54 protein-coding genes and 1 pseudogene (2 of these 55 running past the window's edge) are annotated in these 56514 nt (G+C 61.9%); 16 read left to right on the top strand and 39 right to left on the bottom strand.

The genetic code is table 11. The annotated features are described in order from the left end of the window. The 5 genes from IFU31_RS12010 to IFU31_RS11990 all read right to left on the bottom strand — a co-directional run. On the bottom strand, positions 1–433 hold the 5' portion of the coding sequence (locus tag IFU31_RS12010) for a DUF3299 domain-containing protein (protein ID WP_192103075.1). 101 nt of this gene lie to the left of the window's left edge; the window shows 433 of its 534 coding nt (coding positions 1–433); it begins with the start codon at positions 431–433; the stop codon falls past the left edge of the window. A gap of 140 nt (positions 434–573) precedes the next feature. After that, the gene (locus tag IFU31_RS12005; RefSeq protein ID WP_122479992.1) at positions 574–822 is read right to left on the bottom strand and encodes a GlsB/YeaQ/YmgE family stress response membrane protein; all 249 of its coding nucleotides are present in this window, start codon (positions 820–822) and stop codon (positions 574–576) included. Positions 823–915: 93 nt separating this feature from the next. Further along, the gene (locus IFU31_RS12000; RefSeq protein ID WP_192103072.1) at positions 916–1998 is read right to left on the bottom strand and encodes a 5-(carboxyamino)imidazole ribonucleotide synthase; all 1083 of its coding nucleotides are present in this window, start codon (positions 1996–1998) and stop codon (positions 916–918) included. Between the two features lie 11 nt (positions 1999–2009). Continuing rightward, positions 2010–2501, bottom strand: coding sequence for a 5-(carboxyamino)imidazole ribonucleotide mutase (gene purE / locus IFU31_RS11995; RefSeq protein WP_122479994.1), 492 nt, complete (start codon positions 2499–2501; stop codon positions 2010–2012). Positions 2502–2839: 338 nt separating this feature from the next. Next, complete coding sequence (locus IFU31_RS11990) at positions 2840–3748, bottom strand: LysR substrate-binding domain-containing protein (protein WP_192103070.1); 909 nt, start codon at positions 3746–3748, stop codon at positions 2840–2842. 272 nt (positions 3749–4020) lie between these two features. On the opposite strand from IFU31_RS11990, the gene IFU31_RS11985 reads away from it, so the two are divergent. From IFU31_RS11985 to IFU31_RS11975, 3 genes are all read left to right on the top strand, one after another. Then, positions 4021–5445 (top strand): aspartate ammonia-lyase, encoded by a 1425-nt coding sequence (locus IFU31_RS11985; protein ID WP_122479996.1) that lies wholly within the window; start codon positions 4021–4023, stop codon positions 5443–5445. Positions 5446–5658: 213 nt separating this feature from the next. After that, the gene (locus tag IFU31_RS11980) at positions 5659–7101 is read left to right on the top strand and encodes an alanine/glycine:cation symporter family protein (RefSeq protein WP_122479997.1); all 1443 of its coding nucleotides are present in this window, start codon (positions 5659–5661) and stop codon (positions 7099–7101) included. Between the two features lie 12 nt (positions 7102–7113). Continuing rightward, complete coding sequence (locus IFU31_RS11975; RefSeq protein ID WP_192103068.1) at positions 7114–8112, top strand: asparaginase; 999 nt, start codon at positions 7114–7116, stop codon at positions 8110–8112. 306 nt (positions 8113–8418) lie between these two features. Here IFU31_RS11975 and IFU31_RS11970 read toward each other — a convergent pair whose 3' ends face one another. Then, the gene (locus IFU31_RS11970) at positions 8419–9630 is read right to left on the bottom strand and encodes a YeeE/YedE family protein (RefSeq protein ID WP_192103066.1); all 1212 of its coding nucleotides are present in this window, start codon (positions 9628–9630) and stop codon (positions 8419–8421) included. A gap of 366 nt (positions 9631–9996) precedes the next feature. Here IFU31_RS11970 and IFU31_RS11965 point away from each other — a divergent pair, with 366 nt between their 5' ends. From IFU31_RS11965 to IFU31_RS11955, 3 genes are all read left to right on the top strand, one after another. Further along, a complete protein-coding gene (locus IFU31_RS11965) occupies positions 9997–10443 on the top strand; it encodes a GNAT family N-acetyltransferase (protein WP_185794647.1) in 447 nt (148 codons plus the stop codon). An 8-nt stretch (positions 10444–10451) separates the two neighbouring features. Continuing rightward, entirely contained in the window at positions 10452–11135 is a 684-nt protein-coding gene (locus IFU31_RS11960) for a GNAT family N-acetyltransferase (RefSeq protein WP_122480001.1), read from the top strand. Positions 11136–11196: 61 nt separating this feature from the next. Next, on the top strand, positions 11197–14157 hold the full coding sequence (locus tag IFU31_RS11955) for an autotransporter family protein (protein ID WP_192103064.1): 2961 nt from the start codon (positions 11197–11199) through the stop codon (positions 14155–14157). A 74-nt stretch (positions 14158–14231) separates the two neighbouring features. Here the strand turns inward: IFU31_RS11955 and oadA are convergent, their stop codons facing one another. Together oadA and IFU31_RS11945 are read right to left on the bottom strand one after the other, a co-directional pair. Then, a complete protein-coding gene (gene oadA, locus IFU31_RS11950) occupies positions 14232–16055 on the bottom strand; it encodes a sodium-extruding oxaloacetate decarboxylase subunit alpha (protein ID WP_122480003.1) in 1824 nt (607 codons plus the stop codon). 11 nt (positions 16056–16066) lie between these two features. Beyond that, positions 16067–17482 carry an acetyl-CoA carboxylase biotin carboxylase subunit gene (locus IFU31_RS11945; protein ID WP_122480004.1) on the bottom strand — a complete coding sequence of 472 codons (1416 nt, stop codon included), beginning with the start codon at positions 17480–17482 and terminating at the stop codon, positions 16067–16069. 188 nt (positions 17483–17670) lie between these two features. Here IFU31_RS11945 and IFU31_RS11940 point away from each other — a divergent pair, with 188 nt between their 5' ends. Beyond that, positions 17671–18633: a LysR family transcriptional regulator gene (locus tag IFU31_RS11940; protein WP_192103063.1), complete on the top strand. Its 963-nt coding sequence runs from the start codon at positions 17671–17673 to the stop codon at positions 18631–18633. Here IFU31_RS11940 and IFU31_RS11935 read toward each other — a convergent pair. The 3 genes and pseudogenes from IFU31_RS11935 to IFU31_RS11925 form a co-directional block, all read right to left on the bottom strand. Further along, positions 18575–18790, bottom strand: coding sequence for a PA3496 family putative envelope integrity protein (locus IFU31_RS11935; RefSeq protein WP_122716067.1), 216 nt, complete (start codon positions 18788–18790; stop codon positions 18575–18577). The two genes, IFU31_RS11940 and IFU31_RS11935, sit on opposite strands and share 59 nt — an antisense overlap. A 100-nt stretch (positions 18791–18890) precedes the next feature. Then, a complete protein-coding gene (gene hexR, locus IFU31_RS11930; protein WP_122480007.1) occupies positions 18891–19766 on the bottom strand; it encodes a transcriptional regulator HexR in 876 nt (291 codons plus the stop codon). A gap of 195 nt (positions 19767–19961) precedes the next feature. After that, positions 19962–21509 (bottom strand): annotated as a pseudogene (locus IFU31_RS11925) (PAS domain-containing protein); the annotation flags it as partial. A gap of 154 nt (positions 21510–21663) precedes the next feature. On the opposite strand from IFU31_RS11925, the gene uvrD reads away from it, so the two are divergent. The 3 genes from uvrD (at position 21664) to IFU31_RS11910 (ending at position 25418) form a co-directional block, all read left to right on the top strand. Then, positions 21664–23847 (top strand): DNA helicase II, encoded by a 2184-nt coding sequence (gene uvrD / locus IFU31_RS11920; RefSeq protein ID WP_192103061.1) that lies wholly within the window; start codon positions 21664–21666, stop codon positions 23845–23847. Between the two features lie 191 nt (positions 23848–24038). Further along, complete coding sequence (locus tag IFU31_RS11915; protein ID WP_122480010.1) at positions 24039–24893, top strand: Tim44 domain-containing protein; 855 nt, start codon at positions 24039–24041, stop codon at positions 24891–24893. Positions 24894–25010: 117 nt separating this feature from the next. Further along, positions 25011–25418, top strand: a complete 408-nt coding sequence (locus IFU31_RS11910; protein ID WP_122480011.1) for an SMI1/KNR4 family protein — start codon at positions 25011–25013, stop codon at positions 25416–25418. A 101-nt stretch (positions 25419–25519) separates the two neighbouring features. Here IFU31_RS11910 and IFU31_RS11905 read toward each other — a convergent pair whose 3' ends face one another. Beyond that, positions 25520–27274, bottom strand: coding sequence for a cation:proton antiporter domain-containing protein (locus IFU31_RS11905; protein ID WP_122480134.1), 1755 nt, complete (start codon positions 27272–27274; stop codon positions 25520–25522). A gap of 251 nt (positions 27275–27525) precedes the next feature. Between IFU31_RS11905 and IFU31_RS11900 the strand changes: the two genes are divergently transcribed. After that, complete coding sequence (locus IFU31_RS11900; RefSeq protein ID WP_122480012.1) at positions 27526–28011, top strand: acyl-CoA thioesterase; 486 nt, start codon at positions 27526–27528, stop codon at positions 28009–28011. Here the strand turns inward: IFU31_RS11900 and pdxY are convergent. Then, the gene (gene pdxY / locus IFU31_RS11895) at positions 28008–28874 is read right to left on the bottom strand and encodes a pyridoxal kinase PdxY (RefSeq protein WP_122480013.1); all 867 of its coding nucleotides are present in this window, start codon (positions 28872–28874) and stop codon (positions 28008–28010) included. The genes IFU31_RS11900 and pdxY overlap by 4 nt on opposite strands. A 117-nt stretch (positions 28875–28991) precedes the next feature. Between pdxY and IFU31_RS11890 the strand changes: the two genes are divergently transcribed. Continuing rightward, positions 28992–29381: a DUF3301 domain-containing protein gene (locus tag IFU31_RS11890; RefSeq protein WP_122716071.1), complete on the top strand. Its 390-nt coding sequence runs from the start codon at positions 28992–28994 to the stop codon at positions 29379–29381. 6 nt (positions 29382–29387) lie between these two features. On the opposite strand, the gene IFU31_RS11885 is transcribed toward IFU31_RS11890, so the two are convergent. Continuing rightward, positions 29388–30353, bottom strand: coding sequence for a CobW family GTP-binding protein (locus IFU31_RS11885; protein WP_192103060.1), 966 nt, complete (start codon positions 30351–30353; stop codon positions 29388–29390). Between the two features lie 26 nt (positions 30354–30379). Between IFU31_RS11885 and IFU31_RS11880 the strand changes: the two genes are divergently transcribed. After that, on the top strand, positions 30380–30730 hold the full coding sequence (locus IFU31_RS11880) for an NADH:ubiquinone oxidoreductase (protein ID WP_192103059.1): 351 nt from the start codon (positions 30380–30382) through the stop codon (positions 30728–30730). A gap of 10 nt (positions 30731–30740) precedes the next feature. Here IFU31_RS11880 and zigA read toward each other — a convergent pair whose 3' ends face one another. Together zigA and IFU31_RS11870 are read right to left on the bottom strand one after the other, a co-directional pair. Next, positions 30741–31952 carry a zinc metallochaperone GTPase ZigA gene (gene zigA, locus IFU31_RS11875; protein ID WP_192103058.1) on the bottom strand — a complete coding sequence of 404 codons (1212 nt, stop codon included), beginning with the start codon at positions 31950–31952 and terminating at the stop codon, positions 30741–30743. Between the two features lie 156 nt (positions 31953–32108). Next, entirely contained in the window at positions 32109–32618 is a 510-nt protein-coding gene (locus IFU31_RS11870; RefSeq protein ID WP_446731032.1) for a DUF3617 domain-containing protein, read from the bottom strand. Positions 32619–32783: 165 nt separating this feature from the next. Here IFU31_RS11870 and cls point away from each other — a divergent pair, with 165 nt between their 5' ends. Together cls and IFU31_RS11860 are read left to right on the top strand one after the other, a co-directional pair. After that, on the top strand, positions 32784–34223 hold the full coding sequence (cls, locus tag IFU31_RS11865; RefSeq protein WP_192103056.1) for a cardiolipin synthase: 1440 nt from the start codon (positions 32784–32786) through the stop codon (positions 34221–34223). A gap of 125 nt (positions 34224–34348) precedes the next feature. Then, positions 34349–35635, top strand: coding sequence for an acyltransferase family protein (locus tag IFU31_RS11860; RefSeq protein WP_192059296.1), 1287 nt, complete (start codon positions 34349–34351; stop codon positions 35633–35635). A 161-nt stretch (positions 35636–35796) separates the two neighbouring features. On the opposite strand, the gene IFU31_RS11855 is transcribed toward IFU31_RS11860, so the two are convergent. The 7 genes from IFU31_RS11855 to IFU31_RS11825 all read right to left on the bottom strand — a co-directional run bounded on the left by IFU31_RS11855 (position 35797) and on the right by IFU31_RS11825 (position 41753). Further along, a complete protein-coding gene (locus tag IFU31_RS11855; protein ID WP_274598217.1) occupies positions 35797–36396 on the bottom strand; it encodes a HutD/Ves family protein in 600 nt (199 codons plus the stop codon). Positions 36397–36420: 24 nt separating this feature from the next. Then, positions 36421–37224 carry an N-formylglutamate deformylase gene (gene hutG, locus IFU31_RS11850; protein ID WP_192059293.1) on the bottom strand — a complete coding sequence of 268 codons (804 nt, stop codon included), beginning with the start codon at positions 37222–37224 and terminating at the stop codon, positions 36421–36423. Then, positions 37221–38633, bottom strand: a complete 1413-nt coding sequence (locus tag IFU31_RS11845) for a formimidoylglutamate deiminase (protein ID WP_192103052.1) — start codon at positions 38631–38633, stop codon at positions 37221–37223. Before IFU31_RS11845 ends, hutG begins: the two co-directional genes overlap by 4 nt. Before the next feature lie 46 nt (positions 38634–38679). After that, the gene (locus IFU31_RS11840; RefSeq protein WP_446730999.1) at positions 38680–39441 is read right to left on the bottom strand and encodes an amino acid ABC transporter ATP-binding protein; all 762 of its coding nucleotides are present in this window, start codon (positions 39439–39441) and stop codon (positions 38680–38682) included. A gap of 11 nt (positions 39442–39452) precedes the next feature. Beyond that, positions 39453–40118 (bottom strand): amino acid ABC transporter permease, encoded by a 666-nt coding sequence (locus tag IFU31_RS11835; RefSeq protein ID WP_122796681.1) that lies wholly within the window; start codon positions 40116–40118, stop codon positions 39453–39455. 81 nt (positions 40119–40199) lie between these two features. Then, complete coding sequence (locus tag IFU31_RS11830; protein ID WP_185794634.1) at positions 40200–40955, bottom strand: transporter substrate-binding domain-containing protein; 756 nt, start codon at positions 40953–40955, stop codon at positions 40200–40202. 60 nt (positions 40956–41015) lie between these two features. Then, positions 41016–41753, bottom strand: coding sequence for an IclR family transcriptional regulator (locus IFU31_RS11825; protein ID WP_122480026.1), 738 nt, complete (start codon positions 41751–41753; stop codon positions 41016–41018). Between the two features lie 206 nt (positions 41754–41959). Between IFU31_RS11825 and IFU31_RS11820 the strand changes: the two genes are divergently transcribed. Continuing rightward, a complete protein-coding gene (locus IFU31_RS11820) occupies positions 41960–42490 on the top strand; it encodes a DUF1003 domain-containing protein (protein ID WP_122480027.1) in 531 nt (176 codons plus the stop codon). Positions 42491–42563: 73 nt separating this feature from the next. On the opposite strand, the gene glmS is transcribed toward IFU31_RS11820, so the two are convergent. From glmS to mnmG, 16 genes are all read right to left on the bottom strand, one after another. Beyond that, on the bottom strand, positions 42564–44399 hold the full coding sequence (gene glmS, locus IFU31_RS11815; protein WP_122480028.1) for a glutamine--fructose-6-phosphate transaminase (isomerizing): 1836 nt from the start codon (positions 44397–44399) through the stop codon (positions 42564–42566). Positions 44400–44410: 11 nt separating this feature from the next. Then, positions 44411–45178: a DeoR/GlpR family DNA-binding transcription regulator gene (locus IFU31_RS11810; RefSeq protein WP_192103050.1), complete on the bottom strand. Its 768-nt coding sequence runs from the start codon at positions 45176–45178 to the stop codon at positions 44411–44413. Between the two features lie 190 nt (positions 45179–45368). Beyond that, positions 45369–46736, bottom strand: a complete 1368-nt coding sequence (gene glmU / locus IFU31_RS11805; RefSeq protein ID WP_122480030.1) for a bifunctional UDP-N-acetylglucosamine diphosphorylase/glucosamine-1-phosphate N-acetyltransferase GlmU — start codon at positions 46734–46736, stop codon at positions 45369–45371. Positions 46737–46848: 112 nt separating this feature from the next. Then, on the bottom strand, positions 46849–47274 hold the full coding sequence (locus IFU31_RS11800; RefSeq protein WP_043192055.1) for a F0F1 ATP synthase subunit epsilon: 426 nt from the start codon (positions 47272–47274) through the stop codon (positions 46849–46851). A gap of 42 nt (positions 47275–47316) precedes the next feature. After that, complete coding sequence (gene atpD / locus IFU31_RS11795; protein WP_122480031.1) at positions 47317–48693, bottom strand: F0F1 ATP synthase subunit beta; 1377 nt, start codon at positions 48691–48693, stop codon at positions 47317–47319. Between the two features lie 27 nt (positions 48694–48720). Continuing rightward, positions 48721–49581 (bottom strand): F0F1 ATP synthase subunit gamma, encoded by an 861-nt coding sequence (atpG, locus tag IFU31_RS11790; RefSeq protein ID WP_192103048.1) that lies wholly within the window; start codon positions 49579–49581, stop codon positions 48721–48723. Between the two features lie 50 nt (positions 49582–49631). After that, on the bottom strand, positions 49632–51176 hold the full coding sequence (gene atpA, locus IFU31_RS11785; RefSeq protein WP_122480032.1) for a F0F1 ATP synthase subunit alpha: 1545 nt from the start codon (positions 51174–51176) through the stop codon (positions 49632–49634). Positions 51177–51197: 21 nt separating this feature from the next. Next, a complete protein-coding gene (locus tag IFU31_RS11780; protein ID WP_043192047.1) occupies positions 51198–51734 on the bottom strand; it encodes a F0F1 ATP synthase subunit delta in 537 nt (178 codons plus the stop codon). A 12-nt stretch (positions 51735–51746) separates the two neighbouring features. Then, positions 51747–52217: a F0F1 ATP synthase subunit B gene (locus IFU31_RS11775; protein WP_122480033.1), complete on the bottom strand. Its 471-nt coding sequence runs from the start codon at positions 52215–52217 to the stop codon at positions 51747–51749. Positions 52218–52274: 57 nt separating this feature from the next. Further along, positions 52275–52532 (bottom strand): F0F1 ATP synthase subunit C, encoded by a 258-nt coding sequence (atpE, locus tag IFU31_RS11770; RefSeq protein WP_002555987.1) that lies wholly within the window; start codon positions 52530–52532, stop codon positions 52275–52277. Positions 52533–52666: 134 nt separating this feature from the next. After that, the gene (atpB, locus tag IFU31_RS11765; protein WP_122480034.1) at positions 52667–53536 is read right to left on the bottom strand and encodes a F0F1 ATP synthase subunit A; all 870 of its coding nucleotides are present in this window, start codon (positions 53534–53536) and stop codon (positions 52667–52669) included. Between the two features lie 16 nt (positions 53537–53552). Continuing rightward, positions 53553–53960 (bottom strand): F0F1 ATP synthase subunit I, encoded by a 408-nt coding sequence (locus tag IFU31_RS11760; RefSeq protein WP_122796674.1) that lies wholly within the window; start codon positions 53958–53960, stop codon positions 53553–53555. Between the two features lie 148 nt (positions 53961–54108). Beyond that, positions 54109–54981 (bottom strand): ParB/RepB/Spo0J family partition protein, encoded by an 873-nt coding sequence (locus IFU31_RS11755; protein ID WP_122716089.1) that lies wholly within the window; start codon positions 54979–54981, stop codon positions 54109–54111. An 8-nt stretch (positions 54982–54989) separates the two neighbouring features. Then, positions 54990–55781, bottom strand: coding sequence for a ParA family protein (locus IFU31_RS11750; protein WP_122480037.1), 792 nt, complete (start codon positions 55779–55781; stop codon positions 54990–54992). Between the two features lie 18 nt (positions 55782–55799). Next, positions 55800–56438, bottom strand: a complete 639-nt coding sequence (gene rsmG, locus IFU31_RS11745) for a 16S rRNA (guanine(527)-N(7))-methyltransferase RsmG (protein ID WP_185794795.1) — start codon at positions 56436–56438, stop codon at positions 55800–55802. A 5-nt stretch (positions 56439–56443) separates the two neighbouring features. Beyond that, a protein-coding gene (gene mnmG, locus IFU31_RS11740) for a tRNA uridine-5-carboxymethylaminomethyl(34) synthesis enzyme MnmG (RefSeq protein WP_185794629.1) crosses the window boundary here: on the bottom strand, positions 56444–56514 show its 3' end. The gene runs 1828 nt beyond the window's last position; 71 of the gene's 1899 nt are visible here — the last part of the coding sequence; its start codon lies beyond the right edge, outside the window — the gene reads right to left on this strand; it ends in the stop codon at positions 56444–56446.

The following is a 56514-nucleotide window of genomic DNA, read 5'->3' as shown; positions in this document are numbered from 1 at the left end:
TGACCCACAACGGCGTGTAGATATCGGCCAGCTTCAGCCCCTTGGGGTAGCGCACCAGGATCAACTGGTTCGGCGGCGGCGGCGGAACGTGAATGCACGCGCCTGGGTATGGCACCAGGAAGAACAGCGTGCTGTTGCCCTTGGCATCGCTTTCCAGCGGAACGGGGTAGCCACCGATGCGAATGTCCTTGCCGTTCATGGCCGCAACGGTCTTGGTGGAATACATCACGGCGGGCAAACCCTTGGCCTGCTTCATGCCGCCCTTTTCGGTGAACGTGCCCTGTGCTTCGGGTGAATCGTGGTCGATCTCGGGCATTTGCTCCAAGGCCTTCTGGTCAGCCTTGGGCATCAGCTGCAGCCAGTCGGTTTCCGGCAGTTCAGCGTGCGCAGTGGCTGCGGCGAACATGAAGCAGAGCAGTAGAAGTCGGCGCATGGCAGGGCCCAGAGTGGAAAGTCGGCCATTCTAACCACAGCCCAGACGTGACGCAGCCCCCATCGAGGCAAGCTCGAGGGGGGCTGCGGTGCAACCAGTCAGGTACCTGCAGGGCTGCCGCAGGTATCAGGCGCGTTGAATCAACGCTTCTTGCTGACCATGCCGTAGATCACCAGCAGGATGATCGCGCCGACCAGCGCGCCGAGGAAGCCGGCACCTTCGCCAGCCCGGTAGATACCCAGCGCCTGACCACCGTAGGTCGCAGCCAGGGAACCGGCGATACCCAGCAGAATGGTCATGATCCAACCCATGCTGTCATCGCCAGGCTTCAGAAAACGCGCCAGCAGACCAACGATCAAGCCGATGAAGATAGTCCCGATGATTCCCATGATATTCCCTCTGATATGAACAGGCTTGATGCCAAGCTGCGATAGCAGCCTTGGCGTACAGCCATCAGAGGGTTGATGGTCGGCAATGGTTCCTCAACCCTGGATAAGGGCCTGCACTTCGGCGATCTGGCGTTGCAACGTGGCGCGATCGGCACAGCGCACGGTGGCATGACCGACCTTGCGGCCGACCTTGAACGCCTTGCCGTAGTGGTGCAGATGGCAGTCGTCGATGGCCGCGACCTGCGCCACTGCTGGCACTTCGCCTATGAAGTTGAGCATGGCGCTTTCGCCGACCTTGGTGGTCGAACCCAATGGCAGCCCGGCCACGGCGCGCAGGTGGTTTTCGAACTGGCTGCACTCGGCGCCTTCGATGGTCCAATGCCCGGAATTGTGCACGCGGGGCGCGATTTCATTGGCCTTCAAGCCACCGTCCACTTCGAAGAACTCGAACGCCAGTACGCCAACGTAGTCGAGCTTCTCCAGCACACGACCAGCGTAGTCTTCGGCCAGCCCCTGCAGTGGATGCGCGGTGCTTGCCACCGACAGGCGCAGGATGCCGGCCTCGTGGGTGTTGTGCACCAGCGGGTAGAAGCGGGTCTCGCCATCGCGTGCGCGCACGGCGATCAGCGACACTTCGCCGGTAAAGGGCACGAAGCCTTCGAGCAGGCACGGCACGCTGCCCAGTTCGGCGAAGGTCCCGGCCACATCAAGGGCGCTGCGCAGGACCTTCTGGCCTTTGCCGTCATATCCCAGGGTACGGGTTTTCAGCACGGCGGGCAGGCCGATGCTGGCCACCGCGGCGTCGAGATCGGCCTGGGACTGGATGTCGGCGAACGTCGGCGTCGGCACGCCCAGGTCCTTGAACATGCTTTTTTCGAACCAGCGGTCACGGGCGATGCGCAGCGCGTCGGCGCTGGGATACACCGGTACGAATTGCGACAGGAACGCCACGGTCTCGGCCGGAACGCTTTCGAACTCGAAGGTGACCAGGTCGACTTCGTCGGCCAACTGGCGCAGGTGATCCTGGTCGCCATAGTCGGCCCGCAGGTGCTCGCCCAGGGGGGCGGCACAGGCATCGGGCGCCGGGTCCAGGAAAGCGAAGTTCATCCCCAGGGGGGTACCGGCCAAGGCCAGCATGCGGCCCAGTTGGCCGCCACCGATTACACCGATCTTCATGTCAAAGAACCTCAGGCCTGGCGCGGGTCGGGATTGTCCAGAACGTTGTCTGTCTGCTCGGCGCGGAACGTTTTCAGCGCAGTGTGGAACTGCGGGTGCTTGGCGCCCAGGATGCTGGCCGACAGCAGCGCGGCGTTGATCGCGCCGGCTTTGCCGATGGCCAGTGTGGCGACCGGAATGCCCGCCGGCATCTGCACGATGGACAGCAGCGAGTCGACGCCCGACAGCATGGACGACTGCACCGGCACGCCCAGCACCGGCAGGTGCGTCTTGGCCGCGCACATGCCTGGCAGATGCGCCGCGCCGCCGGCACCGGCGATGATCACCTCGATGCCGCGGCTTTCGGCCTCGTCGGCATACTGGAACAGCAGGTCCGGGGTGCGGTGGGCGGAAACCACCTTGACCTCGAAGGGAATACCGAGCTTTTCCAGCATATCGGCGGTGTGGCTAAGGGTGGACCAATCGGACTTGGAGCCCATGATCACGCCAACCAATGCACTCATCGTCGAGCCTCTTCTCTTGGGCGCCCGCAGGCGCGTCAAAAAACAACGAGCCACGCAGGAAGACCGGCGTGGCTCGTTATGCGAATAATGGCCGGAACAGACCGGCCGAAGGCCGCGCAGTATACCGTAAGAATGAAGATTTATTGCAGCCATCTCGACCGACCGTCAAATGGCTGCGAAGCACGGGTTTGTTGACTTTCAGGTCAGTGAAACAGGTGCTGGATCCTTCGCGGCCACTGGCCGCTCCTACAGAGATCGCGATGGCCGCGCCTATGGAGATCCCGATGGCTCTGCGTAGGAGCGGCCAGTGGCCGCGAAGGCAGCACCGCCGAATCGAGTCAGGCGCTGTCCGCCGCCGCACCCTCCAACCGCTTCCACAACAGCCGCACATTGGCCTTGCGCACCAACGCACAGCGATACACGCGAATCTCCAACGGCACGTGCCACTGCTGCCCGCCACACACCACCAGCTCGCCGCGAGCCAGCTCGGCGCGTACGCTCAGGCGCGGCACCCAGGCGATCCCCAGGCCTTCGAGCGCCATGCTTTTCAGGCTGTCGGCCATGGCGGTTTCGTACACCGTGGTATAGCGCAGGCTGCGCTGGCGCAGCAGCAGGTTCACCGAGCGCCCGAGAAACGCGCCTGCAGAATAAGCCAGCAGTGGAATGCTGCCCTCGCCTTCCAGGTCGAACAACGGCTGGCCCTGGGCGTCGCTGGCGCAGATGGGCAGCATCTCGGTGGTACCCAGATGCAGGGACGGAAATATCTCCGGGTCCATCTGCATCGCAGAATCGGGGTCGTAGAACGCCAGCATCAGGTCGCAGCCGCCCTCGCGCAACGCATGCACTGCATCGCCGACGTTGGTGGCCACAAGACGCGTGGCGATGGGCAGGCCGTCATTGCGCAGTTTCGCGATCCAGCCCGGAAAGAACCCCAATGCCAGCGAGTGCGCTGCAGCCACCTGCATGACTTCACCCTGCCCGCCTTCCAAGTGATGCAGATGACGCAACACCTCGCCCAGTTGGTCGACCACCGTGCGCGCCGTGACCAGAAACAACTGACCGGCCTCGGTCAACTCGACCGGCGTGCGCGATCGATTCACCAACGTCAGGCCCAGCGCAGCTTCCAGGCTGCGGATACGCCGGCTGAACGCAGGCTGGGTGACGAAGCGGCGTTCAGCCGCTTGTGAAAAGCTGCGGGTGGCCGCCAGTGCGCTGAAATCTTCCAGCCATTTGCTTTCCAGGTTCATGTCGGTTCTCGGTACGTTGATTCGGGCAGCGTGTAAAGCCGGACGCGGCTCGCGCCGCTGCTACAGGGATCCCTTGTAGCAGCGGCGCAAGCCGCGTCGGCGGACAACACCGACGTCATTGGAATACGCCGGATCACCCTTGCGCGTCACATGCGCCATTATGCCGATTATGCATACCCCAGCAAGCATCAGCATTAGCCGCAAATCTGCTACAGGCCTAGCATTGCAAGCATTCCGGCACTTGCCGGGCCTCTACAGAGATTATCTCTATCATGTCCTCCGCTGCATCACTGCGCACTGAAAAAGACCTGCTCGGCGTTCTCGAAGTCCCGGCTGAAGCCTACTACGGCATTCAAACCCTGCGCGCTGTGCACAACTTCCGCCTCTCCGGCGTGCCGTTGTCGCACTACCCCAAGCTGGTCGTGGCCCTGGCCATGGTCAAGCAGGCCGCCGCCGATGCCAACCACCAGTTGGGGCATCTGAACACAGCCAAGCATGCGGCAATCAGTGAAGCGTGTGCCCGCTTGGTGCGCGGCGATTTCCACGATCAGTTCGTGGTCGACATGATTCAGGGTGGCGCCGGTACGTCCACCAACATGAATGCCAACGAGGTGATCGCCAACATCGCCCTGGAAGTCATGGGCCATCAGAAAGGCGAATACCAGTACCTGCACCCCAACAACGACGTGAACATGGCGCAGTCGACCAACGACGCCTACCCGACGGCCATTCGCCTGGGTCTGCTGCTGGGCCATGACGCCCTGCTGGCCAGCCTCGACAGCCTCATCCAGGCATTCGCCGCCAAGGGCGTGGAATTCGCCCACGTGCTGAAGATGGGTCGGACCCAGCTGCAGGACGCCGTGCCGATGACTCTGGGCCAGGAATTCAAGGCCTTCGCCACCACGTTGACCGAAGACCTCAACCGCCTGCGCAGCCTGGCTCCGGAACTGCTGACCGAAGTCAATCTGGGTGGCACCGCCATCGGCACCGGCATCAACGCCGACCCGGGCTATCAGGCCCTGGCCGTGTCGCGCCTGGCCACCATCAGCGGCCAGCCGCTGGTGCCCGCCGCCGACCTGATCGAAGCAACCTCCGACATGGGTGCCTTCGTGCTGTTCTCCGGCATGCTCAAGCGCACTGCGGTCAAGCTGTCGAAGATCTGCAACGACCTGCGCCTGCTGTCCAGCGGCCCGCGTACCGGCATCAACGAGATCAACCTGCCGGCGCGCCAGCCGGGCAGCTCGATCATGCCGGGCAAGGTCAATCCAGTGATTCCCGAAGCGGTCAACATGTGCGCCTTCGAGATCATGGGCAACGACCTGGCCCTGACCATCGCCGCCGAGGGCGGGCAGTTGCAGCTCAACGTCATGGAACCGCTGATCGCCTACAAGATCTTCGACTCCATCCGCCTGCTGCAGCGCGCCATGGACATGCTGCGTGAACACTGCATCGTCGGCATCACCGCCAACGAACAGCGCTGCCGCGAGCTGGTGGAGCACTCCATCGGCCTGGTCACCGCGCTGAACCCCTACATTGGCTATGAAAACGCCACCCGTATCGCTCGCATCGCCCTGCAGACAGGTCGCGGCGTGCTGGAGTTGGTACGTGAGGAAGGCCTGCTCGACGACGCCATGCTGGCCGACATCCTGCGCCCGGAAAACATGATCGCGCCGCGCCTCGTGCCCCTCAAGGCCTGAGCCGGCCGTACGCTCACCAGGTCGAGGGACTAGACACCTCTCACCTTTTGAGGGCTCCGAGAGCAATTTCGGAGCCCTTTTTTTGTGCCGCTGTAACGCCCTGGGTCAAACATCCCACAAGATGAATATGCCCAGTCCTATGCACCAAAAAGCTGCGCGGCCTTACACCTATGGGTATAGTGCCGCCCTTTTGAACTTGACGAGGTAACCCCCATGCTTGAAGTCATCAACGACTTCCTCTCGGGAAAAGTCCTGATCGTGCTTATCGTCGGCCTCGGTGGCTATTTCACCGTGCGCTCGCGCTTCGTCCAACTGCGCCACTTCCTGCACATGTTCAGTGTGTTCCGCGACAGCCTGCGCAACAGTTCAGACCAGCTCAGCTCGTTTCAGGCACTGATGCTCAGCCTGGCCGGGCGAGTCGGCGCCGGTAACATCGCAGGCGTCGGCATTGCCGTGACCCTGGGTGGCCCGGGCGCGGTGTTCTGGATGTGGGTCACCGCCCTGGTGGGCATGGCCAGCAGCTTCTTCGAATGTACCCTGGCGCAGGCCTACAAGCGCTGCGACCCCGACGGCCAATACCGCGGCGGTCCTTCGTTCTACATTCAGCACGGCCTGGGCAAGCGCTGGCTGGGCATGGTCATGGCGGTGCTGTTGCTGCTGACCTTCGGCTTTGCCTTCAACGGCCTGCAATCGCATGCGGTCACCAGTTCGCTGAACGATGCCTTCGGCCTGTCCACCACCTGGACCGGCGTAGGCCTGGCCGCGTTGCTGGGCCTGGTGTTCTTCGGTGGTATCAAGCGAATCGCGGCGGTCGCCGACCTGCTGGTGCCGGTCAAGACTCTGGCCTACATCGCCGTCAGCCTCTATGTGATCGTGCTGCAATTCGACCAGGTTCCGGAAATGCTGGCCACCATCGTGCGCAGTGCGTTCGGCCTGGACCCGGTATTCGGCGGCCTGCTCGGCAGCGCCATCGTCATGGGCGTGAAGCGCGGTGTGTTCGCCAACGAAGCGGGCCTGGGCAGTGCGCCCAACGTGGCCGCCGTGGCGCAGGTCGAACACCCGGTTGCACAGGGCGTGGTGCAGGCGTTCAGCGTCTTCCTCGACACCTTCGTGATCTGTACCTGTACCGCACTGGTGATCCTGCTGTCGGGCTTCTACACGCCGGGCTTCGAGGGCGATGGCATTGCCCTGACGCAGAACTCGCTGGCCAACGTGGTGGGTGAATGGGGCCGGGTGTTCATCAGTGTCGCCTTGTCGCTGTTCGTGTTCACCTCGATCCTCTACAACTATTATCTGGGCGAGAACAGCCTGCGCTTCCTCATCGGCGACAACCGCAAGGCGGTGCTGGTGTACCGCGCGATCGTGCTGTTGCTGATCTTCTGGGGCGCCATCGAAAACCTGGAAACGGTGTTTGCCTTCGCCGACATCACCATGACCCTGCTGGCCTTCGTCAACCTGATCGCTTTGGCCATGCTGTTCAAGACCGGCCTGCGCCTGCTGCGCGACTATGATGCGCAGCGCAGTGCCGGGATCAAGGTACCGGTGTTCGATTCGCGGCAGTTCGCCGACCTCGACCTGGATCTGAAGGCCTGGCCGGTACCAAATCCGTCGGCAGCCGATGAAAAGGCCCAGGCACCCCTGCCCGTCCAGCGTTAAGGAGCCTTCTGCATGAGCATCGCATCCCCTGCCCGTCATGTGCGGGTGCTGTACACCGGCGGCACCATCGGCATGCAGGCCAGTGCCAATGGCCTGGCTCCGGCTTCGGGCTTCGAGGCGCGCATGCGCGAACAACTCGATGCCCAGCCTGAACGGGTGGTGCCGCACTTCAGCTTCGAGGAGCTGCTGCCGCTGATCGACAGCGCCAACATGACGCCGGCCTACTGGCAGCGTCTGCGCGAAGCCGTGGTTCGAGCGGTGGATGAGCAGGGTTGCGATGCCGTACTGATCCTGCATGGCACCGACACGCTGGCGTACAGCGCGGCGGCCATGAGCTTCCAGTTGCTGGGGCTCCAGGCACCGGTGCTGTTCACCGGTTCCATGCTGCCTGCCGAGGTGCCCGGCAGCGATGCCTGGGAAAACGTCAACGGCGCCCTGGCAGATCTCGCCCGGGGCCTGGAGCCGGGTGTGCACCTGCATTTCCACGGTGCGTTGCTGCCGCCGACCCGCTGCGCCAAGGTGCGCAGCTCGGGGCGCAATCCGTTTGCCGCATTGCGGCGCACGGGTGGCGCCGCCCGGGTCGCACCGATGCCGGCGGCGCTGGATTATCGCCAGCCACGTCAGCCTGCCAGCATCGGTGTATTGCCGCTGTACCCCGGCCTCGGTGTGCCGCTGTTGCAGGCGGTCGTGGACAGCGGGGTGCAGGCCTTGCTGCTCGAATGCTACGGCAGCGGCACCGGGCCGTCCGACAACGCGCCGTTCCTCGACGCGCTGCGGGCAGCTCAGGCGCGGGGCATCGTGGTCGTGGCGCTGACGCAATGCCAGGAAGGCGGCGTCGAACTGGATGTGTATGAAGCCGGTAGCCGCCTGCGCGATGCAGGCGTGCTCTCCGGCGGCGGCATGACCCGCGAGACGGCATTGGGCAAGCTGCACGCATTGCTGGGTGCAGGCTTGCCGGTGGAAGAAGTCCGCCGCCTGGTAGAACTCGACCTGTGCGGCGAACTGGCCTGATCGAAACCGCGGCGCGCCCTTCGCGCTGCTCCAAGGGTTGCGCACATCCGTAGGAGCGGTCAGCGGCCGCGAAACAGACGCTGCGGTGCATCAGACAGACTGCGGCGCGCCCTTCGCGGCCACGGACCGCTCCTACGAAGCTTGCATGATCCCGTAGGAGCGGTCATCGGCCGCGAAACAGGCGCTGCGGTGTATCAGGCAGACTACGGCGCGCCTTTCGCGGCCACGGACCGCTCCTACGAAGCTTGCACGATCCCGTAGGAGCGGTCAGCGGCCGCGAAGCAGGCGCCGCGGTGTCACTGTCACTCAGCAGCCGGTCAGGCGTTCCACGCGCGCTTCGTTGGGAAAGAACAACGGACGCAGGCGAACGCCAACGCTGTTGCCGATGAAGGCGGCGACCAGCCACAGCCAGCCATGCAGGCTGCCAGAGGCAATGCCGCTGAAATACGCACCGATGTTGCAGCCATAAGCCAGGCGCGACCCATAGCCCAGTAACAACCCGCCAATCACGGCCGCGATCAGTGACCGGCGCGGGATCTTCAAGCTGGGCGCGAAATGCCCGGCCAACCCCGCCGCCAGCAGTGCACCCAGCACGATACCGATGTCCATGACGCTGGTGATGTCCTCCCACACCGGCGCAGCCAGCGCCTTGGCGTTGGATGCGGTTTGCCAGAACGCCCAACTGCCCACGTCCACGCCCAACCCACTGGCCACTTTCGCCCCCCACAGGGCGAACGCCGACGTGATGCCCCAAGGCCGACCGGCCAGCGCCAGCGTGGCGAAGTTCAGCAGCGCCAGCGCGACTGCTCCCCACACCAGGGGCCACGGCCCGCGCAGGAACCTGTTCGAACCAGGTGTCGCCCGCACGTCGGGTGTTTCCAGCGCACCATGCCGACGCCGTTCCAGGCCCACGGTCACCCACGCGATCAGCGCGAACACGCCCAGGCTCAGCAACAGCGCCGGCACCACGCCCAGGCTCTTGACGATCGAGAGCGCCGGCAACGATGGCAAGGCAAACCACCAGTCCACATGGTGGGTCGCGATCAGTGAGCCACAGATGAAGAACAGCAGGGTCACCAGCATGCGTGCGTTGCCACCACCGACGGTGAACAGCGTCCCCGACGCGCAACCGCCACCCAACTGCATGCCGATGCCGAAAATGAAGGCACCGAACACCACCGACAAACCGGCGGGCGCGACCAGCCCCACCACCGGCTGGCCGAACAGGCTGCCTGCACCCAGAACCGGAAAGAACAGCAGCACCGCCAGCGCCAGCATGACCATCTGCGCCCGCAGCCCTGCGCCTCGGCGATCACGGATGAACACCCGCCAGGCAGACGTGAAGCCGAACGCTGCGTGATAAAGCGTCAGACCCAGGGCCGCACCGACCGCCCACAACAGCACCTGGCGCGAACCCACCGCAGCGGCGAGAAACACCCCGCCGAGCACCAGCAGAGAGATCGCCACCAGCGGCGCACCCAGTGCACGCCGTGGGGCAACAGAAAAAGTCGAACTCATGGCAGCATCCGAATAGAGAGACAAGACAGCGCAGCAGTATAAAACCTAAAGCCAGGTGTTGATGCGTCTCTGCGACCAGAGCGACTTCAGGCCGCAGGTGATCGGTGCCAGGCACCCGCAGGATTTTGTGAACAACCTTCTTGCAACGTTCCCTCGACGCGCCGGTCAGAAACTGTCCAACCGAGGCTGAGCTAGCCATTTCACTGTATGTAATACCAGACGCTAAGCGCGATCTGTGGATAAACCTGTGTATAACCTTGGGTATAACCCTGTGGATACTTGTGTGGATAATCTTCCGAGTGCTGTTGGATGCACTCGCTCGCACAAGATGCCAAGATGACCGTCACGACCCACCGGAGCACCACCATGTCCGACCTCGCCATTCGTCCTGTTACCGCAGCCGACCATCTTGCCTGGCTGAACCTCTGGCGGGCCTACCAGCTTTTCTACCAGACCGAGATCCCCGAAGCCGTGACCCAGGTCACCTGGCAACGCATGCTCGACGACGCCGAACCCATGCACGCGGCGCTTGCCTGGCGCGACGGCGTGGCCATCGGCATGGTTCACTACATCTATCACCGCTCGTGCTGGACCATTGAAAACTCCTGCTACCTGCAGGATCTGCTGGTGGATGCTTCGGTACGCGGTGGGGGCGTGGGTCGCCGGTTGATCGAGTTCGTCTACGCAACCGCCAAGACCGCCGGTTGCGCCAAGGTCCACTGGCTCACCCATGAAACCAATAGCACCGCCATCGGGCTGTACCGCAATATCGCCGAGCAGCCCGGTTTCATCCAATTTCGCAAGCCACTCTAGGAGCTGCCATGCCCACATCCGCCTCCGCATCCGACTGGAAGCCCGTCAAGGCACCCGTGGCGACCACCATGAACGGTCGCTTCATCCGCCTGGAGAAACTCGATCCCAAGCGCCATGGTGAAGACCTCTGGGAAGCCCTGCAGGGGCCGCAGTCCGACGCGCAGCTGTGGGACTACCTGCCCTACGGCCCCTTCAACGACCTGGAGCTGTTCTATATCTGGCTCGACGGCTATGCCATCAGCAACGATCCGCTGGGCTTCTGCGTGGTCGACCAGCACACCGGCAAAGCCGAAGGCATCCTCAGTCTGATGTCCATCGTGCCGGCGCACGGACGCCTGGAAGTGGGCCACGTGGCCTTTGCCGCCTCCATGCAGCGCACGCCCAAGGGCACCGAGGCGATCTACCTGGCGCTCAAGCTGGCATTCGGTCAGGGCTATCGCCGGGTCGAATGGAAGTGCGACAACGCCAACAAACGTTCGCGCCGCGCCGCCGAACGCGTCGGTTTCAGCCTCGAAGGTGTGTTCCGCCAGCACATGGTGGTCAAGGGTCGCAACCGTGACACGGCGTACTTTTCCATCACCCACAGCGAGTGGCCGGCAATCGAGGCAGCGTTCGAGGGCTGGCTGGCGGTAGACAACCAGCCTTCTTCCGGCCAGCGCAAACCCTTGGAACAGTTTCGCGTCGGCGTTTAAATAATTCTGTAAAGACCAGGGGCTATACAGGACGACCTCACTGCAATCAGGTCGTCCGCTCATGCCGTACTCTCCGCACCGCCTCGCCCTTGCCATCGCTCTGCTCGCCCCGGGCACGCCGATGTCGGCGGCCTTCGCCAAAGACCTGCAGATCGATACCGCCATTCAGGCGACGCAAAGCCTGAGCGATACCGATCGCCTGACGGTGAGCAAGGCTGGGAGCATCACGGCCAGTGCCGAGGCGATCAAGCTCAAGGGTTCGGCAGCGGGTACTGGCGTGGTTGTGGATAACTCGGGCCGGCTGATCTCCACTGCCGATCGAGCCATCGACAGCTCCAGTAGCGGCGCAGTGCGCAACTACACCCTGATCAATCGCGCGGGTGCGCTGATTCAAGGCTCGTCCGATGCCTTTCGCATCAAGGACGATTTCAGCCGTGGCGCCATCGTCATCGACAACAGTGGCACGCTGCGCTCGCTGAACAAGCGCGCTATCGATCTGGAAGCCCTGGAAAGCGCTGGCATCGCCACCACCCTCGACAACCGCGCCGGCGGGTTGATCCGCAGCGAAAAGAACGACGCGATGAAAACCGGCATCAATGCCACGATTATCAACCACGGCGAGATATCCACAGGCGACACCTTCAGCCTCGACGACAAGTACGACGGTATCGACGTGGCGGCGGCCACTGGCGTGTCCGTGTACAACCATGGCTTGATCAGCGGCGGCCGCCACGGCCTGACCACGGACGAAGGTGCGCTGCTGTACAACGAAGGCACGCTGATCGGCCGCAATGGCTCGGGCTACGGTTCGGACGGCAACGGCACGGTCATCAACCACGGCCTGATCTCCGGCGATGTGTCCGGCCTGCAGGCCGTGGGTGACGGCGACGGTGTGGACATCGACTACATCGGCCATATCGAGAACTACGGCACCATTCGCGGCACCGGTGCATCCGGTGCCAAGCCAGGCGATCCCCTCAATGCCAGCGAAGGCATCGCCATGGGCGGCGGTTATATTTTCAATGCGGCAGGCGCCACCATCAGCGGCGCCGACAATGCCATCCTGATCGACGATGGCAGCAATGGCTCGGCCCATGGCGCCACCTATCTGGAGAACCATGGCAGCATCAGCGGGCTCAACGGCTTCGGCGTGCAGCTCAATGGCGCCTTCGCCGACACCGTCATAAACGCCGGCTCCATTGGCGGCAGCAATGGACAGGCCCTGCAAATGGGCGCAGGCGATGACCGTTTGACCGTACTTAGCGGTGGTCGCTTCAACGGTGTGGTCGACGGCGGCAGCGGCCGCGATCGTGTGATCCTGGAGGGCAACGCCGGCGGCAGTTTCGGCAACAGCCGCCACTTCGAAACCCTGGAAGTGCAGAGCGGCACCTGGACCCTCACCAGCATCGGCGACTTCAGCGCCGACAGTCGCATTGCCAACGGCGCCACGCTGATCAACCAGGGCAGTATTGCCGGCAACCTCAGCGTTGACCCGGGCGGCGTCTACGCCGGCGGTGGCGCAGTGGGCAACCTGCTCGTCAACGGCACCTTGTCGAGCAACAGCCAACTGGGCACTGCCTTGGTCAACGGCGACCTGACACTGGCACGCGGCGCAACCCTGGCGTATGGGGTGAACGCCGATGGCAGCAGTGCGCCGCTGCAGGTCGCAGGCGCGGCCAATCTCGACGGCGCCACCCTGGCCGTTGTCCCGAGCAGTGGCGAATACCCCTGGCAAAGCCGCTACACCGTGCTGCAGGCGGGCAGCGTGAACGGTCGCTTCGGTACGGTGACGAGCGACTACGCCTTTCTGACCCCGACCCTGAGCTACGGCGCGACCGCGGTCGACCTCGACTACACCCGCAACGACATCGCCTTCGCCGACTTCGCCAGCACCACCAATGGCGGCAATGCCGCCCGCAGCCTGGCTGCCGCAAGCAGCGGCACCTTGTACAACGCCCTGCTCGGCACCAGTACCGCCAGCGCAGGGGCGGCCATCGAGCAACTGGCTGGCAGCAGCAACGCCAACCTGGCTGCCGCAACCCTGGCCGGTACCACCCAGGTCGGCAGCAGCATGCTCTCGGCCATGCGCCAGATGGGCAGCGGCAGCGGCCTGCTGGTGGGCCTGGGCGCACAAGACACGCCGGTGCTGGCCGCCAGCGGCATACCCGACCAGGCCCGCAACCTCAACGACCCCAACGCACAGGGCCGTGTCTGGGTCCAGGCACTGGGCAGCTACGGCAAGCTCGATGGCGAACACGGCAGCGATGGCCTCGAACAACGGACTTCGGGCGCCCTGCTGGGCACCGACTGGGCACTGACCCCGGACTGGCGCGTGGGCCTGCTGGGTGGTTATTCGCGTACCGACCTGGACGCATCCGGCGTGGACGGCAAAATCGACAGCTGGCACGCAGGCATCTACGCCCTGCGCCAGAACGGTCCGCTGGCCCTGCGCCTGGGTGCGGCCTACAGCCAGCATGATGGCAACAGCAAGCGCAGTGTCGACTTCGCCGGCTTCAGTGACCGTTTGCGCGGCGACTACGACGCCGACAGCCAGCAAGCCTTCGCCGAACTGGGATACGACCTGGGCAGCGGCCGGCTCAGCGCCGAACCCTTCGCCAACCTGGGCTACCAGCGCTACAGCCGCGACGGCTACCGCGAAAAAGGCGGAGCCGCCGCCCTCGCCGTGGACGCCCAGACACAGGACAACTTCACCAGCACCTTCGGCGTGCGCCTGGCTCACTTGAGCCAATTGGACAACGGCATGAGCCTGACCCCGCGTGGCAGCCTGGGCTGGCGTCATGCCTATGGAGACGTCGACAACAGCACCCGGCAGGCGTTTGCCAGTGGTGGCAATGCGTTCAGTGTCGAAGGCAGCGCCCTAGACCGCGACAGCCTGATGGTCGAAGCCGGTCTGGACCTGGGTGTCAGTGCGCGGCAGAGCGTCGGCATCGGTTACACCGGCGAGCTGGGTAGCAACAGTCGCAACCATGCTGTGGTCGGCCAGTGGCAGATGCGCTTCTGATCAGTCTCGCGGCTGCCGGGTGGACAAAAAAAGGGGGCCACCCGGCCCCCAGAGGAAAACTTTGAAACCTGAGATCAGCCCTCGATCTCGATCAGTATCTCGCCGGGGTTCACGCGGTCGCCCTTGGCCACGTGGATTGCCGCGACCTTGCCTGCCACACCGGCCTGGACCTCGGTTTCCATCTTCATCGCCTCGGTGATCAACAGCGCCTGGCCGGCCTTGACCGAGTCACCCAGCTTGACCAGCACATCGACGATATTGCCGGGCATGGCGGTGCTGACATGGCCGGGTTCGCTGGCCTGCTTGCGTTTGCCGATACCGCTGCCGACGAACTCGTTCAACGGCTCGAACACCACCTCTTCAGGCATGCCGTCGATGGACAGGTAGAAGTGCCGCTTGCCTTCGGCCTTGACCCCGACACCGGTGATGTCGACTCGATAGCTCTCGCCGTGCACATCAATGACGAATTCGGTCGGTACCCCTTCACCGCTGCGCGCAACCTGCGCTCCGGCCTCGGGGATCGGCAGCAACACCTCGGGCACCAGCGTGCCGGCGGCACGCTCTTCGAGGAACTTGCGCCCGATGTCAGGGAACATCGCAAACGTCAGTACATCCTCCTCCGACTGGGCCAGCTCGCCGATGTCCTTGCGCAGCTTGTCCATCTCCGGCTTGAGCAGGTCGGCGGGACGTACGTCGATGACCTCCTCGCTGCCGATCGCCTGGCGCCGCAGTTGTTCGTTGACCTTGCCCGGCGCCTGGCCATAGCCGCCTTGCAGGTACAACTTCACTTCGTTGGTGATGGTCTTGTAGCGCTCGCCGGCCAACACGTTGAAGAATGCCTGGGTACCGACGATCTGCGAGGTGGGCGTGACCAGTGGCGGGAAGCCGAGGTCTTCGCGCACCTTGGGGATCTCGGCCAGCACCTCGTTCATGCGGTTCAGCGCGCCCTGCTCCTTGAGCTGGTTGGCCAGGTTGGAAATCATCCCGCCCGGCACCTGGTTGACCTGCACGCGGGTATCGACCGCGGTGAATTCGCTTTCGAACTGGTGGTATTTCTTGCGCACGGCGTAGAAATACAGGCCGATTTCCTGCAGCAGTTCCAGGCTCAGGCCGGTATCGAATTCGCTGCCCTTGAGCGCCGCGACCATCGACTCGGTGCCCGGATGGCTGGTGCCCCAGGCGAAGCTCGAGATGGCGGTGTCGATGTGATCGGCGCCATTTTCCACGGCCTTGAGCTGGCACATCGCGGCCAGGCCTGCCGTGTCGTGGCTGTGGATGAACACCGGCAGCGACTGCTCGGCCTTCAACGCCCTGACCAGTTCGCCGGTCGCATAAGGCGTCAGCAAGCCGGCCATGTCCTTGATCGCCACCGAGTCGCAGCCCATGGCTTCCATCTGTTTGGCCTGGGCCACGAACGCGGCCACGGTATGCACCGGGCTGGTGGTATAGGCGATGGTGCCCTGGGCGTGTTTGCCGGCTGCCTTCACGGCCTCGATGGCCACGCGCAGGTTCCGCACGTCGTTCATGGCATCGAAGATGCGAAACACGTCGATACCGTTGTCGGCCGCCTTGGCCACGAAGGCCCGCACCACGTCATCGCTGTAATGCCGGTAGCCGAGCAGGTTCTGCCCGCGCAGGAGCATCTGCAGACGCGTGTTCGGCAGCGCCTCGCGCAGCTTGCGCAGGCGTTCCCACGGGTCTTCCTTGAGGAAGCGCACGCAGGCATCGAAGGTGGCGCCGCCCCATACTTCCAGCGACCAGTAGCCCACCCGGTCGAGCTTGTCGCAGATAGGCAGCATGTCTTCGGTGCGCATGCGCGTTGCCAGCAAGGACTGGTGGGCGTCGCGCAGGATGGTGTCGGTAACGAATATTCGCTTGGAAACAGGCGTATTGGACATTGTTGTGTTCCTCACAGGCCGGCGTGGGCGGCGATGGCGGCGGCGATGGCCAGGGCCAGCTCTTCGGGTTTGCGCTTGATCGAGTACTGGGTCAGCTCGGGGTGGCTGTCGACGAAACTGGTGTTGAACTGGCCACTGCGAAACTCGGGGTTGCGCAGGATTTCCTGGTAGTACGCCGCGGTGGTCTTGATGCCTTGCAGGCGCATGTCATCCAGCGCACGCAGGCCACGGTCCATGGCCTCTTCCCAGGTGAGCGCCCAGACCACCAGCTTCAGGCACATGGAGTCGTAGAACGGCGGAATGGTGTAGCCGGTATAGATCGCCGTGTCGGTGCGTACGCCCGGCCCACCAGGCGCGTAGTAGCGGGTGATCTTGCCGAAGCTGGGCAGGAAATTGTTCTTCGGATCCTCGGCATTGATGCGGAACTGCAGGGCAAAGCCGCGGTGCACTATGTCTTCCTGCTTTACCGAAAGGGCCAGCCCCGAGGCGATGCGGATCTGCTCACGGACGATGTCGATGCCGGTGATTTCCTCGGTGATGGTGTGTTCGACCTGCACCCGGGTGTTCATCTCCATGAAATACACCTCGCCTTCGGCGAGCAGGAATTCCACGGTGCCGGCGTTCTCGTAACCCACCGCCTTGGCCGCACGCACCGACAGGTCGCCGATGTAGGCGCGCTGCTCGGGGGTCAGTTGCGGGCTGGGCGCGATCTCGATGAGCTTCTGGTTGCGCCGCTGGATCGAACAGTCGCGCTCGAACAGGTGCACCACATTGCCGAAGCTGTCACCCAGGATCTGCGCCTCGATGTGCTTGGGATTGACGATGCATTTTTCCAGGAACACTTCGGCCGAACCGAAAGCCTTGGTCGCTTCGGAAATCACCCGCGGGAACGCCTGCTCCAGCTCCTCGCGGCTGTTGCAGCGACGAATGCCGCGCCCGCCGCCACCGGAAGTGGCCTTGAGCATGACCGGATAGCCGATGCGTTCGCCCTCCTCCAGCGCTTCGCGGATGTCGGCCACGTTGCCCTCGGTGCCGGGCGTGACCGGCACGCCCGCCTTGATCATGCTACGCCGGGCTTCGGTCTTGTCACCCATGCGGCGGATGACTTCGGCAGACGGGCCGATGAACTTCACCCCTCGCTCGGCGCAGATATCCGCCAGCTCGGCGTTCTCGGATAGGAAGCCATAGCCTGGATGCAGGGCATCACAGCCGGTCTCCACCGCCAGGTTCACCAGCTTGCGTGGGTTCAGGTAACCGGCCAGGGGCTCGGCACCGATGCTGTGGGCTTCGTCGGCGCGCTTGACGTGCAGCGCATGACGATCGGCTTCGGAGTAGATCGCGACCGAACGAATGCCCATTTCGGCGCAGGCTCGTACGATACGTACGGCAATCTCACCTCGGTTGGCGATCAGGATCTTTTTTATCACTTGGAATTTCCTCGACCGATGAATCCATTCGGGTCGGTGCGTGGCCGACCCTTTGGGTAACCAGTTGTTTCCTGGTCGCCCCTGCAAGCTAGCGCGGCATGAGGATTAATAAAAATAAATCTTTGTTAGGTTACATATTAGTAAAAGCTTATATTTGAGGAACTGCCCAGCGCACATCGGATTGAGAAATGCGTAAGTCATTGATGCGACTGACGTTGCGTCAGCTGCAAGTGTTCAACGAAGTGTGCGACCTGCGCTCCTACAGCCGCGCGGCAGAGGAAATGTCGCTGACTCAACCGGCAGTCAGCTTGCAGATTCGTCAGCTGGAAGAGCTGGTGGGCCAGCCTTTATTCGACTATGTGGGCAAGAAGCTCTACCTGACCGAGGCAGCGCAAGCGCTGCAGGCCGCCAGCCGGGATATCTTCGGCCGCCTGGAAAACCTCGACATGCAGCTGTCCGACCTGCAGGGCTCGCTGCAGGGGCAACTCAAGCTGGCGGTCGAATCCAGTGCCAAATATTTCACGCCACACCTGTTCGCCGCCTTCCGCACGCTGCATCCGGAAGTCAACCTGCAGCTCACGGTGGTCAACCGTGCGCAGGTCATTCGCCGTTTGAGTGACAACCGCGACGACGTGACCATCATGTCGATGGTGCCGCAGGACATGGGGCTGGACTTCATGCCCTTCCTCAACAACCCGATCGTGGCGGTGGCTCCGCCCGAGCACCCGCTGTGCCAGCAGGAACGGGTGAACCTGCAGGACCTGCAAGCCTATACGTTGCTGGTACGCGAACAGGGTTCGGGCACACGACGAGCGTGCGAGGAATATTTCAAGGAGAAGCGCGTGCATTTTGCGCAGACGCTGGAAGTGTCTTCCGCCGAGGCTCAGCGCGAATGCGTGATTGCGGGGCTGGGGCTGGCACTGCTGACACGCCACGCCGTCGCCAGGGAGTTATCCACAGGCACGTTGTGCGAATTGCGTGTGGAAGAGTTGCCGTTGCAGCGCAGTTGGTGCGTGGTGCAGGCCAAGGCACGGCGTCAGTCGCCAGTGGCATTGGCCTTCGCCGCATTCATCCGCGCCGAACGTGCGCAGATCACGGCGCTGGTCGAGCGCTTTGCCGGGAACCCGCCGATGCCGCCTGCCAATAATTGAGCTCGGCATCGTCGCCGATTTCCTGGAGCAAGCGACGCTGCTCGGAATAGCTCTCGATCGCGCGGCGAAACTCCATGCGGCGCTGATCCTCCTGCTGACGTTTGGTACGGGTAGCGCTGTTGCCCTGCGGTTGCGAGCCATCGAAGTAACGAGCCATTGCGTGTCTCCCAGTTCGAGTTCGGGAGTACAGGGTGGCGTGGCTATGTGAAGGTTTGGCGACGAGGCGGTGAACATCGGGTTAAACCCAAAGCGGCCGATCAGTCCTCGTGGGCCTCGTGAGCCTTCAAAGACTTGGGCGACAGGCGCAGGCTGCGCAGACTGCGCTTGACGCTCTTCAAGTGATTAACCAGGTCTGGGCCGCGGGCCATTGCCACGCCCATGGCCAGTACGTCGATCACCACCAGGTGGGCGATGCGGGAGGCCAGCGGGGTGTAGATCTCGGTGTCTTCATGCACGTCGACCGCCAGGTTGACCGTCGCCAGTTCCGCCAGCGGCGTCTGCCCCGGGCACAGCGAAATCAGGGTGGCGCCGGTTTCACGCACCAGGTTGGCGGTGATCAGCAGGTCCTTCGAGCGCCCGGATTGGGAGATGCACACGGCCACGTCGGTCGGCTTCAGTGTCACTGCCGACATGGCCTGCATGTGCGGGTCCGAGTACGCCGCCGCTGTCAGCAGCAGACGGAAGAACTTGTGCTGGGCATCGGCGGCCACTGCGCCGGATGCGCCGAAACCATAGAACTCGACACGCTGTGCGGTGACCATGGCGCTGATCGCCCGCTGCAGGGCTTCGGGGTCGAGCTTCTCGCGCACCTCCATCAGGGTATGCAGGGTGGTGTCGAAGATCTTCAGGCTATAGTCGGCCACCGAGTCGTCTTCGTGGATGGCGAACTGACCGAAACTCGCCCCCGCCGCCAGGCTTTGCGCCAGCTTGAGTTTGAGGTCCTGGAAACCGGTGCAGCCGATCGCCCGGCAGAAACGCACGATGGTCGGCTCGCTGATGCCCACGCTGTGCGCCAGGTCGGCCATGGAGCTGTGCATCACCGCCGCAGGGTCCAGCAGCACATGCTCGGCAACCTTGAGTTCGGATTTGCGCAGCAGGTGGCGAGACTGGTCGATGTGTTGCAGCAGGTTCAAGGGACAGCTTCCGCTAAAGGGGTCGAAGGGCCGGGATGTAGCTAGTCTGCAGTTATACTACAGGCCTCTGTGATCGCCCAGTTAAACGTCTCAGCAAGGATGATCGGCCGCCAAATCCGGCCCTTTGCGAATGTCATCGGTACCCATGAGTCTCACCTGCGCGTACCCCGGCCCAGGCTAGGGGTGGTCACCGGTACGCGCCGACACGTCGGTGACCAGAACGATGGTCTGGTGAACTTCACCTCGGGCATTTCGCACGCCGATCAGTTGTAGCCATTGACCATACTGCTCCCCATTCAGTCGCGTCTCGGTCAGCGCTCCCTGCCATGAACCCTCGACGTCCATGGCATGCCGAATCGACGCCTCGCACCTGCGCGCATCGCGACTGCAAGGCAGTTGCCACCAGGATCGCCCGCAGAGTTGATCCGCAGCCAGCCCGGTAATACGGCTGAATGCCGGATTCGACGTCAGTACTTTGCAATGAGCATCGAGCACCAGGATGCCCTCGCTGGAATGGTCGAACACCAACCCCGCCAGCTCCAGCTGGCCGCTCAGGGCGATGTCGCGGCTGGCGTCGCGGCGGGTGCCGACCATGCGCAGGACACTGCCATCCGCCGCACGCTCCACGGCCCGACCGTGGTCTTCGATCCACAACCAGTGGCCTTCATGGTGGCGGATCCGGTACTGCACCAGGTAGTCGTCGCTGCGACCCTTGAGGTGGTCGATCATGGCGCGCTTCACCCGCGGCACGTCCTCCGGGTGCATGCGCGGGCGCAGTTGCTTGAGCATTGCCTGCATGAATTCCGGCTCCAGGCCGAACAGCTCCTTGAGTTGGGTGTGGTAGACCTCGTCGGTGCTCAGGTTCCAGTCCCACAGACCCAAACCGCTCGCCTCCAACGCCAGGGCCAGACGCTGCTCGCTCTTGCCCAGCGCCTGGTTGGCCTGATCCAGTTCACGACTGCGCTGCTGCACGCGATTTTCCAGCTCCGCATGGGCTTGAGCCAATTGCTGCTGGGCCTCGCGGCGCTGGCCAACTTCGGTGGTCAGGGCCTGGTTCAGGCGCTCGCTGCGGCTTTGCGCCAACTGCAGGGTCTCGATCAGCTCCTGGTTGCGAAAGCGCCGCAACAGGCTGCGGTTGGTCAGCCGATTGACCTGCCAGGCGACCACCAGCAATGCCCCCAGGAAAATCAGCCCGAACCAGCCCCAGCCGCGCTGGGCGCCGTCGTTCCATACGAACAGGTAGGCGGTGGGCGGCAGCAGGCACGGCAAGGTATAGGCAAGAAAGGCCGGCAGGCTGACCGCGTAGGCCACGCTGGCCGACAGCGTCGCCGCGCCGAGCAGGCCGAACACCCAGGCCTGTTGGATGAGGTTGTCTTCGGACACCAGCATGATGGCCGCCGCCGCCAGGGTCGCGCCGCTGACGGCCGAGCCGAAGATGAACATGCGCCGCCAGTGGGCCTGGGCCTGCCGGTCCGGCATGGCCGCATCGAACGCCGCCACCTGGATGACCCGTCCGGCCACCAGCAGCAACAGCCACAACAACCCGATGCTGACCCCCAGGTAATGCTGCGGAGTCCATAGCAGCCAGGCGCACAGGCCGCCGTTGAGCAGCATCAGCAAGGTCGGCAGCAACGAGCCCTGGTACAGCAGGCGCGTGCGCTCGGCGGCCAGTTGCGCGGCGTAGCGCTCCTGCAGGGCCTGCTGCTCCAGGGGCGAGTCCAGCGGGTTGAGGTTCGGCGTCATGGGCAATGTGCTTGTCGTGAGGTGCCATCCGTCGAGCCAGAATACACAAGCACAGGCGGCGCACTTGCACCTTATGTCCGACTCTGCAGGTATTTATCCAAAGACGCGCAACTCTTGTTTGCCCCAACTCCATCGCGCACCCTAAAATGCCCGGATGCGCGATGACCTCTCCCTTCTGCTGAACTCCCTCAACGATGCCCAACGCCAGGCCGTAGCGGCCTCCGTCGGCCGTCAGTTGGTCCTGGCCGGTGCTGGTTCCGGTAAAACCCGAGTGCTGGTGCACCGTATCGCCTGGTTGATCCAGGTCGAGAACGCTTCGCCCCACTCTCTGCTGTCGGTGACGTTCACCAACAAGGCGGCCGCCGAGATGCGCCAGCGCATCGAGCAGCTGATGGGCATCAATCCGGCCGGCATGTGGGTCGGCACCTTCCACGGCCTGGCCCATCGCCTGCTGCGCGCGCACTGGCAGGAAGCTGGCCTGAACCAGAACTTCCAGATTCTCGACAGCGACGACCAGCAGCGCCTGGTCAAGCGGGTCATGCGCGAGCTGGGCCTGGACGAGCAGAAGTGGCCGGTGCGCCAGGCGCAGTGGTTCATCAACGGGCAGAAGGACGAGGGCTTGCGCCCGCAGCACATCCAGCCCGGTGGCGACCTGTTCCTGGCGACCATGCGCTCGATCTACGAAGCGTACGAGGCGGCCTGCGCGCGGGCGGGGGTGATCGACTTCTCCGAACTGCTGCTGCGCGCCCTCGACCTGTGGCGCGACAACCCTGGCCTGCTGGCGCACTATCAGCGCCGTTTCCGCCATGTGCTGGTCGACGAATTCCAGGACACCAACGCCGTGCAGTACGCCTGGCTGCGGTTGCTGGCACAAGGTGGCGACAGCCTGATGGTGGTAGGCGACGACGACCAGTCGATCTACGGCTGGCGCGGCGCCAAGATCGAAAACATTCACCAGTATTCCGCCGACTTCCCTGATTCGCAGCTGATTCGTCTGGAACAGAACTACCGCTCCACCGCCGGCATCCTCAAGGCCGCCAACGCCCTGATCGCCAACAACAGCGGGCGTCTGGGCAAGGAGCTGTGGACCGATGGCGGCGACGGCGAGCCGATCAGCCTGTACGCCGCGTTCAACGAACACGACGAGGCGCGCTATGTGGTCGAAACCATCGAGAGCGCGCTCAAGACAGGCCTGGCGCGCAGCGACATCGCCATTCTCTACCGTTCCAACGCCCAGTCGCGGGTGCTGGAAGAGGCGCTGTTGCGCGAGCGTATCCCTTATCGCATCTATGGCGGGCAGCGCTTCTTCGAACGCGCCGAAATCAAGAACGCCATGGCGTACCTGCGCCTGCTCGAAGGGCGCGGCAACGATGCCGCCCTGGAGCGGGTGATCAACGTCCCGCCACGCGGCCTGGGCGAGAAGACCGTCGAAGCCATCCGTCAGCATGCCCGTCATGCCGAAGTGTCGATGTGGGAAGCCGGCCGCCAACTGGTGGCCAACAAGGGCCTGACCGGGCGCGCCGCCAATGCCCTAAGCGCGTTCATCGAGCTGATCGAGAACCTCGCCGCCAAGGTCATGCAGATGCCGTTGCACCTGATGACCCAGACGGTCATCGAGCAGTCCGGCCTGATCATCTACCACCAGGAAGAAAAGGGCGAAAAAGGCCAGGCACGGGTGGAAAACCTCGAGGAACTGGTCAGCGCTGCGCGCAACTTCGAGAACGGCGAGGCAGAAGCCGACCTGACGCCGCTGGCGGCGTTCCTGGGCCATGCCTCGCTCGAGGCCGGCGACACCCAGGCCGAGGAGCACGAGGACAGCGTGCAGCTGATGACCCTGCACAGCGCCAAGGGCCTGGAGTTTCCCTACGTGTTCCTGGTGGGCATGGAAGAAGGCCTGTTCCCGCACAAGATGAGCCTGGAAGAGCCAGGCCGTCTCGAGGAAGAGCGGCGCCTGGCCTATGTCGGCATCACCCGGGCCATGCAGCAGTTGGTGATGACCTACGCCGAAACGCGCCGCCTCTACGGCAGCGAGACCTACAACAAGGTGTCGCGCTTCGTGCGCGAGGTGCCCGCCGGGCTGATCCAGGAAGTGCGCCTGTCCAACAGCGTGAGTCGTCCTTTCGGCGGTGGCCAGGCGCAGAACTCGAGCAGCCTGTTCGGTGCGGCCAATATTCCGGAAACCCAGTTCAACCTGGGCCAGCGCGTGCAGCACTCTGTGTTTGGCGAAGGCGTGATCCTCAACTTCGAAGGCTCCGGCGCGCAGGCGCGAGTGCAGGTCAACTTCGCCGAGGGCAGCAAGTGGTTGATGCTGGGGTACGCGAAGCTCGAGCCAGTGTAGCCACTGGCTGCAGGGTTTTGTCGCGGTGCCCGGCGGCCGCGAAAAAGCCGACACGGCCTTTCCAAGGAGCAACGAATTTTCCTACGCCGCACTTCGCATTTACGCAAAAGCTCGAAACATGTTGTCACTAGCTATGTACAGCACACCTGTGCAACATGACTCGCGTGCAATCCACCTAACGGAATGAACCTATGCAACGTTTTCTCAGCATGGCCCTGGCCCTGTGCATCGGCCTGACCATGAGCCTCGATGCCAGTGCCAAACGCTTCGGCGGCGGCAAGAGCATGGGCGCAGCCCCGACTCACCAGACTCGCCAGGCCGCGCCCACCACCCCAGGTGCCGCAGCAGCCGTCCCAGGCCGTGCAGCCCCAGCCGCCAGCGGTGCCTCGCGCTGGTTGGGCCCTCTGGCCGGCCTCGCCGCCGGTGGCCTGCTGGCGTCCATGTTCATGGGCGATGGCTTCCAGGGCATGCAGATCTTCGACTTCCTGATCATGGCGGTCATTGCCTTCCTGATCTTCCGCTTCATCGCCGCTCGCCGTCGCAAGCAGCAGCAGGGCCCGCAAATGGCCGGCGCCGGTGCTCCGTACCAGCGTGAAGCGATCGACCAGGCACCTGCCCAACCGTCGATCTTCGGTGGCGCCAGCGGTGCTTCCGCAGCCCGTCCGGTGATCAACGCGCCGGCCTGGTTCAACGAAGAAAGCTTCCTGAACGCAGCCCGCAGCCACTTCCAGTCGCTGCAGCAGCACTGGGACGCCAACGAAATGGACAAGATCGCCGAGTTCGTTACCCCGCAGATGCTGCAATCGTTGAAGCAGGAACGTGCCGAGCTGGGTGATGGCTTCCAGTCCACCTACATCGACGATCTGCAAGTGCAGCTGGAAGGTGTCGATGACCGCGCCGAGAAAACCATCGCTACCCTGACATTCGTCGGCGTATCGAAGACCTCGCGCTTCGACAAGGGCGAACCCTTCAGCGAAAGCTGGAACATGGAACGCGCCCAGGGCGAAAATCAGCCTTGGCTGGTCGCGGGTATCCGCCAGAACTGATACACGTCACGCTTTGCGAAGCCCCGGCCCTGGTCGGGGCTTTTGCATTTTGAACGTTGCATCCATTTCCAGCTAAGGTATAAACCGCAGCGCGTATTCTGGTCAGAGGAAAACATCGTGGAAGAAGTGATCGAGCAGCTCCGAGAAGCCAATGAGCCGGTACCGGTTCCCCTGGAACTGCCAGACGAAGACCTGCTGGTCGAGATCGAAGAGCAGTTGTTCATCAATATTCCGTTCGTCTTCAAGGAGTATCTGCTCACCGTCAGCGACGTCGTGTATGGCAGCCTGGAACCGGTCACCGTGACCGACCCGCAATCGCATACGTATCTGCCGGAGGTCGCCGCCAGCGCCTGGGACATCGGCGTACCACGCGAGCTGATCCCGATCTGTCAGGACGGCGAGGACTACTACTGTGTCGAAGAAGACGGCACCGTGGTGCTGTGGTCGGGCGAAGAAGAGCTGGTGACCGAAGAAAGCTGGGAGTCGGTCTGGCACTGGGTGCGAGACGTCTGGCTGGAAAGCTGATCGGTAGAGGCAGGTGTGACCTTTTCACAGCTCGACGGCGCGCCGCCAACCCTGCGGGAGCGGGTTCTACCCGCGAAAAGGCCAAACCTGCCTACCCAAATTCAATGCTCGACGTTGTTATCCAGGGTTTCCAGTAAAGCCACCTGCATCCGCGTATGCACGCGAATGAACCAGCGCCACAACACGGCCACCACTGCTGCTGCAACCACCGCAATCAACAGCAGTAATTCCATGGTCGGCAATATGCTCGCCGACAGTGCCGCCAGCAGCACGAAAATCACCAGCAGCGACAGCAGCGGAATGACTTCGGCGATGACGCGCCGCACCCGCTGGGTATGCCTGCCAGCCATTTCAGGCTTCACCCCCATTTCCGCCAGCAGCATCGACAGTGCCTTGAGCTTGCGATAGGCGGCGATCAAAAACGGCAGCGACAGCAGCAAGGCTGCGCCCCAGATCAACGCCTTCTGCCCGCCGGGCTCGGCCACCCAAGTCGTCAGGTGACCGCCGATACGTTCGGCAAAATAGGCGCCAGCCAGAAAGATACCGATCACCAGCGCCAGGTTGACCCCTACCTGCAGGAGGATCTTGCGGATCATCGATGCCAGCATGGCGCCCTGCCCGCGCGGCTGGATGCTGCGCAGCCATTCCCCGTACATGCCCAGCACGCGTGCGACACGTTGCGGCACGATAGCGCCGAGGCGATGCGACAAAGGATCGGCTGCCCGGATCAGGTACGGCGTAGACAGCGTCGTCAGCACCGACACGGCCACGGCAACGGGATAGAGAAAATCGCTGGTGACCTGCAGGGTCATGCCCAACGCGGCGATGATGAACGAGAACTCGCCGATCTGCGACAAGCCCATGCCCACCCGCAGCGATGTCTTGCCATCGTTGCCGGCAATGAACGCGCCCAGCCCGCAAGAGACGATCTTGCCGAGCACCACGGCCACGGTGATGACTGCAATCGGCCAGGCATAGTCGAGCAGGATGGCGGGGTCGAGCATGAGGCCGATGGCGACGAAGAAGATCGCGCTGAACATGTCGCGGATGGGTTCGATCAGACGCTCGATCTTCAGCAATTGCCGCGACTCGGCCATGATCGCCCCGATCAGGAAAGCCCCGAGCACCATGCTGTATTCAAGCTTGACCACCAGCAGGCAAAAGCCGAAGCACAGGCCCAGCACGGTCACCAGCAGCATCTCGTTGCTTTCGAAGGTGGCCACATAGGCCAGCAGTCGGGGCACCACCAGGATGCCCACGACCAGGGCAATGACCATGAACAGCGAGAGCTTGCCGACCGTCGAGAAAACCTCGCCCGAACTGACCGCGCCGCTGACGGCAATCCCCGACAGCAGGGCGATGATACCGATACCTAGAATATCCTCGACGATCAACACGCCGAAGATCAACTGGGCGAAGCGCTCGTTTTTCATCTTCAGGTCGTTGAGCGCCTTGACGATGATGGTGGTCGAGGAGATTGCCAGGATAGCCCCGAGGAACAGCGAGTCCATGGTGCCCCAATCGAACCAGCGGCCGATTTCGTAGCCGATCCAGATCATCAGCACGATTTCCAGGAACGCAGCGATAAAGGCCGTGGCACCGACCTTGAACAGTTTGCGCAGGCTGAATTCCAGGCCCAGGCTGAACATCAGAAAGATCACGCCCAGTTCGGCCAGGGTCTTGATGGTGTCTTCGTCGTGGATCAAGCCGAACGGCGGCGTATGGGGGCCGATGATGAAGCCGGCAACGATGTAGCCCAGCACCACGGGTTGCCGTAGCCGGTGAAACAGAATCGTCACCACGCCGGCTACCAGCATGATCACCGCCAGGTCCTGGATAAAACTGATGGCATGCACGGTGATAGCCTCCATTGCTATTCAGAATTGCTGTACCAATTGTTTCAGAAAGGCAGATTAACACCGGCCATTGCAGGCGAACGTCGGTGCAATATGCGGAAACAGATCGCCGCTATGCCCTGCGTAATGGCACGATAGACGTGACGGCGCCCGTCCGTTCGGCGTCCGCTTCTGGATGCAACCCTTTGAAAGCGGCAAACGCCAATATAGGCGACGCCCCTGCACTTCTGCCAACCAACCGTGAGTTCACTATGGAACCTGGAAACGCCCAGCTGTCGATGACGGTGCTGATGACCCCCGACATGGCCAATTTTTCCGGCAATGTGCACGGAGGAACGCTGCTCAAATACCTCGACGAAGTGGCATACGCCTGCGCCAGCCGCTATGCCGGCCGGTATGTGGTGACCTTGTCGGTGGATCAGGTGATCTTCCGCGAGCCGGTGCATGTCGGCGAACTGGTGACGTTCCTGGCTTCGGTCAATTACACCGGCAATACTTCGATGGAAGTGGGCATCAAGGTGGTCACCGAGAACATCCGCGAACGCTCCGTGCGCCACACCAACAGCTGTTTCTTCACCATGGTGGCAGTGGATGACCAGCGCAAGCCGGCCAGCGTACCGCCCCTGCAGCCGCAGGATGCCGAAGGCACGCGGCGCTTCATCCAGGCGCAGCAACGTCGGCAGATTCGCCAGGAGCTGGAAAAGCGCTACCGCGATCTCAAGGACGAGCCGATTTAAAGCGCCACGGCTTCGAACCGCAGGCGCGGATGGACGATGCGGTCCTGGGCACGCACCAGCTCCAGCTCGTAGCTGGCGCAGGCCTGGGTTTCCAGCAGCACTTCGTGCACCGCCGCCGCGGTGAATTCGAAAGCCGCCAGCCAGTCATCGCCCAGCAGCAGCCGGGCGAGGAACAGGCCGCTGGTCAAATCACCCACACCGACCGGTTGGCGCGGAAACGCCAGCAGCGGACGACGCAGGTGCCAGCTGCCCGCGGCAGTGACCAGAAGCATTTCGAAGTCTTCGGCCGATTTGCCCGGATAGGCCAGGTGCTTGACCAGCACCGCCTTGGGCCCGCGCGCCAGCAACGCCCGCGCCATGGCCACGCAGTCCGGGAGGGATTGGGCCTTGCGCCCGCTGAAGCTGTCGAGCTCCAGCTGGTTGGGACACAGTACGTCGGCAGCGGCAACGGCTTCATCGAGCAGAAAGTCGCTGACCTCGGCCGGCACCACGCAGCCTTTTTCCGCATGCCCCATCACCGGGTCGCACAGATACAGGGCCTTGGGATTGGCCGCCTTGACCCGACGTACCACGCCCAGGATCGCTCGCCCCTGCGCGGCGCTGCCCAGATAGCCACTGAGCACGGCATCGCAGTTGCCCAATTCGCCAATCGTCGCAATCCCTTCGACCAGTGCGGGAATGTGTTGCGGCGCCAACACTTCTCCCGTCCACTGGCCATACTGAGTGTGATTGGAAAACTGCACCGTATTCAGTGGCCAGACCTTGACCCCCACCCGCTGCATCGGAAAAACCGCCGCGCTGTTGCCGGCGTGGCCGAACACGACATGGGACTGGATGGCGAGCAGGTGTGGTGTACGTTTCATGCAAGGATTCCGGACCGGTGACAGGACTTCATGGCGCGCAGTATCGCGCGAAATGCAGCCTGTACGACAGACCGGAGACACAGTTAAGCTGCGAGCAACCGGTTGGAGCGCACTTCGATGTTGACCCTTGGCAATATGTTCATCCTGATGTTGATGGCCGCAGGTGCGGCTTGGCTGTGGCACAACCATGGCCTGCGTGAAAAGGCCCTGGCGCGGGTCAAGCAGCATTGCAGCAAGCTCGATCTGGAACTGCTCGACGACAACGTGGCCTTCAAGCGTTTTGCCTGGCTGGCCGATGCCAACGGCCGCAAGCGTCTGGCGCGTGTGTACAACTTCGAATTCACGGTGACCGGCGAGCAGCGCCATGCAGGCATCGCCACCCAATTCGGGCCACACGCGGTGCAGATCGAGCTGGCGCCCTACCCGTTCGAAGTGAAAACCGCGACCAGTGCCGAAGTCATCGAGATGAGTCAGTGGCGTCAGGAACACAAGCGCTGGCGTCCCTGAGCGAGGTCAGCGCTGCGATGGGTCGTCCACGCGTGCCTGCTGCAAGTGATCCTGAAGAGCGGCTGCGTCCTGCGGCGTATCGAATATCAGCTCCAAACGTGAATCACGACGCCATTCACTGGTTTTCCACTGCACCGACTGCCCCGCCAGCAGGTTGCTCGAAAACCATCCATTCGGGCTGTGGATAACCAGCTTGGCCCGTCGCCAGGACCAAGTGGCCAATGCGCGCTCCACTGTTGGCAAATCGAACCGCGTTCGGGCTTGCCATCGCCAGCCGATGCTCCAGCCATCGCGGTGATCCTGCACCTGGCATTGCGGCTGGGACTTATCCACCCAGATTTCGCCAATGGCTTGCGGGAGCTTCCTCAGCCTGTCCACAACCAGTGGCGTTGAATTATCCACAAGGGGCAATTGCTCGAATCGCACCTGATCGACATCGAGCCACAGCAGTCGGTCTGTGGGTAATCCTGAAGTTATGCACACTCCTGGCGTCGGCTTTGCCTTGTTCATGATCAACAAGCCTGCCACTTCAGCGGCTTCGCGCTGTGCAGCTGGCAGCGCGACGCCTTTCGCAAGGGTCAGCGCGTCGAGCACCATCACCAGCGGTTGCACCGCCAGAACGCCGCGCCAGGGCGCTTCGCTCAGTTGCGAAAGGATCTGCAACGGATGCCCCAGGCCCGAGGGTTCGATGAACAGGCGATCCGGCCGGGCTTTGCGCAGCAGACGGCCCAGGCCGATCTGAAACGGCGCACCGTTCACGCAGCACAGACATCCTCCGGCGATTTCGCCGATTGCGATACCATCATCGGTGGTGGCAAGCAGCGCGGCGTCGATGCCCACCAGGCCGAATTCGTTGATCAGCACGGCCCAACGCTGGTTTGCCGGCTTGCACGCCAGCAGACGACGAATCAGGCTGGTCTTGCCGGCGCCCAAGGGGCCTGCAATGACATGGGTGGGGATGTTCTGCAGCATGGTCGGATATCTATGGAGGTTGAGCGATGCGTGTGTGGGGTTTGCTGGGGCTGCTGGCCAGTACCCAGGTGTGGGCCGAGGCCTGCGTGGTGCACAGCCAGGCAGAACGGGTAAGCGTCGAAGTGTGCCAGCAGAATCGCACTATACCGCCGAAGCTGTTCAAGGAAGGTTTTTGTCGACCCAACCTGCCGGGGCAGCAGGTCGAAGTGCAATTCATGGCGCAGTGCCCACGAGGCGCCTACGGCATCTGCCGCGGCGCTCGGGTCGAGCGCATGCCCTATGAACAGGACATCCACTACTACGGTGTGGCGAGCGACGCCGCCTACCTCAAGCCGTTCTGCGAACAGAACAGTCAGGGACAATGGATCTTGCCCTGAGCAATCCGGATCACGCCTGCTGGCCTTGATCGTGCCACTCGCCGAACGGATCCGGCCAGTGCACCCAGGCCTGTGCACCCTGGGCCAGTTCCTCATCATCCAGCAGACACTGGTCCAGGGCGTGGCCTAACGCTGCGAAATCCATGTTCTGCCCGATGAATACCAGCTCCTGGCGGCAGTCTCCGGTGTCGGTCTGCCAGGTTTGCTGGATGGCAGCCACACTCTCGGCGTCCTGCGGCCATTGCGTTTGCGGCACGAAACGCCACCAGCGGCCAGCGAAGCCATAGCGCATCAACCCACCCGCCTGGGACCAGCTTCCTGCTTCCTGGGGTTTGCTGGCGAGCCAGAAAAAGCCTTTGGAGCGCAGCAGCCGACCGTTGGTCCAGGGTTTGTCGATGAAGTCATGGAAGCGCTGTGGGTGGAACGGACGCCGGGCGCGGTAGGCCGTGGATGCAATGCCGTATTCTGCGGTTTCCGCAACATGCTCACCCCTGAGCACCTTCAGCCAGCCTGGCGCTTGCGCTGCGCGCTCGAAATCGAACAGCCCGGTGTCCAGAATGCGTGCCAGCGGCACCTGCCCCATGACCATGGGCATGACCTGCGCGCTGGGGTTGAGTGTGTGCAGTACTGCCATCAGCTCGGTGCGTTCAGCCTGACTGATGAGGTCGATCTTGCTGATAAGGATGACGTCGGCAAATTCCACCTGTTCAACCAACAGATCAGTGATGGCTCGCTCGTCGTCCTCTCCCAGGGTTTCGCCGCGCGTCGCCAGGCTTTCCGCTGCCTGATAGTCGAGCAGGAAATTGACCCCGTCGACTACCGTGACCATGGTGTCGAGCCGGGCCAGATCGGCCAGGCTCTGGCCGTGCTCGTCGCGGAAGGTAAAAGTCTCGGCCACCGGCAGCGGCTCGGAGATGCCCGTCGATTCGATCAGCAGGTAATCGAAACGCCCCTCGGCAGCCAGCTTGGCCACTTCTTCGAGCAGGTCTTCGCGCAGGGTGCAGCAGATGCAGCCATTGCTCATTTCGACCAGTCTTTCTTCGGCCCGGTTGAGGCTGACGTTACGCTGCACTTCACTGCCGTCGATGTTGATCTCGCTCATGTCGTTGACGATCACGGCAACGCGCAGATCCTCCCGGTTGCGCAGGATGTGATTGAGCAACGTGCTCTTGCCGGCCCCCAGGAAGCCGGACAGCACGGTGACGGGTAAACGGTTGGGCATGACGGACCTCATCGGTGACGGGAGCAACGAACGCTGCATCGTTTATATTGTTATAACATAACATATAAGCTGTCACTGACTTAATCACATTGTGCTTTAGGCAACAATTGCATGGCTGAGAAACGCGTGTTCCACGTGGAACACGCATTGCAGCTATCAGGTGCGAGGCTTCACTGACCCACAGTTGTTTCCCAACCAAACGGCGCGAGTGTTCATGCTGCCCTTCTGCGCGACGCCGGAGGCATTGAAGGTGCCGTTGACCGTGGTAAGAAACTCTCTATCGCTGAGAAACTGGGCTTGTCCGGTCCCCTGGGCCTTGGGGCAACTGAACTGAAATTTCCAGACATTGCCATTGCGCTCAGTGATCTTCTGCGTGCAGCCGGACTTTGCATCTTGCAACGGGATGTCGTTGGTCTTCACCTGTTCAGGCGTCAGGCACGAGCGAATGCCAGTGCCGCCCACCGTAATGCCCTGGTTGGCAAGCACGCCTTCCATCATTGCCCTTTGCTCGGGTGGAAGCATCTTCAACTGACCCAGCATCACCTGCATGTCAGGCAGCGGCTTGCCATCGACTTGCATGTTACTGGTGGTCATTTCCCATAGGCCCGGCTGGAGCATCTGCGCCTGTGCCCCGGTTGCCGAAAGGCACACTACCAATGCAGCCATCGGCCATTTAAATCTCATCTGATTCCACTCCTCAAGAACGTTGGGAAAAGTGCGGGCATGGGTCTTTGACGTCGAAACGGGTGCCGAGTTGCGCGGTAATAAAAACGCGACAACCGCCACTGAACGTGGTCTGTTTAGCACAGCGCATCAAGGAGCCGCCGTGCAATGGATTATCACAGTCCGATTTTTTTTGGGTATCTATTTGGCCTGCTGCACGTGTTGGGCATCGCTGCCGCCGTTCATGCAGTTCTTACCGTACGCACCGCGCAGGGTTCGATTGCTTGGGCCTTATCGCTGTTGTTCATTCCCTACCTCACGTTGATCCCCTATCTGGTGTTTGGCCGCAGCACGTTCGACGCATACATCAAGGCCCGTCGGCATGCCAACAAGGAGATGCACACCGCGATCGCCGACATGGATTGGCGCCCCTGGATAGAGGAAGCGCTCGCCGCACGCAAATCCACGTCTTATGCCTCACTCAGGGCCATGCCCAAACTTGGCCGGATGCCATGCCTGGCCAACAATCGGGTCGGTCTGCTGGTCAATGGACACGCCACGTTCGATGCCATCTTTGCAGCCATCCGCGAAGCCCGGCGAGCGGTGTTGGTGCAGTTCTTCATCATCCACGACGATCATATCGGCCGGCAGCTGCAGGGCTTGCTGCTGCAAAAGGCCTCCGAGGGGGTCGAGGTCTACGTGCTTTACGACCGAGTGGGGAGCCACGCCCTGCCCCGCGAATACGTCGAGCGGCTGCGCGAGGGTGGCGTCAATGTGAAAGCATTCGCGACCCAGAGCGGCTGGTTGAACAGGTTCCAGGTCAATTTCCGCAACCACCGCAAGATCGTCGTGGTGGACGGAGTAAAAGGCTTCATCGGTGGCCATAACGTGGGCGACGAATACCTGGGCGGCAATCCCAAGCTCTCGCCCTGGCGCGATACCCATGTGAGCATCAGCGGGCCGGTGATCGCCTGCCTGCAAGAGTCGTTTGCCGAAGACTGGTTCTGGGCAGCACGGGAATTGCCGCCCTTGATCCTCCCCGAAGCGTACGAAGAAGACGGCGTGTTGTGCCAAGTGCTGGCCAGTGGCCCGGCCGACCCCTATGAAACCTGCTCGTTGTTTTTCGTTGAGTCGATCCACGCCGCCAATGACAGGGTCTGGATCACAACCCCCTATTTCATACCGGATGAGGCCGTCTTTGCCGCACTTCGCTTGGCGGTACTGCGCGGTGTCGATGTCCGTATCCTGCTGCCGTCTCGCCCGGATCACAAAGTGGTGTATGCCGCATCCAGCCTGTTCGCGTTCGAAGCAGTACGCGCCGGGGTGAAAATGTATCGCTACGGCCCGGGCTTTCTGCATCAGAAAGTGGTGCTGGTTGACGATGAAATCACGGCAATCGGCAGTGCCAATATGGACAACCGCTCGTTTCGTTTGAACTTCGAAATCATGTTGCTGACCGTCGATAAGGCATTCACCAGCGAAGTGGAACAGATGTTGCTCGATGATTTCGCCCAGTCACGAGAAATAGATGTCCGTGATAGCAAAGAGACACATCGTTTGGAAAAGCTCGGTATGCGAGTGGCGCGCTTGATTTCGCCTATCCTGTAGCGCGCAGTAGGCGAATTTGTCAGCTGATCGGCAACGAAGCCTGCCTTTAGACATATAAGGAAACATTGGAAACGCTTCGTGTACCATGAGCGGGCTTCGATATTACTAAAGGGAAGTGGACCTGCATGAACGCAGAGAAAGAGAGATTCATCGGTTTGGAATGGCTGCGGTTTTTCCTGGGCGTGTATCTGGTGATGTTCCACACGCTGCCGTTCTACGAGGAATACACACAGCTGAGTGGGTTGGTGGAATTCACCGAATTGGGTTTCTTTGCCACAAGCAGTTTTTTTGCGTTGTCCGGTTTTCTCCTCGCGCACGTCTACCTCGACGGTAACAAACTGCGGGAGCCGCCGGTCTCCTTCATGACCAAACGATTTGCCAACCTCTATCCGATCCACATATTCGGCCTCGCCAGCTGCGTGGTCCTGATATCGCTGACAGGCCTGTTCGACAGCAACACTGACCTGAGTGTGGCGTATCGTTCCGATGACCTGCTCAAGCGTACCGCGCCCGAGCTGCTCAAATACAAACTCAGCGATTTCCAGATAGCCGTGAATGCTGTGCTGCAGGTTACCCTGCTGCAGGCCTGGAACCCGGTTTACCTGGCCTACAACGGCCCGCTGTGGTCGATCTCGGCGCTGTTCTTCTTCTACCTGACATTCCCCTGGTTTGCGCCACGCCTGGCAGCCGCCAAACATAAGGTAGGGTTGCTGCTGATCATCTGGGCCGCCTGCCTGATCCCTCCATTGCTGGTGGTCCTCAATGAAGACTACAGCTCGATCTGGATTGGCTTCCTGCACCACTTCCCGTTGCTGCGGCTGCCGGTCTTTTTAGCAGGCATCGTCGCCTACCTGCTGTTTCGCGATTATCGGCTGATGGGTACCGGCCTGCGCGGGCCTCGCAAATTGATGGCGGTGATTGCCCTGGGGTTCGGTGTGGCGATCGCCGCCGAGGTCAACTGGCGAGGCGAGAGCCATTGGTATGTGCTGCTGCACAATGGCTTGCTGCTGCCGATGGTGCTCAGCGTCATCATCCTGTGCGCCATGGCCTCGAGTGCGCAAAGCGAGCGGCATATCAAATGGGCTCGCCGGCTGGGCGCCGCGTCACTGCCGATGTTCGCCCTGCACACGCCGATCTTCATCGTCTTCCGTCGCTTGGAAATGCTGGCGAACATCGACGTGAACCTGTGCTTCACCAACGCGGCGGCGTGCGTGGCAGAGGCCAAGGGGCATCCATTGTCGCTGACTTACTACCCGCTGCTGCTGCTGGCGTGCATCATTCTGTGCGTGATCTTTCAGGAGCAGATTGGCAACCGCACGCGGCAGTGGCTGTTGCAGGGTCCGTTGAGTCGCTGGGTGGTGAAGAGCAAGCGTGAGACGTCGGGCAACACCAACGCCCTGCGCGCAGCCTGAACATCGGGTGACTGTCCTTGCAGTTCAGGCGCTGCCTGAGCTGCAAGGGACCCACGCGCCGTTCCTAGCCCTGTACAGACTTCCAAAGGGCAAGCTGCAAAGGCTGATGTTGCAGGCACGGGACGGTTCGCCCGACAAGGTGGACATTTAGCCGCTGCGGTTCAGCCCACCCTGTCCAGCTCAACCACGCACACCTGCGCGGCCGTACCCTCCAGGCTGTAACGCTGGCGCCGGCCGCTTGCGTTGGTGCAGCGCAACGTTGCCCGCGAGATTAACTCGTGTCTGCGTCCATCACTCGCGTCGGTCACCTGGACAGCATCTGAAGAGGCGTTGAAGAAAATCACCTCGGCCGCCACCGAGCTCAACACCACCACCGGATGGCAATCCACCCAGCGCAACGATGCCTGGATCCGATCGTGGCGGTAGATCAGGTTGAAGTCCTCGATGGGTGAACCCAGCAACCGACACCATACCTTCGCCCCACCGTCGAAACTCATAGGCTGGATGGGACCCAGCGCCCCGCTCTCCACCCCGTTCACTTCCAACACCATGCCATCGCCGTGCAGCACGGTGATGATCCGGCTATAACCGGCGAACACGGAGAAGGGTCCGTCGGCGCTGATCTGGGCAATCGACAGGCGCCAGTCATACCCGCTGTCATCGACGGAGCGCTGCCGGACAATTTCCAGGGTACTGCCGCCGCCGTTCTTCCACGGCATGGACGCGTAATCTTCGGGGCGGTATACGTGCGCATCGGTCATCGGAATCTGGCTACCAAAGGAATGTCAGGCAGGCTTGAACGCCATGAATCGCTCGATCAGTGCACGCAGTACCGGCTGCAGAGTCTCGACCTTGTCTGCTTGCAACCCGTAGGGGGCGGTTTCCTGCATGTAGGCTCGCTGTGCCAGCTCCAGCTGTACGGCGTGAACCCCTTGGGCCGGGTGGCCGTACTGGCGAGTGATGTAGCCGCCTTTGAAGCGGCCATTGAGTACCGCCGGCAACTGCGGAGCCAACCGCTCGGCCACGGCGAGCAGCTGCTCCCCGATGCCGGGTGCGCAGGCGCTGCCGTTGGCGGTGCCGAAGTTGAACACCGGTAACTGGCCTTCGAACAGGTGCGGGATGACCGAACGGATCGAGTGCGCGTCCCACAGCAGGGCGTAGCCATGGATCGCCTTGATTCGTTCCAATTGCTGCTGCAACGCTCGATGGTACGGCTGCCAGTAATGCTCCAAGCGCTGTGCGATTTGCGCATCGTCTGGTTCGTGCCCCGGCTGGTACAGCGGCACGTCGTCGAATGTCGTCAGCGGGCATAGCCCGGTGGTGTTCTGGCCCGGATACAGGCTGGCGCCATCGGCAGGCCGGTTCAGGTCGATCACGTAGCGCGAAAAACGTGGACGCAACGTCGACGCGCCCAGAGCGACGGCGAAGTCGTACAACTCATGAATATGCCAATCGGTGTCATCCACCGCCTGGCCGACCAGGCTGTAATGCGCTTTCAGCTCGTCCGGCAGCAAGGTACCGACGTGAGGCATCGATATCAGTAGAGGGCCGACGCCCTGATGCAGCTCGAAGGTAGGTTCCCGATTCATAGCGTATGCTCCAGTAAATCGGCCAGGGTGGCGCGGTAGCCTTGCAGGGCCTGCACTTGCAGGGCGTGCTGGCCGTCATCGATGACCTGCCTGCCGCCGACGAAGACGTCGCGTACCAGATTGTTGCCGTGCTCGCAGAACACCAGCGAGGACAACAGCTGGGCTGGATGGCCCGGGGCGACATTGACGGCGTCGGAATCGATGACGACCAGGTCGGCACGCTGCCCCACCATCAGCCCGGCTACCGAGCGGCCGGTCGCCTGGGCCCCGCCCTTGACCGACTGATCGAACAGGCGATCCGCCACCACCGGCGCGTCGGGGCTGGCCAGCACATTGCGCCGACGGTGCAACAGGCGCTGGCCGTATTCCAGCAGGCGGAGCTCCGCCCAGGGGTTGACGGCTACGTTGCTGTCCGAACCGATACCCCAACGGCCCTTGTCTGTCAGAAACCGCTGAGCGTCGAACAATCCATCCCCAAGATTTGCTTCGGTGCTCGGGCATAGCCCTACGGTGGCACCACTGCGCGCCAACGCTGCGTATTCAGCGTCGTCCATGTGGGTGGCGTGCACCAGGCACCAACGCGGGTCCAAGGGTTGGCGGTCCAACAGCCACTGCACCGGTCGCTGGCCGAGGATTGCCTCGCATTCCTCGACCTCGCGGGTCTGCTCGGCAATATGGATATGCACGGGCGCGCGCGGATCGTCGGCATCCAGGCCATCCATCAGTCTCGACAGGGACGCTTCGCTCACGGCACGTAACGAATGCGGCGCGACGCCATAACGCCGATTGCCGTTCTGCGGCATGGCTTTTTGCAGGTGCTGACGCAGCTCCAGAATCCACTCCGGTGAATTGATGAAACGACGTTGGTGCGGCAAGGGTTCTGCCTGGCCTAGCCCACCGTATTGGTAAAGCACCGGAAGCAGGGTCATGCCGATGCCTACTTCTTCGGCCGCCCGCACCACGCGCAGGGACAATTCGGCGGGGTTCGCGTAGGGCTGGCCGTCAGCGTCGTGGTGCACGTAATGAAACTCGCACACCGAGGTGTACCCGGCCTTGAGCATTTCGATGTACAGGTGCCGACCGATGGCCTGCAAGTGCCGAGGCTGCAGGCGCTGGGCAAATCGATACATCAGGGTACGCCAGCTCCAGAAGGAGTCGGCGGGGTCGCCCAGGGTTTCGGTCAAGCCGGCCATGGCGCGCTGGAACGTGTGGGAGTGCAGGTTGGGCATGCCACTGATCACCGGGCCACGCGCCACCGGCGTGCCAGCCAAGGGCACGGCATCGCAGGCCACGGTGGTCAGATCGCCAGCGGCGTTCCAACTCAGCAGTACATTGCGCTGCCAGCCATCGGGCAGTAAAGCGCTGTGGGCAAACAGGCTGCTCTGGGCTTGGCGCGCGGGTGAATCCAAGGGTGTATCCACATGAACCTCTGGGCAATGAGTCAGGCGCAGGCAATCAGAGAACAGGCGCTGCGTCTCGCGACAGCACGCTGTGCAGGAAACTGCGGGTCCGCGCTTCACGCGGTGCGGTGAACAGCTGCGCCGGTGGCGCGGCCTCGACAATCGCGCCTTGATCCATGACCACCACCACGTCGGCCACTTCCCGGGCAAATCCCATTTCGTGGGTAACGATGATCATGGTCATGCCTTCGCTCGCCAGGGTCTTCATGACCTGCAATACCTCGCCCACCAGCTCCGGATCCAGCGCCGAGGTAGGCTCGTCGAACAGCATGACCTTGGGCTCCATGGCCAACGCGCGGGCAATCGCAACGCGCTGCTTCTGCCCACCGGACAAAGTGCCGGGGTAAACCTGCGCCTTGTGCTCCAGGCCAACCTTGTTCAACAGGCGCAGCCCCTGCTCTTCGGCCGCTTGGCGCGATCTGCCGCGCAGGGCCATGGGCGCCAGGGTGATGTTGTCCAGCACGCTGAGGTGCGGGAACAGGTTGAACGACTGGAACACCATGCCGACTTCGCTGCGCAGGGCGTCCAGTTTGCTTTCCGACATCATCCTGCCCTGCTCCACCACGGTATGGCCACACGCGCGCAGCGTTCCGCCTTCAGCTGTTTCCAGGCCGTTCATGCAACGCAGGAAAGTGCTCTTGCCCGACCCGCTGGGACCGATCACCACCACGACCTGGCTGGCCTGTACGCTGAAGTCGATGTTGTGCAGCACCTGATGCGTGCCAAACGATTTGCTCAGGTTTTGAATATCGATAATGGCGGTGCTCATCACACTCTCCCGTCGGCGCGCAGCACTTTCTCGGTGCGGCGCAGGATCAAGGTGGTGATGCTGGTCAGCATCAGGTAGATGACGGCAATGGCCAGGTACACTTCGAGCGAACGGTAGGACACGCTGATGATCTTCTCGCCTTCGTGCATCACGTCGGCAATGGTGAGCAGTGACACCAGCGCCGAGTTCTTGATCAAGGCGATGAATTCGTTGCCCAGGGCGGGGATCATGCGCACGAAGGCTTGGGGCAGGATCACCTTGCGCATCGCCAGTTTGTGCGGCAGGCCCAGCGAGCGGGCGGCTTCCATCTGGCCCTTTTCCACCGACTGGATCGAACCCCTGACAATCTCCGAGACATAGGCCGCACTGTAGATGCCCAGGCCGAAAATTCCGCACACATAAGCGGGTAACTGAATGCCGAAGTGCGGCAGGCCAAAGAACAGAATGAACAGCTGCACCAGCAGCGGCGTGCCGCGGACCAGCGTCAGGTAGGTGGTACACAGCCCGTAGATCAGCGTGCGCTTGGGATTCAGCCGCCCCAGCCCGATCAACAGGCCCAGGACACAGCCCAGCACCAACGCGGCAGCGGTGATTTCGATGGTGGTCAGGGTACCGGAGGCGAGCGCGCGCCAGCCGTCCCAGACCGGGGAAAAGTCGAGATCCATGAGGTACTCCGCAGAGGCTTACGGTTGAAGGCGTAAAGTGTGCAGGCTCGTCGCAGCATCGGCCGAACCTGCAACGGCGACTTATTCTTTGGTGGTGCCGAACCACTTCTGGGTCAGTGCGGCGTATTCGCCATTGCTGCGCAGGGTTTTCAGCGCCTGGTTCATCTGCTGTTGCAGCGCGGTGTCATTCTTGCGAACGGCAAAACCGTACAGTTCGGTGGTCAGGCCTTCGTCCAGCACGCGGACCTTGGGCTGACGCTTGGCATATTCCACCGCCGCCGGGCGCCCGGTCACTGCAGCGTTCACCCGGCCAATGGCCAACAGGTCGAACATGGCCTGGTTCTTTTCCACTTCCACCACGCTCACTGCGGGGTAGTTGGTTTTCAGAAAGTCGATCGACTTGGTACCTACCTGGGCTGAAACCTTCTTGCCCGCGACCAGATCGCCGGGTTTATCGATGCTGGTGTCATCCTTCAGGACCAGCACAGCGAGGCCGCCGCGATAGTAGGAATCTGTGAAGTTGACCACCTTCTGCCGTTCTTCGGTCATGTAGATGGCCGACGCCGCCACGTCGAAGCGGTTGGAAATCAAGCCAGGGATCAGCCCCTTGAAGCCGATGTCGATCCACTCGACCTTCTTGTTCAGTTGCTTGCCGATGGCTTCGATCAATTCGATATCGAAGCCGGTGCGCTTGCCATCCTGCACGAATTCCATGGGTGGAAAGGTCGCATCGGTGCCGACACGCATCACTTCATCGGCTGCCTGGGCCGAGGTGCACAGCGAAGCCATCAGCGTCAGCGCGGCAGCCAGGGGGGTGAATAACTTCAACGCTTTCATCACGAATTCCTTCGGCAAGGGTAGGTCCGGTCAGGACCTGAAACATGGATTGGGCGGCAGTTAGAAGCGATTGCAGATGCGGCTGGCTGCTTTTCTGGTGAGGCTGATCAGTTCAGCCTCCCGTGGGCCAACGCGCAATGACGGCGCCATCAACGTAATGGTGCCTTCCAGGGCACCGTCCGCTGAAATCAGCGGGACGCTCACGCCCCAAACACCCAGATCGACCTCACTGTCACTGGTGGCATAGCCATTCTTGCGGATCCTGGTGATCTCCCTTTCCAGCGCCGCAACGTCCATGGCGCCCTCCTGCGATTGCGTTTTCAGCAGTTGGCGCTGCACCGATTCGGGCAGAAACGCCAACAAGCTCTTGGCCGAGGCGCCCTGCATCATGGAGTGGGCGCGGCCCTTGGTGAACGAGCAACGCAGCGAGCTGCTGCTCTCCTCCATGGCGATGCACACCATCTGGCCGTTGCTGTACACCAACAAGCCGACGCTTTCTCCCGTGCGCTCAGCCAGGGCACTGATCTCGTCGCGGCTCTGGCTGATCAGGTTGGAGGTCTGATCGAAACCCCACGCCAACTGCACGCCGGTCGCGCCTGGCTCGTACAGCCCCGTGGTCATGTGTTCTTGCAGCAGGCCCCACTTCTTCAACGACGCCAGGTGCCGGTAGACCGTGCTCAATGGCATCTGCACCTGCGCGGCAATGCGCTTGGCCGCAATCGGTTGCCCAGCCTTGGCCACGCAGGTCAGCACCTGCAGCACACGGTCGACAATGCTGGTGGTTCGTGGGTCGTTCATGACTGCACTATAAGAACAAATTCTCGATTCTGAAGGGGGATTCTCATTGAGCGGGAAAAAAACCTCCATGTCGCTGAAATGGCACTGCATGGGCCACTGGTGAAATTTCACCGAACGCGCGGTGCCACAGGCACATCCGAGCATTCAGCGCTGCCGAATTTCATGGGATAGTGTCCGTCTTTCTCCCCATCTGAAGACCCTGCCCCATGGCCACCAAGCACCCACTTGAACCGCTGGCTCAACGCTTCCTTGGCAAACACCCCCATCAGCTCGAACCTGAAGAAATACATGTTCTGGAGCAGATGAAAAAGCGTCTGCCCGTCAGCCGCGATGCCAGTGACGCCTCCGACGAAGTCGCAACGTTCGGCGAAAGACTGTCTGATCGGGTTGCGGCGATCGGCGGCTCATGGGCGTTCATCATCGCCTTTACCATCATCCTGTTCGGCTGGATGCTGCTCAATACGGATGTGCTCGATCACTTCGGCCTGGCCTTCGACCCTTACCCGTACATCTTTCTCAACCTGATGCTCTCTACCGTCGCGGCCATCCAGGCGCCGGTGATCATGATGAGTCAGAACCGCCAGTCGGCCAAAGACCGCCTGGCCGCAAGCCTGGACTTCGAGGTGAACCTGCGTGCGGAGCTGGAAATCATGCGGCTGCATGAAAAGATCGACAAGGAGATCCTGGAGCGGCTGGATCGGATCCTGGCGAGTGTGGAGCCCAAGGGCAGCGTGTGAAGGTGCGCTTGGGCGTCCGGGGGTAGGATCGGCTGATTTCTACGATGACGGCGCTTACCGCCTCACACCCCCCTCACTCCACCGTCACCGACTTCGCCAAGTTGCGCGGCTGATCCACGTCCGTGCCCTTGAGCACCGCCACATAGTACGAAAGCAGCTGCAAAGGAATGGTGTAGAGGATCGGCGCCAGTGCATCGATGATGTGCGGCATGGCCACCACATGGGTGCCGGGACCATTGCTAAGTTGCGCCTGCTCATCGGCGAAGACCACCAGCTCACCGCCGCGGGCACGGACTTCCTGCAGGTTGGACTTGAGCTTTTCCAGCAGCTCGTTGTTCGGCGCCACGGTTACCACGGGCATGTCCTTGTCCACCAGCGCCAGCGGCCCGTGCTTCAACTCACCGGCAGGATAGGCTTCGGCATGAATGTAGGAGATTTCCTTGAGCTTCAGCGCGCCTTCCATCGCCACCGGGAATTGCGCACCGCGGCCCAGGAACAGCGTGTGGTGCTTCTCGGCGAACAGCTCGGCGATGCGCTCGATGGTGGTGTCCATGGCCAGGGCTTCGCCCAGGCGAGTCGGCAAACGACGCAGTTCGGCCACCAGCTCGGCTTCTACGCCCTCCTCCAGCGTTCCGTGCACTTGACCAAGCGACAGCGTCAGCAGCATCAACGCAACCAGTTGAGTGGTGAAGGCTTTGGTCGAAGCGACACCGATTTCCGGACCTGCCTGGGTCAGCAAGGTCAGGTCGGACTCGCGCACCAAAGAGCTGATGCCGACGTTGCAGATCGCCAGGCTTCCGAGGAAGCCCAATTGCTTGCCGTTGCGCAGCGCGGCCAGGGTGTCGGCCGTTTCACCGGACTGTGAAATGGAAACGAACAGCGTGTCGGGCTGCACCACGACCTTGCGATAGCGGAACTCGCTGGCCACTTCGACCTGGCAAGGGATGCCGGCCAGGCCCTCGAGCCAATAGCGCGCAACCATACCGGCGTGATAGCTGGTGCCGCACGCCACGATCTGCACATTGCGCACCTTGGCGAACAGCTCGGCGGCCTGCGGACCGAAGGCCTGCACCAGCACCTGGTTCTGGCCCAGGCGACCTTCCAGGGTGCGCTGTACCACGGTGGGCTGCTCGTGGATCTCTTTCATCATGAAGTGGCGATACTCGCCCTTGTCGGCCGCCTCGGCGCCTTCGTGATACTGCACGCTTTCACGTTGCACAGGCATGCCGGCGGCATCCCAGATCTGCACACTTTCACGGCGGATCTCGGCAATGTCACCTTCCTCCAGGTACATGAAACGGTCGGTCACCTGCCGCAGCGCCAACTGGTCTGAGGCGAGGAAGTTCTCGCCCATGCCCAGGCCGATGACCAGTGGGCTGCCGCTGCGGGCGGCCACCAGACGGTCGGGTTGGTGCACGCTGATGGCCGCCAGGCCGTAGGCGCCATGCAGTTGCTTGACCGTCGCCTTGAGGGCGTCGGCCAGGTCGGGCAATGCCTTGAGGGTGTGATGCAACAGATGCGCGATGACTTCGGTATCGGTCTGCGACGTGAATACGTAGCCCAGCTCCTTGAGCTGGGTGCGCAGGACTTCGTGATTCTCGATGATACCGTTATGCACCACTGCCACTTCAGCAGTGGAAAAGTGCGGGTGGGCGTTCTGTTCGGTCGGCGCACCGTGGGTGGCCCAACGGGTATGGGCGATGCCCAGCTTGCCGAGCAGAGGCTCATCCGCCAGCGCGGCCTGCAGTTCGGCAACCTTGCCGACGCGACGGCGGCGCTGCACGCTGCCATCCTCGCTCAACACGGCTACGCCGGCGCTGTCGTAACCGCGATATTCCAGGCGCTTGAGGCCCTCGACCAGAATGGCAGTGATGTTGCGCTCCGCGATGGCGCCGACGATTCCACACATGTTCGCTTCTCCTAGCTGATAGCGGCGAGCACGAGATCTATCCCGCGCGCCTGAATCTGATCGCGTACTTCGAGGGGCAGGCGATCATCGGTAATGAGGGTGCTGATGCGGCCCCAGGGCAGCTCCAGATTGGGGATCCTGCGTCCGACCTTGTCGGACTCGACCATGACGATCACTTCGCGAGCGACTTCGGCCATCACCCGGCTCAGGCCCAGCAACTCATTGAAGGTCGTGGTGCCGCGCTCCAGATCGATGCCGTCGGCACCGATGAACAACTGGTCGAAGTCATAGGAGCGCAGCACCTGCTCGGCCACCTGGCCCTGGAACGATTCGGAGTGCGGATCCCAAGTGCCGCCGGTCATCAGCAAGACGGGCTCATGCTCCAATGCACTCAGGGCATTGGCGACGTGCAGCGAGTTGGTCATGACCACCAGGCCCGGCAGTTTGCCCAGCTCGGGAATCATCGCAGCGGTGGTGCTGCCACTGTCGATGATGATGCGCGCGTGCTCCTTGATGCGCATGACGGCGGCGCGGGCGATGGATTGCTTGATGGCCGAGACGCGCTGGCTCGGTTCGCCGATCAGCTCCTGCGGCATGGTCACCGCGCCGCCATAGCGACGCAGCAGCAGGCCGTGGCTTTCCAGGGCGGCAAGGTCCTTGCGGATAGTGACTTCGGACGTTGCGAAATGCCTCGCCAAGTTATCCACAGTCACTTCGCCCTGTTCATTGAGCAGGGCAAGGATGCTGTGACGACGTTGGGGCGTATTACGCTTTGACATGGCCTAAGTTTCGATTCGAAAGATAACGAAGGCAATAGAAACCTAAACTGAAAGGTTCGTCAATGGTGTCATCGTATTTCTCATGGCCTCTTCGCGGGCAGAGCCTGCTCCCACAGGGTCCTACCTGAAATTTTGTAGGAGCGGGCTCTGCCCGCGAATGGCCTTATACAATAGCTACACCTGTGGATAACTAAGGCTTCTTGACCTTCACCGGCCGCTTCCACCCTTCGATGTTACGCTGCCGCGCACGTGCCACGCCCAATTGCCCTGCAGGCACCTGTTGGGTGATGGTCGAACCTGCAGCAGTCGTCGATCCCGCCAAGATATCCACAGGTGCGACCAGCGCATTGTTGGAACCGATGAAAACGTCCTCACCAATGGTGGTTTTCCATTTGTTCGCGCCGTCGTAGTTGCAAGTGATGGTACCGGCGCCGATGTTGCTGTTGGCACCTATGTCCGCATCGCCCAGATAACTCAAGTGACCGGCCTTGGCGCCCTCGCCCATACGGGCATTCTTCAGCTCGACGAAGTTACCCACATGCGCCCGGGCTTCCAGCACCGTGCCGGGTCGCAGGCGCGCAAAGGGGCCAGCATCGCTGCCTTCGTGCAGCACTGCACCGTCGAGGTGGCTGTTGGCCTTGACCACCACGCCTCTGCCCAGCGTACTGTCCTTGATGTAGCAGTTGGGCCCGATGACCACATCGTCTTCGATCACCACCCGCCCTTCGAGCACCACATTGACATCGATCAACACGTCCCGACCCACGCTGACTTCACCGCGCACATCGAAGCGCGCCGGGTCGCGCAAGGTCACGCCCTGGGCCATCAACCGACGCCCTTCGCGCAACTGGTAGTGACGCTCCAGTTCCGCAAGTTGACGGCGGTCATTGGCGCCCTGCACCTCCATCGGATCCTGGGCGGTTTCAGTGGCCACCACCAAGCCATCGCTGACAGCCATGGCGATCACATCGGTCAGGTAATACTCACCTTGAGCGTTATTGTTGGACAGGCGCGCCAGCCACTCGGCCAGACGCTTGCCAGGCACTGCGAGAATGCCGGTGTTGCCTTCTCGAATGGCTTTCTGTGCATCGCTGGCGTCCTTGTGCTCGACGATAGCCTGTACCTGGCCATCCGCATCGCGCACGATGCGGCCGTAGCCCGTGGGATCGGCAAGCTCGACGGTGAGCAGGCCTAGCTGGTCGGCACTGACTTTCTGCAGCAGGCGCTGCAACGTCGCCACTTCGATCAGCGGAACGTCGCCGTAAAGTATCAGCACATTGTCGGCCGTCAGGCCTGGCACAGCCTGGGCGACCGCATGGCCGGTGCCCAGCTGCCTGTCCTGCAGCACGAAATTCAGGTCGTCAGCGGCCAGGCGTTCACGTACCGCATCCGCACCGTGGCCAATCACCACGTGGATGTTCTGCGGCTTGAGCTGGCGGGCACTGTGGATAACATGGCCGAGCATTGAATTGCCGGCGACCGGGTGCAACACCTTGGGCAAGGCCGAGCGCATGCGCGTGCCTTGGCCGGCGGCGAGAATGACGATATCGAGAGACATGAACGGCTACCAATCCGGAGAATGGCCAGCAGGCTGACCGGGGAGAAAGTGCTGAAAAAGAAAAAGGGTAGCCGAGGCTACCCTTTTACTCAATCGCAAGTGAGTCGACGCATCAGCCGCCGAATTTCTTGCGGATCTGCTGGACGGTGCGCAGCTGAGCTGCAGCCTCGGCCAGGCGTGCGGCGGCAGATCCGTAGTCGAAGTCTGCGCCTTTTTCGTTCAGGGCCTTCTCGGCAGCCTTGACGGCTTCCTGAGCGGAAGCTTCATCCAGGTCGGCAGCACGCTGCACGGTGTCGGCAAGAACCTTGACCATGTTCGGCTGAACCTCGAGGAAACCACCAGAGATGTAGAACACCTCGGCTTCGCCACCCTGCTTGATCAGGCGGATCGGACCTGGCTTGAGATCGGTGATCAGCGGGGCGTGGCCTGGAGCGATACCGATATCACCCAGGTTACCGTGCGCAATCACCATCTCGACCAGACCGGAAAAGATTTCTCCTTCCGCGCTGACAATATCGCAATGGACTGTCATAGCCATACTTGCCTCAACCTGATTAGCGCCCGTCGCCGGGCGCCAGGATTACAGTTTCTTGGCTTTCTCGATCGCTTCTTCGATGCCGCCGACCATGTAGAACGCTTGTTCCGGCAGGTGGTCGTAGTCGCCGTTGAGGATGCCTTTGAAGCCTGCGATGGTGTCTTTCAGGGAAACGTATTTACCCGAGGCACCGGTGAAGACTTCAGCCACGAAGAACGGCTGCGACAGGAAGCGCTGGATCTTACGAGCGCGGGATACCAACTGCTTGTCGGTTTCCGACAGCTCGTCCATACCCAGGATCGCAATGATGTCCTTCAGCTCTTTGTAGCGCTGCAGCACATACTGAACGCCGCGAGCGGTGTCGTAGTGCTCCTGGCCGATCACGTTCGGGTCCAGCTGGCGCGAAGTCGAGTCCAGTGGATCGACCGCTGGGTAGATACCCAGGGAGGCGATGTCACGGGACAGTACGACGGTGGCGTCCAAGTGGGCGAAGGTGGTCGCAGGCGACGGGTCGGTCAAGTCATCCGCAGGTACGTATACCGCCTGGATCGAGGTGATCGAACCTTCCTTGGTCGAAGTGATGCGTTCCTGCAGAACGCCCATCTCTTCGGCCAGGGTCGGCTGGTAGCCTACTGCCGATGGCATACGGCCCAGCAGTGCGGACACTTCGGTACCGGCCAGGGTGTAACGATAGATGTTGTCGACGAACAGCAGAACGTCGTTACCTTCGTCACGGAATTTCTCGGCCATGGTCAGACCGGTCAGGGCGACGCGCAGACGGTTGCCCGGCGGCTCGTTCATCTGTCCGTAGACAAGGGCTACCTTGTCCAGAACGTTGGAGTCCTTCATCTCGTGGTAGAAGTCGTTACCCTCACGGGTACGCTCGCCCACACCGGCGAACACGGAATAACCGCTGTGCTCGATGGCGATGTTACGGATCAGCTCCATCATGTTCACGGTCTTGCCGACACCGGCACCACCGAACAGACCGACTTTACCGCCCTTGGCGAACGGGCAGACCAGGTCGATGACCTTGATGCCGGTTTCCAACAGGTCGTTGCCGCCTGCCTGATCCGCGAAGGAAGGTGCCGGACGGTGAATGCCCCAGCGCTCTTCGGTGTCGATCGGGCCCGCTTCGTCGATCGGGTTGCCCAGTACGTCCATGATCCGGCCCAGGGTGGCCTTGCCAACGGGTACGGAAATGGCTGCGCCGCTGTCGAGTACGTTCAGGCCGCGTTTGAGGCCTTCGGTGGAACCCATGGCAATGGTACGAACCACGCCGTCGCCCAGCTGCTGCTGGACTTCGAGGGTGGTTTCAGCGCCTTGTACCTTCAGCGCGTTGTAGATGCTCGGTACGCTGTCGCGTGGAAATTCCACGTCGATAACGGCGCCGATGATTTGAACGATACGTCCGCTACTCATAGCTGGATCCTCTGAATATTTGAACCGTTAAACCGCGGCAGCGCCGCCGACGATTTCCGAGATCTCTTGGGTGATCGCAGCCTGACGCGCCTTGTTGTAGATCAGCTGCAAATCGCTGATCAGGTCGCCGGCGTTGTCGGTTGCATTCTTCATCGCGATCATCCGCGCCGCTTGTTCAGCAGCGTTGTTCTCGACCACCGCCTGGTACACCTGCGACTCCACGTAACGCACCATCAGGCCTTCCAGCAGCTCTTTGGCGTCGGGTTCGTACAGGTAATCCCAGTGGTGCTTGAGTTCTTGATCCGGGGTTGCCTCCAACGGGATCAACTGCTCCACCGTCGGTTGTTGCGTCATGGTATTGATGAACTTGTTGGACACCACGGACAGGCGATCGATACGGCCTTCCAGGTACGCGTCCAGCATCACCTTGACGCTGCCGATCAGATCATTGATCGACGGCTCTTCGCCCAGATGGCTGATCGCTGCCACGACGTTGCCGCCGAAGTTGCGAAAGAACGCTGCACCCTTGCTGCCGATCACGCACAGGTCGATTTCGACGCCGCGTTCGCGATTGGCCGCCATGTCCTTGACCAGGGCCTTGAACAGGTTGGTGTTCAAGCCGCCGCACAGACCACGGTCACTGCTCACCACGATATAGCCGACGCGCTTGACGGCGCGTTCGACCATGAACGGGTGGCGGTATTCCGGGTTGGCGTTGGCCAGATGTCCAATCACCTGGCGGATACGTTCCGCGTAGGGACGGCTGGCTGCCATGCGCATTTGTGCCTTGCGCATTTTGCTGACCGCCACTTTTTCCATGGCGCTGGTAATTTTTTGCGTGCTTTTGATGCTCGCAATCTTACTGCGAATCTCTTTTGCGCCTGCCATGTAACACCTATCAGGTTAGCAAGCAGGGGCCTTGCGGCCCCTGCTGCGGCTTACCAGGTTTGGGTGGCCTTGAACTTCTCGATACCGGCCTTGAGGCCCGCGTCGATTTCGTCATTGAAGTCACCCTTCACGTTGATCTTCGCCAACAGGTCGGCGTGATCGCGGTTGAAGTAAGCAATCAGGGCCTGCTCGAAGCTACCTACCTTGGCGATCTCGACGTCAGTCAGGAAACCACGCTCGGCGGCATACAGCGACAGCGCCATGTCGGCGATCGACATTGGCGAGTACTGCTTCTGCTTCATCAGCTCGGTCACGCGCTGGCCGTGTTCGAGCTGCTTGCGGGTGGCTTCGTCCAGGTCAGACGCGAACTGGGCGAATGCCGCCAGTTCACGGTACTGAGCCAGAGCGGTACGGATACCACCGGACAGCTTCTTGATGATCTTGGTCTGAGCGGCACCACCTACGCGGGATACCGAAACACCGGCGTTCACTGCAGGGCGGATGCCCGAGTTGAACATGGCCGATTCCAGGAAGATCTGACCGTCGGTGATGGAAATCACGTTGGTCGGAACGAACGCGGAAACGTCGCCAGCCTGGGTTTCGATGATCGGCAACGCGGTCAGGGAACCGGTCTTGCCGGTCACTGCGCCGTTGGTGAACTTCTCGACGTACTCTTCGGAAACGCGCGAAGCACGCTCCAGCAAGCGGGAGTGGAGATAGAACACGTCGCCTGGGTAGGCTTCACGACCTGGTGGACGGCGCAGCAGCAGGGAAATCTGGCGGTAGGCCACTGCTTGCTTGGACAGATCGTCGTAGACGATCAGTGCGTCTTCACCGCGGTCACGGAAGAACTCTCCCATGGTGCAGCCGGAGTACGGCGCGAGGAACTGCAGCGCAGGAGATTCCGAGGCACTGGCAGCCACCACGATGGTGTTGGCCAGGGCGCCGTTTTCTTCCAGCTTGCGTACCACGTTGGCGATGGTCGACTGCTTCTGACCGATGGCGACGTAGACGCAGAAGATACCGGAGTTCTTCTGGTTGATGATCGCGTCGATCGCCAGAGCGGTCTTGCCGATCTGACGGTCGCCGATGATCAGCTCGCGCTGGCCACGGCCGACAGGGATCATGGCGTCGACGGCCTTGTAGCCAGTCTGCACAGGCTGGTCTACCGACTTACGCCAGATAACGCCCGGTGCAACCTTCTCGACCGCGTCGGTCTCGGTGTTGCCCAGCGGACCCTTGCCATCGACAGGGTTGCCCAGTGCGTCGACGACGCGACCCAGCAGTTCCTTGCCAACCGGAACTTCCAGGATGCGGCCGGTGCACTTGGCGCTCATGCCTTCGGCCAGACTGGTGTACGCGCCCAGTACCACGGCGCCTACGGAGTCCTGCTCCAGGTTGAGTGCCATGCCGAAGACGCCGCCTGGAAACTCGATCATTTCGCCGTACATGACGTCGGCCAGACCGTGGATCCGTACGATACCGTCGGAAACGCTGACGACGGTGCCTTCGTTACGGGCTTGGGAAGTCACATCGAGCTTGTCGATGCGACCCTTGATGATTTCACTTATTTCGGAAGGATTGAGTTGCTGCATTGCTCTGCTGCCCCTTCAAACTCAAGATTTCAATGCTTCGGCCAGTTTCGCGAGTTTGCCGCGAATCGAGCCATCGATAACCAGGTCGCCGGCGCGGATGACGACGCCACCTATCAGGCTGGCATCCTCCGCAACTTGCAGGCGCACTTCCCGGTCGAGTCGTGCACTGAGAACCTTGGCGAGTTTGTCTTGCTGTTCTTGGTTCAATGCGAAGGCACTGGTGACTTCCACGTCGACCGATTTTTCCTGCTCGGCCTTGTACAGGTCGAACAGCTCGGCGATCTCCGGCAACAGCAGGAGACGGTCGTTTTCGGCAACGACGTGGATGAAATTCTGTGCCTTGGCATCGAACTTGTCGCCGCACACGTCAATGAACGTGGCGGCCTTGTCTGCGCTCGTCAGTCGCGGGGCCTTGAGCAGGCTCTGCATGGTGGCGTCTTGCGCCACCGCTGCAGCCAGGCCGAGCATGGCTGACCAATTGGCCAGCTGCTGGTGGGCCTGAGCGTGCTCGAAGGCCGCCTTAGCGTAAGGTCGGGCCAACGTGGTCAGTTCTGCCATGATCGCCCTCGCTTAGATTTCAGCAGCCAGTTTGTTAACCAGCTCCGCGTGCGCGTTTTGATCGATTGTGGCGCCCAGAATCTTCTCGGCACCGCCCACGGCCAGCATACCCAGTTGGGCACGCAGCGCGTCTTTGACGCCGTTCAGTTCCTGCTCGATCTCGGCTTGAGCCTGCACTTTCACACGGTCAGCGTCGATACGGGCCTTTTCAACGGCCTCTTCGACGATCTGGTTGCCGCGTTTCTTCGCCTGCTCAATGATTTCGGCTGCCTGAGCTTTCGCTTCGCGCAGTTGATGACCCACTTTCTCTTGGGCCAACTCCAGGTCGCGAGCTGCTCGGCTGGCAGCGTCCAAACCATCAGCGATCTTCTTCTGACGTTCGTGCAAAGCCGCGATGACCGGAGGCCACACGAACTTCATGCAGAACAGCACAAAAATGAAGAACGCAACGGTCTGGCCAATCAGGGTTGCATTAATGTTCACGCCAACACCTCGCTCGTTCTTTGTCCATCACACCAATCCACTCGAAGGTTCGAGAGATCAGCCAGCGAGTTGACCAACGAAGGGGTTCGCGAAGGTGAAGAACAGAGCGATACCAACACCGATCATGGTCACGGCGTCGAGCAGACCGGCGACGATGAACATTTTCACTTGCAGCATCGGAACCATTTCTGGCTGGCGAGCAGCGCCTTCCAGGAACTTGCCGCCCAGCAGGCCGAAGCCGATAGCGGTACCCAGTGCGCCCAGGCCGATCAGCAGAGCAACAGCGATAGCGGTTAGACCAACTACAGTTTCCATCTTTCCTCCCGACTTTTTACGTCGTCTTTTGCTTGGTTTTTAGGTTTTAAAGCGGTGTTACAAACCGGTGTTTCGGCCCGGAGGGGCCTCCCTCGCGCCAGGGCGCGAGGGGCATCAGACTCGCCAGGCGGGTCTCAATGATTTTCTTCATGTGCCATCGAAAGGTAGACGATGGTCAGCATCATGAAGATGAATGCCTGCAGCGTGATGATCAGGATGTGGAACACGGCCCACGCCCACTGCAGCACGACGCCCAGGCCGCTGAGCCACAACAGGCCGCTGCCGAACATCACGGCGATCAGGATGAACACCAGCTCGCCGGCGTACATGTTGCCGAACAGTCGCAGTGCCAGCGAGATCGGCTTGGCGATCAGGGTGACGAATTCGAGCAGGAAGTTCACCGGGATCAGCAGGATCTTGGCGAAGATGTTCTTGCTGCCGAACGGGTGCAGGGTCAGCTCGCCGATGAAGCCGCCCAGGCCCTTGACCTTGATGCTGTAGAAGATGATCAGCGCGAACACCGACAGGGCCATGCCCAGGGTCGCGTTCGGATCGGTGGTCGGTACGGCGCGGAACGGGATGTGCGAGTCGCCGGAGATCCAGGCCGCAGCCATCGGGATCCAGTCGACCGGAACCAGGTCGATGGCGTTCATCAGGAACACCCAGACGAAGATCGTCAGCGCCAGCGGCGCGATCACCGCACTGCGGCCGTGGAAGCTGTCACGCACGCTGCCATCGACGAACTCGACCAGCACCTCGACGAAGTTCTGCAGGGCGCCCGGCTGACCGGACGTTGCCTTCTTCGCCGCCATGCGGAAGATCAGGATGAAGATCAGGCCCAGGGCAACCGACCAGCCAAGGGTATCGACGTGGAACGCCCAAAACCCCATTTCCTTGGCTTCTGCAGCGGTGTGGGCAAAGCCCCAGCCGCCTTCTGGTAGCTGACCGAAGGTCAAGTTCTGCAAGTGGTGCTGGATATAGCCCGAAGCGGTTGTTTCTGCCATGGTTGCCTCAAACGCCCTAAGGTCTCGAAAGTCTTGTTTTCATGAGCAGGGGTGCGAACCAGCTGACCAGTTGGGTCAACCCGAAGACGCCGAATACAGCCAGCGGCGCCAGTGGTTTCACTCCTGCGAACGTCAGTGCGAACAGCACTGCCGTCAAAATCAGCTTGCCAGCCTCGCCGGCGTAGAACGACCGGACGATGGCTTGTGCGGCCCGGGCTCCGGTGAACCGGAATGCCTTCCAGGCGAAATACAGATTGGGCAACCAGGCGATCAGGCCTCCGCAGAGACCCGAATAACCGCTGACCGCCCCGAGCCATTGCCACAGCACCAGAGCTGCCAGCAACGCGACGACACCTTGCGCCAACAACATCGGGAAAACGACCCATTGATGGAACGGCAGGCGGTTTGGCGTGCGGGTTTCCATCGTGGCGACTCCTCAATGGTCGACGTGCCATAAGCCTTAACTTGGCATAAATTGTGCCGACAAAATGCGCGCAGAGTATAGGGGCGCTTCCGCCCCTATTCAACTGCCGGGTAGTGATTTCCGACTGCGCGCTACATAGGGAATTGTTTCAGCGAATGTGTGCGAGCACACCCTGCAACTCGTCCAGCGAGTTATAGCGGATCACCAACTGGCCCTTGCCCTTCTGTCCGTGGCGAATCTGCACCGCAGAGCCCAGCCGCTCGGCCAGGCGCTGTTCCAGCCGGGTGATGTCCGGGTCGGCTTTGGCCGGCTCCACGGGCTCAGGTTTGCCACTGAGCCACTGCCTGACCAGGGCTTCGGTCTGGCGCACGGTCAAACCGCGTGCGACAACGTGTCGCGCCCCTTCGACCTGCTGTTCGTCCGGCAGACCGAGCAACGCGCGCGCATGCCCCATTTCCAGATCGCCGTGGGACAGCATGGTCTTGATCACTTCAGGCAAGGCGATCAGGCGCAGCAGGTTGGCCACGGTGACCCGCGACTTGCCCACCGCATCGGCCACCTGCTGCTGGGTCAACTGGAACTCGTGCTGCAGGCGTTGCAGGGCAATGGCCTCTTCCACCGGGTTGAGGTCTTCGCGCTGGATGTTTTCGATCAATGCCATGGCGATCGCGGCTTCGTCGGGCACATCGCGAACCATGGCCGGAATGGTCTCCAGGCCGGCCTGTTGCGCGGCGCGCCAGCGGCGCTCCCCGGCGATGATCTCGAACCGCGAGTTGGCCACCGGCCGTACCACGATCGGTTGCATCACGCCCTGGGTCTTGATCGAGTGCGCCAACTCTTCGAGCGCCTGCGGGTCCATGTCCCGACGTGGCTGGTATTTACCGCGCTGGATGACGTCCAGGGGCAAATGCTGCAACTCGTTCTGGTCGACCGTGACGGCCTGCTCTTCGAGCGCACTGACGGTCGAACCGCTGAGCAGCGCATCCAGCCCACGCCCGAGACCACGTTTCTTGACGGCCATTGGATTCCTTAAATGACTGCAGCGGTGCGAGATTGGCGACGCTGCCGACGAACCATCTCGCCAGCCAGTGCCAGGTAGGCCAGGGCGCCGCGTGACGATTTGTCGTACGTGAGCGCCGGCATCCCATAGCTGGGAGCTTCGGCCAGACGAATGTTGCGCGGGATGACGGTATCGTAGAGCTGGTCGCCGAAGTGCTCCTTGAGCTGCGCCGACACATCGTTCATCAGGCTCAGGCGCGGGTCGTACATGGTCCGCAGCAAACCCTCGACCTTGAGGTCCGGATTCAGCAGTTCGGCGATGCGCTTGATGTTGTCCACAAGGTCGCTCAGCCCTTCCAGGGCGAAATACTCGCACTGCATCGGAATGATCACGCCATCGGACGCCACCAGCGCATTGAGGGTCAGCATCGACAGCGAGGGCGGGCAGTCGATCAGAATGTAGTCGTAGTTGTTGCGCACCGGCGCCAGCGCACTGCGCAGCCGGCTCTCTTTCATCTGCATTTCCAGCAGGACCACCTCGGCCGCCGTCAGGTCGCGGTTGGCCGGCAGCAACTGATACCCGCCGTGCTCGGAGAAGTGCATGGCCTGGGCCAGGTCGCACTCGCCGATCAGCACGTCGTAGATGGAGTTTTCAAGTGCGTGCTTGTCCACTCCGCTACCCATGGTGGCGTTGCCCTGCGGATCGAGGTCGATCAGCAGCACGCGGCGCTTGGTCGCGACCAGCGATGCTGCGAGGTTGATGCAGGTGGTGGTCTTGCCCACACCACCTTTCTGGTTCGCTATCGCGAATACCTTAGCCATTATTGCTCGTGTTCCCAATCATGCCGTGCGGCGCAGTATCAGCAGATGGCGTTGGCCTTGGCAACCGGGGACGGCCAAGGCGTGTTCGCTATCAAGGTGGAAGTCCGCTGGCAATGCTACCAGTTCGTCAGCTGGATGCAGCCCTTTCATCGCCAACCAGCGTGTGTCGACGTTGCCCAGGTGGCGTGTCCAGTGGGCAAAATCGTGCAGGCTGCTGAACGCGCGGGAAACGATACCGGCGAAAGGTTGCTCGGGGACGAAGGTTTCGGCGCGGCTGTGGATAACTTGCAGGTTGGCCAATCCCAGCTCCAGTTTCACCTGGGTCTGGAAGCGGGTTTTCTTGCCATTGCTGTCGAGCGTGGCGATCCGTTTTTCAGGAAACATGATCGCCAGCGGGATGCCTGGCATGCCGCCGCCGCTGCCGACATCCAGCCAGCTGTCGGCGGCTGCCAGGTGCGGCAGGATGCTCAGGCTGTCGAGCAGGTGCCGGGAAACCATCTCGTCGGGATTGCGCACCGCCGTCAGGTTGTACGCCTTGTTCCATTTGATCAACAGGGCCAGGTAGGCCAACAGCTGCTCGCGCTGGCCTTCGGACAGTTCGACGCCCAATTGCCGGGCGCCTGTGGACAACTCTTCGCGGTGCTGTTCGGTGACCATGGAACTCAAGCGCTTTGCTCCAACTCACGGCCTGCGCCGCGTTTTTTCAGATGAATCATCAACAGCGAAATGGCAG

It is taken from the genome of Pseudomonas sp. CFBP 13602 (assembly GCF_014842725.1).
Taxonomy (GTDB): Bacteria; Pseudomonadota; Gammaproteobacteria; order Pseudomonadales; family Pseudomonadaceae; genus Aquipseudomonas; species Aquipseudomonas baltica.
Note: the sequence above shows the minus strand (reverse complement) of the source record. Positions and strands in the feature narration are given on the sequence as shown.

Bases quoted from the DNA above. Each gene is read 5' to 3' on its own strand.
- IFU31_RS11890 (WP_122716071.1), top strand. From the start codon at position 28,992: ATGTTGACCCTTGGCAATATGTTCATCCTGATGTTGATGGCCGCAGGT.
- IFU31_RS12000 (WP_192103072.1), bottom strand. From the start codon at position 1,998: ATGAAGATCGGTGTAATCGGTGGCGGCCAACTGGGCCGCATGCTGGCC.
- glmU (WP_122480030.1), bottom strand. From the start codon at position 46,736: ATGTCTCTCGATATCGTCATTCTCGCCGCCGGCCAAGGCACGCGCATG.
- IFU31_RS11940 (WP_192103063.1), top strand. From the start codon at position 17,671: ATGCGTAAGTCATTGATGCGACTGACGTTGCGTCAGCTGCAAGTGTTC.
- IFU31_RS11935 (WP_122716067.1), bottom strand. From the start codon at position 18,790: ATGGCTCGTTACTTCGATGGCTCGCAACCGCAGGGCAACAGCGCTACC.
- IFU31_RS11915 (WP_122480010.1), top strand. From the start codon at position 24,039: ATGCAACGTTTTCTCAGCATGGCCCTGGCCCTGTGCATCGGCCTGACC.
- hutG (WP_192059293.1), bottom strand. From the start codon at position 37,224: ATGAATCGGGAACCTACCTTCGAGCTGCATCAGGGCGTCGGCCCTCTA.
- IFU31_RS11870 (WP_446731032.1), bottom strand. From the start codon at position 32,618: ATGGCTGCATTGGTAGTGTGCCTTTCGGCAACCGGGGCACAGGCGCAG.
- IFU31_RS11760 (WP_122796674.1), bottom strand. From the start codon at position 53,960: ATGGAAACCCGCACGCCAAACCGCCTGCCGTTCCATCAATGGGTCGTT.
- uvrD (WP_192103061.1), top strand. From the start codon at position 21,664: ATGCGCGATGACCTCTCCCTTCTGCTGAACTCCCTCAACGATGCCCAA.
- IFU31_RS11985 (WP_122479996.1), top strand. From the start codon at position 4,021: ATGTCCTCCGCTGCATCACTGCGCACTGAAAAAGACCTGCTCGGCGTT.
- IFU31_RS11755 (WP_122716089.1), bottom strand. From the start codon at position 54,981: ATGGCCGTCAAGAAACGTGGTCTCGGGCGTGGGCTGGATGCGCTGCTC.
- IFU31_RS11980 (WP_122479997.1), top strand. From the start codon at position 5,659: ATGCTTGAAGTCATCAACGACTTCCTCTCGGGAAAAGTCCTGATCGTG.
- IFU31_RS11955 (WP_192103064.1), top strand. From the start codon at position 11,197: ATGCCGTACTCTCCGCACCGCCTCGCCCTTGCCATCGCTCTGCTCGCC.
- IFU31_RS11885 (WP_192103060.1), bottom strand. From the start codon at position 30,353: ATGCTGCAGAACATCCCCACCCATGTCATTGCAGGCCCCTTGGGCGCC.
- IFU31_RS11965 (WP_185794647.1), top strand. From the start codon at position 9,997: ATGTCCGACCTCGCCATTCGTCCTGTTACCGCAGCCGACCATCTTGCC.
- IFU31_RS11990 (WP_192103070.1), bottom strand. From the start codon at position 3,748: ATGAACCTGGAAAGCAAATGGCTGGAAGATTTCAGCGCACTGGCGGCC.
- glmS (WP_122480028.1), bottom strand. From the start codon at position 44,399: ATGTGTGGAATCGTCGGCGCCATCGCGGAGCGCAACATCACTGCCATT.
- oadA (WP_122480003.1), bottom strand. From the start codon at position 16,055: ATGTCCAATACGCCTGTTTCCAAGCGAATATTCGTTACCGACACCATC.
- IFU31_RS11830 (WP_185794634.1), bottom strand. From the start codon at position 40,955: ATGAAAGCGTTGAAGTTATTCACCCCCCTGGCTGCCGCGCTGACGCTG.
- zigA (WP_192103058.1), bottom strand. From the start codon at position 31,952: ATGCCCAACCGTTTACCCGTCACCGTGCTGTCCGGCTTCCTGGGGGCC.
- IFU31_RS11900 (WP_122480012.1), top strand. From the start codon at position 27,526: ATGGAACCTGGAAACGCCCAGCTGTCGATGACGGTGCTGATGACCCCC.
- IFU31_RS11825 (WP_122480026.1), bottom strand. From the start codon at position 41,753: ATGAACGACCCACGAACCACCAGCATTGTCGACCGTGTGCTGCAGGTG.
- atpG (WP_192103048.1), bottom strand. From the start codon at position 49,581: ATGGCAGGCGCAAAAGAGATTCGCAGTAAGATTGCGAGCATCAAAAGC.
- rsmG (WP_185794795.1), bottom strand. From the start codon at position 56,438: ATGGTCACCGAACAGCACCGCGAAGAGTTGTCCACAGGCGCCCGGCAA.
- IFU31_RS11750 (WP_122480037.1), bottom strand. From the start codon at position 55,781: ATGGCTAAGGTATTCGCGATAGCGAACCAGAAAGGTGGTGTGGGCAAG.
- atpD (WP_122480031.1), bottom strand. From the start codon at position 48,693: ATGAGTAGCGGACGTATCGTTCAAATCATCGGCGCCGTTATCGACGTG.
- IFU31_RS11975 (WP_192103068.1), top strand. From the start codon at position 7,114: ATGAGCATCGCATCCCCTGCCCGTCATGTGCGGGTGCTGTACACCGGC.
- atpA (WP_122480032.1), bottom strand. From the start codon at position 51,176: ATGCAGCAACTCAATCCTTCCGAAATAAGTGAAATCATCAAGGGTCGC.
- atpE (WP_002555987.1), bottom strand. From the start codon at position 52,532: ATGGAAACTGTAGTTGGTCTAACCGCTATCGCTGTTGCTCTGCTGATC.
- IFU31_RS11835 (WP_122796681.1), bottom strand. From the start codon at position 40,118: ATGGATCTCGACTTTTCCCCGGTCTGGGACGGCTGGCGCGCGCTCGCC.
- IFU31_RS11800 (WP_043192055.1), bottom strand. From the start codon at position 47,274: ATGGCTATGACAGTCCATTGCGATATTGTCAGCGCGGAAGGAGAAATC.
- IFU31_RS12005 (WP_122479992.1), bottom strand. From the start codon at position 822: ATGGGAATCATCGGGACTATCTTCATCGGCTTGATCGTTGGTCTGCTG.
- IFU31_RS11880 (WP_192103059.1), top strand. From the start codon at position 30,380: ATGCGTGTGTGGGGTTTGCTGGGGCTGCTGGCCAGTACCCAGGTGTGG.
- cls (WP_192103056.1), top strand. From the start codon at position 32,784: ATGGATTATCACAGTCCGATTTTTTTTGGGTATCTATTTGGCCTGCTG.
- IFU31_RS11970 (WP_192103066.1), bottom strand. From the start codon at position 9,630: ATGAGTTCGACTTTTTCTGTTGCCCCACGGCGTGCACTGGGTGCGCCG.
- purE (WP_122479994.1), bottom strand. From the start codon at position 2,501: ATGAGTGCATTGGTTGGCGTGATCATGGGCTCCAAGTCCGATTGGTCC.
- IFU31_RS11855 (WP_274598217.1), bottom strand. From the start codon at position 36,396: ATGACCGATGCGCACGTATACCGCCCCGAAGATTACGCGTCCATGCCG.
- atpB (WP_122480034.1), bottom strand. From the start codon at position 53,536: ATGGCAGAAACAACCGCTTCGGGCTATATCCAGCACCACTTGCAGAAC.
- IFU31_RS11860 (WP_192059296.1), top strand. From the start codon at position 34,349: ATGAACGCAGAGAAAGAGAGATTCATCGGTTTGGAATGGCTGCGGTTT.
- IFU31_RS11820 (WP_122480027.1), top strand. From the start codon at position 41,960: ATGGCCACCAAGCACCCACTTGAACCGCTGGCTCAACGCTTCCTTGGC.
- IFU31_RS11810 (WP_192103050.1), bottom strand. From the start codon at position 45,178: ATGTCAAAGCGTAATACGCCCCAACGTCGTCACAGCATCCTTGCCCTG.
- IFU31_RS11960 (WP_122480001.1), top strand. From the start codon at position 10,452: ATGCCCACATCCGCCTCCGCATCCGACTGGAAGCCCGTCAAGGCACCC.
- pdxY (WP_122480013.1), bottom strand. From the start codon at position 28,874: ATGAAACGTACACCACACCTGCTCGCCATCCAGTCCCATGTCGTGTTC.
- IFU31_RS11780 (WP_043192047.1), bottom strand. From the start codon at position 51,734: ATGGCAGAACTGACCACGTTGGCCCGACCTTACGCTAAGGCGGCCTTC.